General features: G+C 57.3%; 52 protein-coding genes. 25 read left to right on the top strand and 27 right to left on the bottom strand.

Annotated elements, in window-relative coordinates; translation table 11 throughout:
- Positions 1 to 305 precede the first annotated feature (305 nt).
- A complete protein-coding gene (locus AB5Y76_RS06505; protein ID WP_263718571.1) occupies positions 306 to 1,247 on the top strand; it encodes a tyrosine-type recombinase/integrase in 942 nt (313 codons plus the stop codon).
- 161 nt (positions 1,248 to 1,408) lie between these two features.
- A complete protein-coding gene (locus AB5Y76_RS06500; protein ID WP_139407577.1) occupies positions 1,409 to 1,693 on the top strand; it encodes a RepB family protein in 285 nt (94 codons plus the stop codon).
- A 226-nt stretch (positions 1,694 to 1,919) separates the two neighbouring features.
- On the opposite strand, the gene rsmF is transcribed toward AB5Y76_RS06500, so the two are convergent.
- The 4 genes from rsmF to AB5Y76_RS06480 form a co-directional block, all read right to left on the bottom strand.
- Positions 1,920 to 3,350 (bottom strand): 16S rRNA (cytosine(1407)-C(5))-methyltransferase RsmF, encoded by a 1,431-nt coding sequence (gene rsmF, locus AB5Y76_RS06495; RefSeq protein WP_263718538.1) that lies wholly within the window; start codon positions 3,348 to 3,350, stop codon positions 1,920 to 1,922.
- A gap of 144 nt (positions 3,351 to 3,494) precedes the next feature.
- The gene (locus tag AB5Y76_RS06490; RefSeq protein WP_263718539.1) at positions 3,495 to 6,047 is read right to left on the bottom strand and encodes an MlaD family protein; all 2,553 of its coding nucleotides are present in this window, start codon (positions 6,045 to 6,047) and stop codon (positions 3,495 to 3,497) included.
- Positions 6,048 to 6,102: 55 nt separating this feature from the next.
- Complete coding sequence (locus AB5Y76_RS06485; protein WP_005333132.1) at positions 6,103 to 6,705, bottom strand: paraquat-inducible protein A; 603 nt, start codon at positions 6,703 to 6,705, stop codon at positions 6,103 to 6,105.
- The gene (locus AB5Y76_RS06480; protein WP_005345516.1) at positions 6,689 to 7,315 is read right to left on the bottom strand and encodes a paraquat-inducible protein A; all 627 of its coding nucleotides are present in this window, start codon (positions 7,313 to 7,315) and stop codon (positions 6,689 to 6,691) included. Before AB5Y76_RS06480 ends, AB5Y76_RS06485 begins: the two co-directional genes overlap by 17 nt.
- Before the next feature lie 147 nt (positions 7,316 to 7,462).
- Between AB5Y76_RS06480 and prpB the strand changes: the two genes are divergently transcribed.
- From prpB to AB5Y76_RS06465, 3 genes are read left to right on the top strand one after another with little or no spacing between them, the layout of a single operon-like run.
- Positions 7,463 to 8,350 carry a methylisocitrate lyase gene (prpB, locus tag AB5Y76_RS06475; RefSeq protein ID WP_263718572.1) on the top strand — a complete coding sequence of 296 codons (888 nt, stop codon included), beginning with the start codon at positions 7,463 to 7,465 and terminating at the stop codon, positions 8,348 to 8,350.
- Positions 8,351 to 8,360: 10 nt separating this feature from the next.
- Positions 8,361 to 9,488 carry a 2-methylcitrate synthase gene (gene prpC, locus AB5Y76_RS06470; protein WP_263718540.1) on the top strand — a complete coding sequence of 376 codons (1,128 nt, stop codon included), beginning with the start codon at positions 8,361 to 8,363 and terminating at the stop codon, positions 9,486 to 9,488.
- Between the two features lie 10 nt (positions 9,489 to 9,498).
- The gene (locus AB5Y76_RS06465; protein ID WP_263718541.1) at positions 9,499 to 10,944 is read left to right on the top strand and encodes a bifunctional 2-methylcitrate dehydratase/aconitate hydratase; all 1,446 of its coding nucleotides are present in this window, start codon (positions 9,499 to 9,501) and stop codon (positions 10,942 to 10,944) included.
- A 99-nt stretch (positions 10,945 to 11,043) separates the two neighbouring features.
- Here AB5Y76_RS06465 and AB5Y76_RS06460 read toward each other — a convergent pair whose 3' ends face one another.
- Positions 11,044 to 11,772, bottom strand: coding sequence for a hypothetical protein (locus tag AB5Y76_RS06460; protein WP_259588572.1), 729 nt, complete (start codon positions 11,770 to 11,772; stop codon positions 11,044 to 11,046).
- A 259-nt stretch (positions 11,773 to 12,031) separates the two neighbouring features.
- Between AB5Y76_RS06460 and AB5Y76_RS06455 the strand changes: the two genes are divergently transcribed.
- Together AB5Y76_RS06455 and AB5Y76_RS06450 are read left to right on the top strand one after the other, a co-directional pair.
- Positions 12,032 to 12,364, top strand: coding sequence for a polyhydroxyalkanoic acid system family protein (locus tag AB5Y76_RS06455; protein WP_100645872.1), 333 nt, complete (start codon positions 12,032 to 12,034; stop codon positions 12,362 to 12,364).
- A gap of 255 nt (positions 12,365 to 12,619) precedes the next feature.
- The gene (locus AB5Y76_RS06450) at positions 12,620 to 14,050 is read left to right on the top strand and encodes a wax ester/triacylglycerol synthase family O-acyltransferase (RefSeq protein ID WP_236297193.1); all 1,431 of its coding nucleotides are present in this window, start codon (positions 12,620 to 12,622) and stop codon (positions 14,048 to 14,050) included.
- A gap of 109 nt (positions 14,051 to 14,159) precedes the next feature.
- Here AB5Y76_RS06450 and AB5Y76_RS06445 read toward each other — a convergent pair whose 3' ends face one another.
- From AB5Y76_RS06445 to AB5Y76_RS06430, 4 genes are all read right to left on the bottom strand, one after another.
- Positions 14,160 to 14,948 carry a hypothetical protein gene (locus AB5Y76_RS06445; RefSeq protein ID WP_263718543.1) on the bottom strand — a complete coding sequence of 263 codons (789 nt, stop codon included), beginning with the start codon at positions 14,946 to 14,948 and terminating at the stop codon, positions 14,160 to 14,162.
- A gap of 25 nt (positions 14,949 to 14,973) precedes the next feature.
- Positions 14,974 to 15,615 (bottom strand): TetR/AcrR family transcriptional regulator, encoded by a 642-nt coding sequence (locus AB5Y76_RS06440; RefSeq protein WP_263718544.1) that lies wholly within the window; start codon positions 15,613 to 15,615, stop codon positions 14,974 to 14,976.
- Position 15,616: 1 nt separating this feature from the next.
- Entirely contained in the window at positions 15,617 to 16,804 is a 1,188-nt protein-coding gene (locus tag AB5Y76_RS06435; RefSeq protein ID WP_040065538.1) for a patatin-like phospholipase family protein, read from the bottom strand.
- A gap of 94 nt (positions 16,805 to 16,898) precedes the next feature.
- Complete coding sequence (locus AB5Y76_RS06430) at positions 16,899 to 17,471, bottom strand: phasin family protein (RefSeq protein ID WP_005333118.1); 573 nt, start codon at positions 17,469 to 17,471, stop codon at positions 16,899 to 16,901.
- A gap of 248 nt (positions 17,472 to 17,719) precedes the next feature.
- On the opposite strand from AB5Y76_RS06430, the gene AB5Y76_RS06425 reads away from it, so the two are divergent.
- Positions 17,720 to 19,693, top strand: a complete 1,974-nt coding sequence (locus AB5Y76_RS06425; RefSeq protein ID WP_263718546.1) for an SDR family oxidoreductase — start codon at positions 17,720 to 17,722, stop codon at positions 19,691 to 19,693.
- A 90-nt stretch (positions 19,694 to 19,783) separates the two neighbouring features.
- Here the strand turns inward: AB5Y76_RS06425 and AB5Y76_RS06420 are convergent, their stop codons facing one another.
- On the bottom strand, positions 19,784 to 20,659 hold the full coding sequence (locus AB5Y76_RS06420) for a triacylglycerol lipase (protein ID WP_064336075.1): 876 nt from the start codon (positions 20,657 to 20,659) through the stop codon (positions 19,784 to 19,786).
- Positions 20,660 to 20,829: 170 nt separating this feature from the next.
- Between AB5Y76_RS06420 and AB5Y76_RS06415 the strand changes: the two genes are divergently transcribed.
- The 4 genes from AB5Y76_RS06415 (at position 20,830) to AB5Y76_RS06400 (ending at position 24,092) form a co-directional block, all read left to right on the top strand.
- Complete coding sequence (locus AB5Y76_RS06415) at positions 20,830 to 21,132, top strand: YebG family protein (protein ID WP_005360490.1); 303 nt, start codon at positions 20,830 to 20,832, stop codon at positions 21,130 to 21,132.
- Between the two features lie 380 nt (positions 21,133 to 21,512).
- Positions 21,513 to 22,790 (top strand): site-specific integrase, encoded by a 1,278-nt coding sequence (locus AB5Y76_RS06410; RefSeq protein WP_263718573.1) that lies wholly within the window; start codon positions 21,513 to 21,515, stop codon positions 22,788 to 22,790.
- Positions 22,791 to 23,162: 372 nt separating this feature from the next.
- The gene (locus AB5Y76_RS06405; RefSeq protein WP_005333109.1) at positions 23,163 to 23,501 is read left to right on the top strand and encodes a hypothetical protein; all 339 of its coding nucleotides are present in this window, start codon (positions 23,163 to 23,165) and stop codon (positions 23,499 to 23,501) included.
- Between the two features lie 291 nt (positions 23,502 to 23,792).
- Positions 23,793 to 24,092, top strand: coding sequence for a hypothetical protein (locus tag AB5Y76_RS06400; RefSeq protein ID WP_263718547.1), 300 nt, complete (start codon positions 23,793 to 23,795; stop codon positions 24,090 to 24,092).
- Between the two features lie 341 nt (positions 24,093 to 24,433).
- Here AB5Y76_RS06400 and AB5Y76_RS06395 read toward each other — a convergent pair whose 3' ends face one another.
- Positions 24,434 to 24,667 carry a hypothetical protein gene (locus tag AB5Y76_RS06395; RefSeq protein WP_263718548.1) on the bottom strand — a complete coding sequence of 78 codons (234 nt, stop codon included), beginning with the start codon at positions 24,665 to 24,667 and terminating at the stop codon, positions 24,434 to 24,436.
- A gap of 192 nt (positions 24,668 to 24,859) precedes the next feature.
- On the opposite strand from AB5Y76_RS06395, the gene AB5Y76_RS06390 reads away from it, so the two are divergent.
- Positions 24,860 to 26,836 (top strand): Lon protease family protein, encoded by a 1,977-nt coding sequence (locus AB5Y76_RS06390; RefSeq protein WP_139441344.1) that lies wholly within the window; start codon positions 24,860 to 24,862, stop codon positions 26,834 to 26,836.
- A 98-nt stretch (positions 26,837 to 26,934) separates the two neighbouring features.
- A complete protein-coding gene (gene fabA / locus AB5Y76_RS06385; protein ID WP_196783564.1) occupies positions 26,935 to 27,474 on the top strand; it encodes a 3-hydroxyacyl-[acyl-carrier-protein] dehydratase FabA in 540 nt (179 codons plus the stop codon).
- A gap of 84 nt (positions 27,475 to 27,558) precedes the next feature.
- Here fabA and rmf read toward each other — a convergent pair whose 3' ends face one another.
- From rmf to AB5Y76_RS06310, 15 genes are all read right to left on the bottom strand, one after another.
- Positions 27,559 to 27,735, bottom strand: coding sequence for a ribosome modulation factor (gene rmf, locus AB5Y76_RS06380; protein ID WP_010674759.1), 177 nt, complete (start codon positions 27,733 to 27,735; stop codon positions 27,559 to 27,561).
- A gap of 161 nt (positions 27,736 to 27,896) precedes the next feature.
- A complete protein-coding gene (locus AB5Y76_RS06375; RefSeq protein WP_263718561.1) occupies positions 27,897 to 29,810 on the bottom strand; it encodes an ABC transporter ATP-binding protein in 1,914 nt (637 codons plus the stop codon).
- A gap of 73 nt (positions 29,811 to 29,883) precedes the next feature.
- The gene (locus AB5Y76_RS06370) at positions 29,884 to 30,114 is read right to left on the bottom strand and encodes a glutaredoxin family protein (RefSeq protein WP_224970140.1); all 231 of its coding nucleotides are present in this window, start codon (positions 30,112 to 30,114) and stop codon (positions 29,884 to 29,886) included.
- Entirely contained in the window at positions 30,114 to 32,309 is a 2,196-nt protein-coding gene (rlmKL, locus tag AB5Y76_RS06365; protein WP_263718562.1) for a bifunctional 23S rRNA (guanine(2069)-N(7))-methyltransferase RlmK/23S rRNA (guanine(2445)-N(2))-methyltransferase RlmL, read from the bottom strand. The genes AB5Y76_RS06370 and rlmKL overlap by 1 nt, the downstream gene beginning before the upstream one ends.
- Before the next feature lie 139 nt (positions 32,310 to 32,448).
- The gene (gene ykgO / locus AB5Y76_RS06360; protein ID WP_005336596.1) at positions 32,449 to 32,574 is read right to left on the bottom strand and encodes a type B 50S ribosomal protein L36; all 126 of its coding nucleotides are present in this window, start codon (positions 32,572 to 32,574) and stop codon (positions 32,449 to 32,451) included.
- Positions 32,575 to 32,838 (bottom strand): type B 50S ribosomal protein L31, encoded by a 264-nt coding sequence (locus AB5Y76_RS06355; RefSeq protein ID WP_139429160.1) that lies wholly within the window; start codon positions 32,836 to 32,838, stop codon positions 32,575 to 32,577.
- A gap of 361 nt (positions 32,839 to 33,199) precedes the next feature.
- Positions 33,200 to 33,736 carry a cell division protein ZapC gene (locus tag AB5Y76_RS06350; protein ID WP_005345444.1) on the bottom strand — a complete coding sequence of 179 codons (537 nt, stop codon included), beginning with the start codon at positions 33,734 to 33,736 and terminating at the stop codon, positions 33,200 to 33,202.
- Positions 33,737 to 33,826: 90 nt separating this feature from the next.
- On the bottom strand, positions 33,827 to 34,837 hold the full coding sequence (pyrD, locus tag AB5Y76_RS06345; protein WP_263718564.1) for a quinone-dependent dihydroorotate dehydrogenase: 1,011 nt from the start codon (positions 34,835 to 34,837) through the stop codon (positions 33,827 to 33,829).
- Positions 34,838 to 34,914: 77 nt separating this feature from the next.
- The gene (locus tag AB5Y76_RS06340) at positions 34,915 to 39,753 is read right to left on the bottom strand and encodes an NAD-glutamate dehydrogenase (RefSeq protein ID WP_368177696.1); all 4,839 of its coding nucleotides are present in this window, start codon (positions 39,751 to 39,753) and stop codon (positions 34,915 to 34,917) included.
- A 278-nt stretch (positions 39,754 to 40,031) separates the two neighbouring features.
- Positions 40,032 to 40,253, bottom strand: a complete 222-nt coding sequence (locus tag AB5Y76_RS06335) for a DUF2835 family protein (RefSeq protein WP_005351919.1) — start codon at positions 40,251 to 40,253, stop codon at positions 40,032 to 40,034.
- Positions 40,254 to 40,320: 67 nt separating this feature from the next.
- The gene (gene pepN / locus AB5Y76_RS06330) at positions 40,321 to 42,945 is read right to left on the bottom strand and encodes an aminopeptidase N (RefSeq protein WP_368177695.1); all 2,625 of its coding nucleotides are present in this window, start codon (positions 42,943 to 42,945) and stop codon (positions 40,321 to 40,323) included.
- 144 nt (positions 42,946 to 43,089) lie between these two features.
- A complete protein-coding gene (gene prc, locus AB5Y76_RS06325) occupies positions 43,090 to 45,105 on the bottom strand; it encodes a carboxy terminal-processing peptidase (protein WP_263718567.1) in 2,016 nt (671 codons plus the stop codon).
- An 8-nt stretch (positions 45,106 to 45,113) separates the two neighbouring features.
- Positions 45,114 to 45,752: an RNA chaperone ProQ gene (gene proQ, locus AB5Y76_RS06320; protein WP_005351923.1), complete on the bottom strand. Its 639-nt coding sequence runs from the start codon at positions 45,750 to 45,752 to the stop codon at positions 45,114 to 45,116.
- Between the two features lie 102 nt (positions 45,753 to 45,854).
- Positions 45,855 to 46,313, bottom strand: coding sequence for a GAF domain-containing protein (locus AB5Y76_RS06315; protein ID WP_005360536.1), 459 nt, complete (start codon positions 46,311 to 46,313; stop codon positions 45,855 to 45,857).
- 93 nt (positions 46,314 to 46,406) lie between these two features.
- Positions 46,407 to 46,868 (bottom strand): hypothetical protein, encoded by a 462-nt coding sequence (locus AB5Y76_RS06310; RefSeq protein WP_263718568.1) that lies wholly within the window; start codon positions 46,866 to 46,868, stop codon positions 46,407 to 46,409.
- A gap of 281 nt (positions 46,869 to 47,149) precedes the next feature.
- Between AB5Y76_RS06310 and ccoN the strand changes: the two genes are divergently transcribed.
- From ccoN to ttcA, 11 genes are all read left to right on the top strand, one after another.
- A complete protein-coding gene (gene ccoN / locus AB5Y76_RS06305; protein ID WP_005360548.1) occupies positions 47,150 to 48,574 on the top strand; it encodes a cytochrome-c oxidase, cbb3-type subunit I in 1,425 nt (474 codons plus the stop codon).
- A 16-nt stretch (positions 48,575 to 48,590) separates the two neighbouring features.
- The gene (gene ccoO / locus AB5Y76_RS06300) at positions 48,591 to 49,205 is read left to right on the top strand and encodes a cytochrome-c oxidase, cbb3-type subunit II (RefSeq protein WP_005336618.1); all 615 of its coding nucleotides are present in this window, start codon (positions 48,591 to 48,593) and stop codon (positions 49,203 to 49,205) included.
- 10 nt (positions 49,206 to 49,215) lie between these two features.
- Positions 49,216 to 49,395: a CcoQ/FixQ family Cbb3-type cytochrome c oxidase assembly chaperone gene (locus AB5Y76_RS06295; RefSeq protein WP_005336620.1), complete on the top strand. Its 180-nt coding sequence runs from the start codon at positions 49,216 to 49,218 to the stop codon at positions 49,393 to 49,395.
- Positions 49,395 to 50,378: a cytochrome-c oxidase, cbb3-type subunit III gene (ccoP, locus tag AB5Y76_RS06290; RefSeq protein ID WP_019446377.1), complete on the top strand. Its 984-nt coding sequence runs from the start codon at positions 49,395 to 49,397 to the stop codon at positions 50,376 to 50,378. Before AB5Y76_RS06295 ends, ccoP begins: the two co-directional genes overlap by 1 nt.
- A gap of 140 nt (positions 50,379 to 50,518) precedes the next feature.
- The gene (locus AB5Y76_RS06285) at positions 50,519 to 51,019 is read left to right on the top strand and encodes a FixH family protein (RefSeq protein WP_043820362.1); all 501 of its coding nucleotides are present in this window, start codon (positions 50,519 to 50,521) and stop codon (positions 51,017 to 51,019) included.
- Between the two features lie 86 nt (positions 51,020 to 51,105).
- Positions 51,106 to 53,490, top strand: coding sequence for a heavy metal translocating P-type ATPase (locus AB5Y76_RS06280; RefSeq protein ID WP_263718569.1), 2,385 nt, complete (start codon positions 51,106 to 51,108; stop codon positions 53,488 to 53,490).
- 138 nt (positions 53,491 to 53,628) lie between these two features.
- Positions 53,629 to 53,817 (top strand): cbb3-type cytochrome oxidase assembly protein CcoS, encoded by a 189-nt coding sequence (gene ccoS, locus AB5Y76_RS06275; RefSeq protein ID WP_005336630.1) that lies wholly within the window; start codon positions 53,629 to 53,631, stop codon positions 53,815 to 53,817.
- Entirely contained in the window at positions 53,801 to 54,487 is a 687-nt protein-coding gene (locus AB5Y76_RS06270; protein ID WP_005336631.1) for a sulfite exporter TauE/SafE family protein, read from the top strand. Before ccoS ends, AB5Y76_RS06270 begins: the two co-directional genes overlap by 17 nt.
- A gap of 68 nt (positions 54,488 to 54,555) precedes the next feature.
- Complete coding sequence (locus AB5Y76_RS06265) at positions 54,556 to 55,311, top strand: FNR family transcription factor (protein WP_005351934.1); 756 nt, start codon at positions 54,556 to 54,558, stop codon at positions 55,309 to 55,311.
- A 151-nt stretch (positions 55,312 to 55,462) separates the two neighbouring features.
- On the top strand, positions 55,463 to 56,410 hold the full coding sequence (gene uspE, locus AB5Y76_RS06260; protein ID WP_263718570.1) for a universal stress protein UspE: 948 nt from the start codon (positions 55,463 to 55,465) through the stop codon (positions 56,408 to 56,410).
- A gap of 74 nt (positions 56,411 to 56,484) precedes the next feature.
- Positions 56,485 to 57,393, top strand: coding sequence for a tRNA 2-thiocytidine(32) synthetase TtcA (gene ttcA, locus AB5Y76_RS06255; RefSeq protein ID WP_005336634.1), 909 nt, complete (start codon positions 56,485 to 56,487; stop codon positions 57,391 to 57,393).
- Between the two features lie 74 nt (positions 57,394 to 57,467).
- Here ttcA and AB5Y76_RS06250 read toward each other — a convergent pair.
- On the bottom strand, positions 57,468 to 57,671 hold a 204-nt coding region (locus AB5Y76_RS06250), incomplete at its 5' end, for an integrase core domain-containing protein (RefSeq protein ID WP_069566697.1).

The following is a 57,671-nucleotide window of genomic DNA, read 5'->3' as shown; positions in this document are numbered from 1 at the left end:
ACACCGAGCTGCGTTATCTCTCATCTCTTCCTGTCAATTTTACTTTTTCGTTTCTGCTAAACTGGGTCGAATGATATTCCTATGTTTCCTTTATTCAGCGTGGTCAAAGGGTATTAAAACAAGATGTTCTATGTATCGATAATATTCATTATCGATACTTGATGTATGGGAAGGATCCTGTAAGATCCTCTCAAACTTAATATGAATCATAGAGTTCCGTGGCATATCCAACCTTGTCCAATGCGGCTCATCAGTCACTGCAGACTGTTTTCGATGCGCAGCTAAATAGTCGGGCACGCCGCTTTTTGCGCAGTGCAAAAGCGGATTCCACCCTCAATGCCTATCAGGCGGATACCCGTATTTTTGTCTTCTGGTGCCAATTGCACGGGTTGGATCCGCTACAAACCACTCATCACGACATCATGAACTTTCTCGCTGATCAGGCCGATGGCGTATTGGCCGACTGGGTATGGCTGGATAAAGAGGAGGGAAAAGGGGACCTGCGCAACGGTGAACCTCGTAAACCGGCAACCCTGGTAAGACGGCTTGCCGGGATCCGTTATGCCTTCAAGCAGAAAGGCATTCATCCCATGCCCACCGAACACCCCGAAATTAAGGAGATGATGCGTGGTATTGTCAGGTTGGGGGATAACCGCAAGCGCAAAACCGGTGCCCTGACGTTGCAGCCATTGACCCAGGTGCTGGATGGCATCGACACCCATGATCTGGCGGGCTTGCGTGATCACACCCTGCTACTCCTGATGTTCAGTGGCGCCTTGCGCCGCTCGGAAGCGGCCAGAATTGAGGTGAGCGATCTCGATTTTGTGGGGCAGGGGATCCGCCTTCGCCTCAAACCGAGCAAGCATCAGCTGCATGAAACCGAGATAGCCCTGATCCCGGGCAAGCAATATTGTCCTGTGTCGGCACTGCAAAACTGGCTAAGCAAAAGCCGGATCAGCGAAGGTCCGCTATTTCGTCGCATGAACCGCTGGGGACAATTGATGGCCGAACCACTCGGCCCCCAGGGCATCAATCTGATGATCAAGCGCCGAACCGGCCAAACCATTGACGATCTTTACGTCAGTGGCCATAGCCTGCGGCGCGGATTTATCACCTCGGCGGTGACTGCCGGCAAGCCGATGAACAAGATCATTGAGGTGACGCGCCACAAGGATATGCGAACCCTGAAGGAGTACTTCGATGATGCCCATAAATTCTCCGATCATGCCCTTGATGGCTTGCTTTGACACAACTGCGTCACTTCGTTTTTTATGTTAAATGATATCTTGTTGATCTGATGATATATTTGCCGTGCAGCCAGCAGCCCAAGGTGGAAGGGCCATCTTCCTATGGATAATGGCATGTGATGAGAGATAACAAACTCGGAAACGTAATATCGCAAGGACATATGAGCCAAGAAATGACAGTGCGTGAAGAGCAAGAAGCTGCCCCCCAAAACAATGCCGAGCGGCAGCGCCAACATGTAAAACGCAAGCAGGAGACCCATACCCGATTGCAATGCTGGATTAGCAATCGCCACGCCGAGCGATTGGCCGCTCTGGGTATCCATCTCGAAGACAGTCAGGCATCACTCATCGAGCAGGCGATCGATCTGCTCTACCAACATGAGCTGGGTAGAGAACCTCCGTTTGAAAACAGAGTCGCCACACAGGTCGAAGAGACCGTTGAATAGACACAAGAGTGAAGTAACAGCGATACGTGAAGAGATAAAAAAAGCCAGGTACGAATTCCTTGTACCTGGCATAGGGGAATTGGCTCCTTGCAGAGCCGTGCGCTAATTGGTGTTCGGATTGCCTTAAGCTTAGACAAGGCTCAAGGCTTTTCAAGTTCCGAAGAAAAGTTCAACCAGAGTGTGGGTATTTCAGACTCGTTCAAGTGCTTATGCACCGAACGGCCCACTACGCATTGAACAGATTGTTGTCACGCACCAGCTCGCGGGGGAGGGCATTCTTGACCCGACTACCCACCCATTTCCCCATCCCCAGGGTATGTCCCTGATAGCGGACGATCACCTCGCCAGTACCCGCATCCTGTTCTGGCCAGACGTCCCGCCCCATCATGAATTCCCGCGCATTGGCGCTATCAAGCTCAACCACGCCCTTGCTCGCTTTATCGCCATAGGCCAGTGCCCACTCATGAGTGAGGCGATAACCTTTCTTGAAGGTTTCGGCCAACTTGATGCCGATGCGATCGAAGCGCAGCTTGCCCTGCACCTGATCAAACAGCTGGGGGAAGAGCCAGATCTCGTCATTGCGGCCAAACAGTTGACCCTGCGGTGCCACCCCGAAGTTGGCTTCGATCTCGCGCAACATGGGTTCCGCCTCTTTGGCAGGAAGCGGCGCAAAAGGGAATTTACCCAGCTTGCCAGGCTTGAACATGGTGTTGGGCACCGAGTGATGCTTGCGTAATCTGGCGACGAAAAAGCCTTCACTATCGAAGATCTGGGGCCAAACGTGCAGGTATCCTTCGTATGTACAGGCCTGCTCTGCATGGGGGAACAGGTCTGCCAGCGAGTCAAAACTCAAGGCATCGCCAAACTTGTCCAGCAGGGATTGGCAGACCGCCTGATTCTCCTGTTCACTCAAGGTACAGGTGGAGTAGACCAGTACGCCACCCGGTTTCAAGGCATGGAAGGCACTCTCCAGCAGCCCCTGCTGCACCGCCGCGATCTCGTCGATGCTCTCGATACTCCAGTTGCGCAGTGCATCTTCATCCTTGCGCACCGTACCTTCACCGGAGCAGGGGGCATCGAGCAGGATGGCGTCGAAGGTCTCCGGCAACCACTGGCCAAATACCTTGGCATCAAAATGGGTCATCCCCACATTGGTCACGCCGCAGCGCTGGATATTGGCGCTAAGCACTTTCAACCGGCTGCTGGAAAACTCGTTGGCAACCAGCATTCCCTGATTGTTCATCAGAGCCGCGATCTGGGTGGTCTTGGAGCCGGGGGCCGCCGCCGCATCCAGCAACATGCCATCCGCTTTGATCTTGTCGCTGGCAAAGAGTGCCGTCACCGGCAGCATGGAGCTCGCTTCCTGAATGTAGAAGAGCCCGCTCAAGTGCTCGGCGGTGTTGCCAAGTGGGACAGTTTCATCGCTGCGGGTCAGCCAGAAGCCGGTATCACACCAGGGCACAGGGTCGAGCTGCCAACCCAGTGGCTCCATCAGGGCGACGAAATCCGAGACGGCTATCTTCAAGGTGTTGACCCGAATGCTGCGGCGCAGCGGACGTCGACAACTGGCCACAAAGTCTTCCATCGAGAGATGGGCCGGCATGATGGCCGCAATGTGGCGTAAAAAGTAATCGGGAAGATAGGTGTTGTCGTGCACTGTGCCGTCTCGTTGACCGAAAAAGAGGGGCGATATCCTACCACAAGGCTAAGAATATTCTGAATCTGAACCCTATCAACAGGCACCGGAATATAAAAAAGCCCGGCACAGTGCCGGGCTTTGATGAGATACAAAGGGAAGGGATCAGGGCTGGATACGCGGACTCCACTCCAGCCACTCTTTCTCGGCCTTGCCGTAGAGCGGATAGCTGTGGCCCGCTTTGACGGTTGGACCCATCTCTTTCTCCGGCGTATTGAAAGCAATGCCTCCGGCCAGCAGGCTCTGCACCGTCTCCACTTCGATAGTGCCGCCGGTCAGCCCGATATCCGCCTTGACCCCGGAGACATTCCAGAAACGGGAGTTGGCCCGCACCAAATGGGCATACTCCTTATCCACGTTAACGTCGATCACCACCTCGCTACCATCCCGAGCCAGCGCCACCTTGGTGACACTGCCCACCACCATTTTGCGAAACAGCAGCGGGCTGCCGACGCTCAGGCCATTGACGGAGGGGCTCTTGAGGGTCAGGGCCAGACCCACCGGGCCGACCTGACTCAAGGGGAAGCGATCTTTGCCAGCGCCTTTACCGGGTTGTGCTTCTACAAACGCCCCCTTGATCAGGGTATCGAGGTGAGCGACACCGCCCAGCCCCAGCTTGGCCTGCACCAGAGTAAAGCGGGCGCCGGACTGCAGGAAACGCTCGGCATAGTGGCCATCGAGTTCCGCCTTGAAGATCACCTGACCCAGTGACGGCTCCAGCTCGATCTCTTCAATTTTGCCGATATCGACCCCACGATAGCGGATCGGGCTGCCAATCCCGAGCCCCGGATTGCTCTCTGCCACCAGTGACAGCTGGCGCACCTTGGCCTTGGCTTGCTCCCTGGAATCGAACAGTTGATGGCTGCTGCGGCCATTGGCCAACCGATCGAACTCGATAGCACCGCGCAGCAAGGTACCGAGGTTGCCCACCTTGACCTGCACCCCATCGACCCGCACCTTGGTGTCGATGGCCGGTTTTTTCCAGAACTGAGGTTGCTGGGCGAGGAGGGGAGCATAGACCCCATCAATCTCGAGTTCGATCTCGACCCCCTCTTTGGCGGCGCGTAGCTGTTTGACCTTGCCCGCTTCCAGCCCCAGATAGAGCACAGGCGAGCCAATGCCAATGCCATCGGCCTGATCTGCTTTGAGCAACCAGCGCTGAGGCTTGGCATCACGGGTGCCGAGCAGTGCCAGCTCCTGACTCGGGTAGAGACGGTTAATCCGCTCGCCACTGCTGGCTTGTATCAGCTTGATCCCGCCTCCCAACCAGGCACTGGCCGGACTGGTTTCCACCTTGATACCGCTCAGATCGGCATCGATCTGCAGCGGGGCGGCGCGATAGAAGCGGGCACGATTGAGCAGGTGACCATAGTTCGGCGCCATCACCAGCTCGACGCTGGCATTACCGCGTGCATCCAGGGCGAGCTGGCTGATACGGCCCACCTGCAATCCCTTGTACCAGACAGGTGCATCCTGATTGAGCCCCGCCAGATCGTCAGCCTGCAGCGTCACCTTGGTGCCACTCTGGGGGGCGCGATCGGTCAGAGTCATCTTCTGTACCGGTTTGCCCGCCACATAGTCGAGGCGAATGGCCGGGCCGGAGAGCAGGCGATCTGCATGCTGCACACCGGTCGCGGAGAGGGAGACGCTCTCCCACACCAGTTGACTCTTTTCGGTAATGCGATAGGCCTGCTCCGGGTTGATCAGCGCTGTGACTACCCGGCCTTTATCGGTGAGGCGAATGGGGTCGATACGACCAATCTCGATCCCCTCATAGAGGATGGGCATCCCCTCTTTGACCGGAAGATCGCCAGCCGCAATGTCGATACGCTCGCCACGCGCCGCTTCCGCCAGCCCTTTATAGAGGACGAAGGTCTGTCCCTTCTCAGGCTCCGGTGAATCTTTGGGCGAGTCAAAGGCAATGCCGCCGCTCAGGATGGAGGTGAGGCTGCCTGCCTCCACGCTTACCCCGGCCAGACTGAAGGAGCCCTTGATACCGCTGATATTCCAGAAGCGGGTATCAGCTTTGACCAGATGCTCGAAACGCGGCTCGATCACCAGATCCAGAATGACGTTCTGGTTGTCTTGACCCAGGCGGGTATTGATGACGCTGCCCACCTCGATACCGCGGAAATAGAGCTTGGCGCCAATCCCCACCGAACCCAGTGAGTCAGCGGTCAGGTGCAGCATGCGCCCCTGAGCCTGATAACCGGGAGGAGGACCTTCTAGGGCATCGAAGGTCTCCTCCAGCGGATTGCTTTCACGCCCCGGTTGCAGGTTGATGTAATTGCCGGAGACCAGGGTATCGAGGCCGGAGATCTCGGTGAGCGACGCCTTGGGGCTCACCAGCCAGAAGTCGGATCCCTTGCGGATCAGCGGTCTGGCACGGCTGTCAATCTTGGCCATCACCGCAATTTTGCGGCCATCTTCAGCCAGCTCCAGCTCTTGTACCACACCGATAGCCACCCCCTGATAACGAACCTGGGTTTTACCCGGCAAGATGCCGTTGCCCTGGGCGAAGTTGATCTGGATAAGCTGGCCACGGCTCAATACCTGCTGATAGAGAAAGCCACCCGCCAGCAGCAGGGCTATCAGGGGTAACAGCCAGACCGGCGATAACCAGCGGCGCTTTTCGATGACGGGTTCAGCCCCGATCATAGTCACTCCTTATTGGCTGGATTAAACAGCACATCAGACAAAAACAGAGAAATCATCAACGGGCCGCCTTGTCCCACAGTAAACGGGTATCGAGCATGCGGGCCGACATCATGGTCAACACCACCACACCGGCAAAGGCGGTGGCCCCCGGGCCTGCACGAACACTCAGCAGCACACCCCGATCGACCAGTGCCACCATCAGCGAAATCACGAACAAGTCCAGCATTGACCAGCGACCAATAAAATCGATCACCCGATACATCACCAGCTGGCGCTTGCGCCGCACCGGCTTGGCTCGCTGCAACTGCCAGCAGATCCAGCCCAGTCCCAATATTTTGCCCACTGGCACCAGTATGCTGGCGGTAAGGACTATGGTGGCAATCCCGCTCATTTTGCTGCGATAGAGCATCATGATACCGCTGAAGATGGTATCTGACTGCAGCAACCCCTTGTTGTAGAAATGGGTTATGGGCAACAGATTGGCAGGCAACAACATGAAGGTGGCGAGTGCCAGCAAGCCCCACGACCAGGCGAGGGAGCGGGGGATGCGCACCTGCAATTTGCTGCTGCAACGGGGGCAGACTGCCCCGGCTTGATAACGCACCAACAAACCGCAGGTATGGCAGCGGCAGAGCCCCATCTCACGGGCGCTGGTCATGTTCCGGCTCCTTTAACGGGATCCGCGCCCAGTAGGGGGCGGGGTCAAACAGGATCAACAGGGTCATGTTGAGCAGCATCAGAATACCGAGGCTGAGCAACCCGCCACCGAGGCGCACATCGGCGATGTCGATCAGTTTGAACAGGGCAACCAGCAGGCTGACGATATAGACCTCCAGCATGGCCCAGTGGCGAAACACCTCGACCAGCTTCAAGGTGACGGGAAGAATGTGCCAACGTTTGGCCAGACCCGAAGCCAGCACAAAGATCCCCGCCAATAATCCCACCGGCGCCAACACGGCGCACCAGAGCACCAGGCTGGCCACCCACCATTCGCCCTCGCCAAACAGCACCAGAATACCGCGCAGCAGGTCGGCGTCGGTGTTGACCCCAGCCAGCCGCAGATAGATCAGCGGTTCAAAAAAGGCGGAGGGCAGCAGCAGAAATCCGGTGATGGTCAGGGCCATCAACTGGGAGGGACGAAAGGCATAACGGCCATAGAGATGTTGGTGACAACGCGGGCAGTGGGCATGGCGACGCAGCGGCAGTGCTTTGCGCTGGATCAGCAAGTCGCACGCCGGACAGACAATCACGGAACCGGGCTCCATCATACAATTCAACCTGTTGAAGGAATTGGTGAAATTTACCCTAAAACCGGTTTCCTGTCTTGCCTGCGGCCAGAATGTTACGAAAGTATAATTGACGTTAACGTAAACGTGATATTAGATAGCCAAACTAGACAGGTGAAAGGAGTCATGATGTCCAGTTTGTCCCCCTCGGCAGGCCTGCGCTTTCGCACCGCCCTTGCCAATGAACATCCCCTGCAGATCGTCGGCACCATCAATGCTTATATGGCGCTGATGGCCGAGCGCAGCGGTTTTCAAGCCATCTATCTCTCCGGCGCCGGAGTAGCCAATGCCTCCTACGGCTTGCCGGATCTCGGCATGACGTCCCTTAACGATGTGCTGATCGATGCCGAGCGGATCACTGCTGCCACCCGGGTGCCGCTGCTGGTCGATATCGATACCGGCTGGGGCGGGGCATTCAATATCGCCCGTACCATTCGCGCGTTCGAGCGAGCTGGGGTTGCCGCTGTCCATATGGAAGATCAGGTGGCCCAAAAGCGCTGCGGTCATCGCCCCAACAAGGCGGTGGTGTCGCTTGAGGAGATGTGTGATCGGATCAAGGCGGCAGTAGATGCCCGCGAGAATGGCGAGTTCGTCATCATGGCGCGCACCGATGCGCTGGCGGTGGAGGGGATGGAATCTGCTCTTGAACGCACTGCCGCCTATGTGGCCGCTGGGGCCGACATGATCTTCGCCGAAGCGGTGACCGAGCTGGCCCAGTACGACCAGTTCAAGCAAGCGGCCAACGTGCCGATCCTCGCCAACATGACCGAGTTCGGCAAAACCGAGCTGTTTGACAAAGAGCAACTGGCCGCCCACGGGGTCGACATGGTGCTCTACCCGTTAAGCGCCAACCGCGCAGCCAATCAGGCCGCCCTCAACGTCTATCAACATATTCGCCAAGATGGCCATCAACGGGCCGTCGTGGAGACCATGCAGACCAGGGAGTCACTCTACGACTTCCTCGGATATCACCACTACGAGCAGACACTGGATCGTCTGTTTTCAGCCAAGGAATAGGAGGCAGCTTATGGGACAGCAAAAACCGTTGGGCGGGGCCGGTCTGCGCGGCCAAAGCGCAGGGGAGACCAGTATCTGCACCGTGGGCAAGAGTGGCACCGGTCTTACCTATCGCGGCTATGACATCAAGGAGCTGGCCGACAGCGCCCAGTTCGAGGAGGTCGCCTATCTGCTGCTCAAGGGGGAGTTGCCCGGTGAGCAGCAGCTTGACGCCTACAAGCGCGAGCTGCATCGCTTGCGCACCTTGCCCCAGCCGCTGCTGGAAGTGCTGGAGCGCATTCCCGCCGATGCCCATCCCATGGATGTGCTGCGCACTGGCTGCTCCATGCTCGGCGATCTGGAGCCGGAAGATGGTTTCGAGCATGAGCATGAAGTGGCGGATCGGCTGCTGGCCGCCTTTCCGGGCATTCTGATCTACTGGTACAAGTTCAGTCACGAGGGAGTTCGCATCGCCCTCGATACCGATGAAGAGTGTATCGGTGGCCATTTCCTCGCGCTGCTGCACCAGAAAGCACCGAGCGAGCTGGAGCGCCGGGTGATGCATGTATCTCTCATCCTCTACGCCGAGCATGAGTTCAACGCCTCCACCTTTGCGGCGCGGGTTTGCGCCTCAACCCTTTCCGACATGTTTTCCTGCATCACCGCCGCCATCGGTACCCTGCGCGGCCCGCTCCATGGCGGGGCCAACGAGGCGGCCATGGCGATGATCGAAGATTGGCAAGACGAGACGCAGGCAAGGCGGGAACTGCTGGTCAAGCTGGCAGCCAAGGAGAAGATCATGGGCTTTGGCCACGCCATCTACCGCACTTCTGATCCGCGCAACGTCATCATCAAGGAGTGGTCGGCCAAGCTTGCCGAGGCGGTGGGTGATGATCGCCTCTATCGCGTCTCCTGCGAGGCGGAGAAGGTGATGTGGGAAGAAAAAGAGCTCTTTCCCAACGCAGACTTCTTCCATGCCAGCGCTTATCACTACATGGGGATCCCGACCAAGCTGTTCACGCCTATCTTCGTCTGCTCGCGGGTCACCGGCTGGTGCGCCCACGTGATGGAGCAGCGCGAGCACAACCGGATCATCCGCCCGAGCGCCGATTATGTCGGCCCGGCCCCCCGTCACTTTGTCTCTCTACAACAACGATAAGGAAATCACGATGTCCGCCAACGTCGACGTCAACCACAGACCCGAGCCCGATCAGGTACTGGTCGATATTGCCGATTATGTCTGCAACCACCCCATTACCAGCGAGGCGGCCCTCGACACCGCCCGCTACTGCCTGATGGACACCCTTGGCTGTGGCCTGCTGGCCCTGCGCTTTCCCGAGTGCACCAAACACCTTGGCCCCATCGTACCCGGCACCCTCGTACCCCACGGCGCCCGGGTGCCCGGTACCCAGCTATGCCTCGACCCGGTCAAGGCCGCTTGGGATATCGGCGCCATCATCCGCTGGCTCGATTACAACGACACCTGGCTGGCCGCCGAGTGGGGTCACCCCTCCGACAATCTGGGGGGCATTCTGGCCACCGCCGACTGGCTCTCCCGTACTCGCGTGGCCGAGGGCAAGGCGCCGCTCACCATGGCCGATGTGCTGGTGGCCATGGTCAAAGCCCACGAAATTCAGGGTGTGCTGGCGCTGGAGAACTCCTTCAACCGGGTCGGTCTCGATCACGTGGTGCTGGTCAAGGCTGCCAGCACCGCCGTGGTGACTCACATGCTGGGGGGCACCCGCGATCAGGTAATCGATGCGGTATCCCAGGCCTGGGTCGATGGCCAGAGCCTGCGTACCTACCGCCATGCCCCCAATGCGGGGTCGCGCAAAAGCTGGGCGGCGGGGGATGCCACCTCCCGCGCGGTGCGCCTCGCCCTTATCACCATGAGCGGCGAGATGGGCTATCCCGGCGTACTGAGCGCCCCCAAGTGGGGTTTCTACGATGTGCTGTTCAAGGGCAACCAGTTCGCACTGCATCAGGGGTACGGCAGCTATGTGATGGAGAACGTGCTGTTCAAGATCTCCTATCCCGCCGAGTTCCACGCCCAGACCGCGGTGGAGTGCGCCATGAAGCTGCACGCTCAGGTGAAGGGGCGGCTGGACGAGATCGATCGCATCGAACTCACCACCCATGAGTCGGCCATTCGCATCATCAGCAAGGTCGGCGCCCTCAATAACCCGGCCGATCGGGATCACTGCCTGCAGTACATGGTGGCAGTGCCGCTCATCTTCGGTCACCTCGTCGCCGAAGATTACGAGGACGATGTCGCCGCCGATCCCCGCATCGACACGCTACGCGGCAAAATGGTGGTGCAGGAGGACAAGCGTTACAGCCGTGAATATCTGGAGGCTGACAAGCGTTCCATCGCCAACGCCATCCAGATCTTCTTCAAGGACGGCACTCACACCGCCAAAGTGGAGGTGGAGTATCCGGTCGGCCATCGTCGCCGTCGGGAGGAGGGGATCCCGCTGCTGGTGGAAAAATTCCAGCGCAATCTGGCGACTCGTTTCCCGGCCAAACGGGTCCGCGATATTCTCGCCCTCTGCCAGGATGGCAAGCAGCTGGCCAGCACACCGGTGCACGCCTTTATGGATCTGCTGGTGATCTGACCGGTCTTGCATTGGCCAACATATCGGCAAACAGTGATAAACGAAAAGCGGGTTCATCGGCCCGCTTTGTTATTCTGGCGGCTTATCCCTCGATAAGCCTCACCCCAGCGCACTGCTGTCGCCGTTAAAGAGCGCCGTCATGATGACCGTCTCGCGACTGGCGATGGTTTCTAGAAACTCGTTGGCACGCCCCATCTGATGACACACCTGATAACCACGCTCGACAAAGGAGAAGAGCTCGCCAAGCCCCGCCAGATGGGCCGGGCCCGAGACCAGCTTGAGGGTTGCCCCCAGCAGCGGCTTTCTCGCCAGTCTGTCCAGCGTCATGCCAAGCTCGCTCACCAACGCAATCTGATGTTCACGGCGCGCCTGTTCACCTACGGCACGATAGGCGATGGTGTAATGATCCGGTGTGATGGGATCAATGCCATCAATGCGCCGCAGCGCCACCACCATCAGGTAGTCCAGCTCTTCGGAGAGGGCATCGAGCTCGATCGCTTGCGCCAGCACCTTGAGGCCGGACTCCGGCAACAGCCGCTCGGCGGTCGGCATCACCCGCATCACGTCCGCATCGCGGCGGGCACAATCCCCCGGGCCATAGAGATCGGTCAGGAAAAACTCGGCGGCAGGGCCGTAGCGGTCACTCTCCAGCAGATCACGATGGGTCCGCCCCAACCGGTCGGCCTGCCACTGGCGTAGCCGATCCCGATCCTGCTGATCTTCCGGGTGAGCACGCATCTGCTCGCGCAAGGCTGCAACCCGCTTGAGCTGGCGGTAGAGCCGACCCAGGGTGCTATCGTCGTCGTGGGCATGTTCTTGATGCGTCATCTACAGCTCTCTGGCCTTGGGCCCATTGATGGGTATTCGGTGATACGAAGATACAAGTGAATGAAAAACAAGCAGCTTTTGCTGACCGTTCCGTGACAAGTGTAGCGCGCACGAGGGAGGGAATAAATGCCATGCCCCGCTGATGGCCTGCATCCCTCTCGACTCTGTTAAGTGAGTCCCATTTATGTGAACCATCCTTTCATTTGTTGTGAACATGTGTTTAATATCAATAACTAACTTATGACCCAGAGTAACGACCATGTTCTTCAACTCGCTCGCTGGCAGCAGCGCACTCTCTACCATCCAGATCAGCCGTCAGCATCCGCTGGGATTGGCCGCCGCCCGGATCGCGGCCGAAGCCATCGCTGCGGACATGAGCGAGAGCTATCAACTTGATTGCGAATGGGCAGATGAAGAGGAGACCGAGCTTCGTTTTCGCGGCTCAGGGGTACATGGCACTCTCACCCTGGACGAAGATACCCTGGAACTGGAAGTACATCTTGGCTTGATGCTGTTGCCGGTACGCAGCGTACTGGAGCAAGAGATCCTCGATTATGTCGACAATCGCTTACCTTGCCCCAAACGTGTTTGAAACTCTTCGTTGCACTGGTTTTAAATAAACCAGCTGTAAACGATGGCTGTTTGAAATAAGTTTGCAAGCCATATGGTTTGTCATATTTATTATCCGGCCAAGTCTAGATTCTATTTTGTAAGTAATATTTCATCTTTATTTCATATTTCGAGTCGGCACTCATTAATGTCATTCTGATTGCATCAAGCCTTCATCCGGATATGAGGGAAGGAGCAATTTGCCGCCTCGGTAAATTCATTTTGTAGGGAAACAACCATGCCACTGAGTGAATTTATCTCCTGCGTCGATACCGCCTGGTTACGCATGGACAGACCCAACAACCTGATGCAGATCATCGGTGTCCTGATGTTTGAAGGAGAGCTTGATGAAGCGCGTCTGCGGGCCGGATTACGCCACACCATTTCGGTGCAACCCCGCTTTCACCAGCGGGCCGTGCTGGAGGGGGGCTCCTACTACTGGCGTCATGATCCCGATTTCGATCTCGATCAGCACCTCAAGCGAGTGATCCTGCCGGGTGAAGCAGGCAAGCTGGAGCTGGAGAAGCTGGTGGCCGATCTCGCCTCGACGCCGCTCAACCACCAGCGCCCCCTGTGGGATATGCACCTGACCGACACGTCGCTGGGTGGACAAGCGCTGGTGGTGCGCATTCACCACGCCATGGGCGACGGCTTCTCGCTGGTGCGGGCCATGCTGACCATGATGGATAACACCCCGGAAGGGGCGCCGCGACCACCGTCACCGGAGCCACTGGATGACAGCGATGACGAGGATGAGGAGGATTGCCACCAGGGCAGCCGTCTGGTGCGGGCTGGTCTCAAACTGACCGGTAGCCTCTGGTCCAAATATGTCGAAGTGGTCACCCATCCAACCAAGGCGGTGGATTACCTCAAGACCGGGCGGGATGTGGCGAGCGAGCTGTGCAATATCGCCACCCTCGGTGATGATTCACCCTGCCGCCTACGTGGCAAGACCACCAGCACCAAGCGGGTGGCCTGGTCGGAGCAAATTGATCTGCCGGATATCAAGGCGGTGGGCAAGGTGCTGGGCTGCTCGGTCAACGATCTGCTGATCGCTGCCACCGCAGGGGCGTTTCGCCACTACCTGCAGGAGAAGGGGGATGATGCCAACAAGGTCAAGATCCGCGCCCTGGTGCCAGTCAATATGCGTGCACCGGACGATGAGGGGGCGCTGGGCAACCGCTTCGGGCTGGTGGCCCTGGACTTGCCACTGGATGTTGAACACCCGTTGCAGCGGCTCTATACCGTGCGTGATCGGATGCAGGCGCTGCGCACCTCGCTGCAACCCGTGGTGGTGCTCAACCTGTTACATGCCCTTGGCATGGCCCCCAATGCGGTGCAGCAGCAGGCCGTCGAGCTGCTCACGGCCAAGGCCAGTGCAGTGATCACCAACGTGCCCGGCCCGCAGCAGACCCTCTATCTGGCCGGCGCAAGACTGCGTCAGCCGCTGTTTTGGGTGCCGCAATCGGGGGATATCGGCGTCGGCGTATCCATCCTCTCTTACGATCACAAAGTGCAACTGGGCCTTATCACCGACAAGAAGCTGGTACCGGATCCGGATCGGGTGGTCGAGCGGTTTGCGGTGGAGTTCGAGCAACTGCTGTTGCTGGTGCTGATGGAGCCGGAGCTGTTGTTTGACCCCAACGGACTGGATGCGCTGCTCGGTTGAGCGTGCACTTGAGCGACCAGTGACGGCGTAGCCAGCCGGTCTGCCCCCATCACAAAAGAGGCCAACCCGCGGGTTGGCCTCTTGTTTTTCTTAGCGGTAGGAATGGCGGTTAATCCTCCAGCTCCTCGCGCGCCGCCTCCACATCGAGGCGCTCCATGGCATCCATGGGTTCGCACTCGGCCGCTTCGGTATAGAGGGCTTCGGCGGCTTTCAGGCGGCTCTTGCCGTGCAGCATCACCTGAGCGTTGGCGTACTCCATGCGGGCGATAGCCGAGTCGGGGATCAGCGCCAGCGCCTCCTTGAAGTGACGCTCGGACTCCTCCTTCTTGGCGCCATAGGTGAGGCCGCCGATCATGGCCCCCAACTTGTCGACGATCTCCGCATGCCAGGCACCAAAGGCGATATGGGCCTCGGCGTGATCTGGTGCCAGATCCAGCGCCTTCTCAAGGCTTGCCTTGATCTTGTCGCCAATGCCTTGCGAGAGGGCCTTGGAGATGGAAATGACCTGACTGTAGCGACCGAGTGCCAGCGCGTGGAAATACCAGGCGTTGGCGTTCTTGGGCTGGCGTTTTTGCAGCTTCTCGGCATGGCTGGCCGCCCGCTCGAAGGCGGCGCGCTTGGCATACTTGTCCTCCAGCAGGTAGCTGGCGTGGATCACCAGTGCCTTGTTTGCCACATTGAGACCCGCCTCACCGGCCGCTTCACCAAGAGCGACGGCTCGGGCAAAATCCCCGGCATGATAGGCCCGCCAGGCATCCTGTACCTGTTCATCTTCGGGCCAGGGTTCGGCATCCCCCTGATGGAGACGATCCCAGTTGTCCGCCAGCTTCTGGCCAGCATAGTCATAGGCCGCATCCGCGTAGGGGAAGGGGACAAATTCGAGTTGTGAAGTGGTCATGCTTGTTCTCCCTGTAGCATGTGAATCAAACCTTGTCGGTGTAGTGGTGGGCGAGGGCGCCCAGATGAGCGCGGGCATCGGCCCGCAAATAGGGTGCGACCAGCTGCATCACCTGAAAGACGCCGAGGGCAATATCGGCGTCCGCCTTGGGGTGCAGTGCCCGCTGATAAGAGATCCAGAATGTGCCCACCAGCGCCACATTGGCCGCCAGCGTGCGCATCTGTTGCGCCGTGCCCTCCATCAGCCCGACCGTTTGCAGATGGTTGCAAATGGCGATGGCGGTCTGCTCCTTGCGGCGCAGCAGGGCGGAAAAGCGCTGTTCCACCTGATGATAACCACTCATCAGGGTCGCGATATCGTAGTAGAGGAAACGGTACTGCCAGATGGCTTCAAACATCAGGTGGAGAAAGAGCCAGATATCTTCTGGCTCATCGGACGGGGTGCTGACCGCCTCCAGCAGGCGATCCATCTGCTGTTCAAAGTCGCAGAACAGGGCGTTGACGATCTCCTCCTTGTTGTGGAAGTGGTAGTAGAGATTGCCCTGGCTGATCTCCATCTCGGCCGCAATGGCCGAGGTGGTGACGCTGGGTTCCCCTTGTCGATTGAAGCAGGCGAGGGCAGTGGTCAGGATCCGCTCCCGGGTACGACGTTTGGGTTTGCGATCCATGCTACTCCTTTGGTGATGAACGGCGCACGCCGTGGCGATAGCGTTTGGCAAGCCAGTGCTGCAACTGCTCCAGCGACTTGTCGAGGGCGGCAACTGAGCCAATGCCGGGGGCCAGCAGGGTGCGATCTTCATCGGCCAGCGCGGCCAAATTGAGCTCGAGGCCATGCTTGGCCAGCACCGGCGCCAGCTCGTCACGGCGCTGCCAGAGATCGCGGCGGGTATGCTGGTAAGCGTGCTCGCAGAGACGGCGACGATCCCGGTAACTGAACACATTGGTGAAGAACATCTCGCCATCGGCAGAAGAGGGCTCAAACAGCAATGCGTCAGCATCGGGATATTGGTGCTTGTAGCGATCCATCCCCACATGCATGCGGGAGTGGATGATGGCGCGAAAAGTCTGGGCCAGTACCACCGGCAGACCGCTGTCCACCAGATTGGTCGGCGCGCCGGCGGCCATGTCCGCATCATAGGGCACAAGCGGATTGATGCAGAACACCAGATCCGCCCCCTCTTCCAGCGCTACCGAAGCGTGCAGGGTCTTGATCAGCGCCCCGTCCACATAGTAACGCCCGTTAATCAATGAAGGGGGAAAGAGGCCGGGCAGGGCGGCCGACGCCTGTACCGCCGCCGAAATGGGCACGTCATCGAGCCCCGGGCTGCCGAAGGCGACCGGATGACCGGTGTCGAGTTCGGTAGCTACCACAAACAGTCGACTGCGCAGCTGGCGAAAATCGTTGCTGCGGCCGGGACGAGAGAAAAACTGGGTCAGGGTGCGATCCACCCCGCGGTTGTCGAACAGTCCGGTCGGAATGGCCTTGGAGAGCCCCTGCAGCGATTCAAACAGGCTGCGCTTCCAGGGCGCCGCCAGATAGTAGGTCAGGCTCTGCCAAGCCAGCGGCGGGATCGAGGTCAGGCGGTCAGCATATTCACGAAAGGCGGGGCGCAGCAAGGTGGCCGGGTCAAACATCTCCCCCGAATCATCGCTGAGCAGGATCCGCACCAGCTTAGCCGGCGAAATGCCGTTGGCCAGCGCCGAGGCCACCACGGCCCCCGAGCTGACGCCAACATAGATATCAGCATGGTCAAGGCGCAGGCCGTTGATGCTGTCAGAGAGGGCTGCGCAGGCACCGATCTCGTAGATGCCACCGAGCGGCCCGCCGCCAGCAAGGGCAATTGCGATGGTACTCATAGTATCGCCTCTCTATCCATGACATTCACCATGACAAGACCGGCCCAGCGCAGGGCATGGGCCGGTATCAATCACATTCCGTCACTGCGAGGGATCAGGGCAGGACGCTCTCTGCTTTGGCCTTCACCTCTTTCACCGCATCTTCCGCAGCGGAGAGGAGATCGGCGGCCTGCTCAACCACGGCCTCTTTGGCCTTGGCTACCGGTGCCTTCTTTACCGGAGGCTTGCGGGCAGCGGGCTTTTTGGCGGCAGCCGGTTTGGCTTCAGCAGCAGGGGCTTCCTCTTCCTGTGCATCCAGCAGTTGCTGGACCACGTCGGTCAGCTCGGCCATGCGCTTGGAGAGCTTGTCGATATCCTTGCGGGTCGGAATGCCGAGGCTGGCTACGGCGCGTGCCACGCGATCTTCGAACACCTGCTCCAGACGGCCCCAGGTATTGGCGGTCTTGTCGGTCACAGCGGCAATCTTCTCATCTGCGCTCTGACGGGTTTTTGCTTGCAGCGCTTCACCTTCCTGCACCAGGGCTTCAAAGATCTTGCCACCCTCTTCCTGCGCCTTGGCATAGGCACCCAGACCCGCCAACCAGATCTGCTGGGTGGACTCTTTGATAGTGGAGGTGAGTTGGTTGTCGGTCACTGACCCTGCCAGCGCTTTCAATTTCTTAGCCATGATCTTCTCCTTGAATAACGACAGTTAAATGTAATGGCGACAACGAAACTGCAATCGGGTTGTGGCATTACTGATTTTTCAACTTCAGTCTAGGGACAAAAAATAGAGGGTTCTACCTAATAACGGAACAGGCACACCACCGAAATTAGGGTTTGCTCACGAACCGACAATCAAATTGCGGATTCCCATATGAATCGTGATATATCTAACAACCTAGTAACACCCTAATCAGTAGCAGGATTCTCTTTATGAACTATTTCATTACTGGCGGTAGTGGTTTTATCGGGCGTCGATTGATCAAAAAGTTATTCCAACAGCATCCCGACTGTATCGTCTATTTTCTGATGCGCGCCTCTCATCAGGATAAATTGCCGGAGTTATTTGCATTCTGGAATGTGGATGAATCGCGCGCAGTCCCGGTTTTTGGTGACATGACGCAACCGCTGCTGGGGGTATCGGTCGAGATGCAGGAGCAGTTGATCGGCAAGATCGACCACTTCTTCCATCTGGCTGCCATCTATGATCTGAACGCCAAGGCCGGGATCCAGCAGCAGGTCAACACCGAAGGGACCCGTCAGGCTGTTCAACTTGCCGAGCGGCTGGGGGCGGGGCAGTTCCACCACTGCAGCTCCATCGCTGCAGCGGGTCTGTTCGACGGTCTGTTTCGCGAGGACATGTTCGATGAGGCAGAGCACCTCGACATGCCTTACTTCCGGACCAAGCACGAAGCGGAAGGGATTGTGCGCAATGAGTGCACAGTTCCGTGGCGAGTCTATCGCCCGGGGATCGTTGTCGGTGACTCCAACACCGGCGAGATGGACAAGATCGACGGCCCTTACTACTTCTTCAAGACCATCCAGAAACTGCGTCGTCTGCTACCGCCCTGGATGCCAGCCATCGGGGTTGAGGGCGGGCGCATCAATATCGTGCCGGTCAACTTTGTGGTCGATGCCATGGAGCATATCGCCCATCAGGAGGGAGAGGAGAACAAAACCTTCCATCTGACCGACCCCAACCCGATGCGGGTCGGCGACATGCTGAGCACCTTCTCCCGCGCCGCCCATGCGCCGGAGCCTGCGATCCGCATCAACGCCTCCCTCTTTAACTTCATTCCCCGCCACCTGACCGCCATGCTGATGACCATGGCGCCGGTGCGCCGCATCCGCGATGCCGCCATCGCCGACCTGGGTCTGCCCAAGGATGTGTTCCGCCTTATCAGCTATCCCACCCGTTTCGACAGTCGCGAAACCCAGCGGGTACTGAAAGGGACAGGCATCGAAGTGCTGCCGCTGCACAGCTACGCCTGGCGGTTGTGGGATTACTGGGAGCGTCACCTCGACCCGGAGCTCTTCATCGATCGCTCCCTGCGTGGTCGGGTCGAGGGCAAGGTGGTGCTGGTGACCGGGGCCACCTCCGGTATCGGCCGTGCAACCGCGCGCAAGCTGGCTGGAGCGGGGGCCAACGTCGTTACCATCGCCCGCGACGAGCAGAAGATTGCCGAGACTAAAGCGGAGTTTGCCGAGCTGGGGCTGACCATCGAGATCTATCAGGGGGATCTCTCCAATCTGGCGCAGGCCGAGGAGATCACCGCTCGCATCGTGGCCGATCACGGTGGCGTCGATATTCTGGTCAACAATGCCGGCCGCTCCATCCGCCGCTCCATCGAGGACTCCTTCGATCGCTTCCACGATCTGGAGCGCACCATGCAGCTCAACTACTTTGGCGCGCTCAAGGTGATCATGGGGGTGCTACCCACCATGATCGAGAAGAAAAAAGGGCACATCATCAACATCTCCTCCATCGGGGTGTTGACCAATGCGCCGCGCTTCTCCGCCTATGTTGCCTCCAAGTCGGCCCTCGATGCCTGGGTGCGTACCGCCGCCTCCGAGTTTGCCGATAAAGGGGTCAGCTTCTCCATCATCAATATGCCGCTGGTGAAAACGCCGATGGTCGCGCCGACCAAGGTCTATGAGCAGGTGCCGATGATGACGCCGGAAGAGGCGGCCGATCTGGTGTGCGATACCATCATCAACAAGCACGTTCGTCTGGCCACTCGCCTCGGGGTATTCGGTCAGGTGGTTCATGCTCTGGCACCGCGGGTTGCGCAGGTGATCATGAACACCAGCTTCCGCACCTTTGCCGATCCCAAGGATGGCGACAAGTCCAAGGCGACCGCCGATCAGGTTGCCGTCTCGACCCTGATCAAGGGGATACACTTCTAACCGGATGATGGGATAAAGAGATCAACAGGGGCCTGAGCAATCAGGCCCCTGTTTTATTTGGAATAACAGTTGAAGGACGAATAAGGAGGGTCAGACTCGGGACAACAGATCAAGCAGCAGATCTGTCGTGCGGCGGGAGTAGAGCAGAGAGAGATGGCCAATGGCAGGTAACTCGATATCTTCCATTCCCGCCAATCGTTGCCGCTCCTGCGGCATCACCACATTGTCGTGACTGGTGCGCACCGAGATGCCGGGTACGCAAAGCGGCACCGAAGCGAAACGCTGCAACCAGCCGGAACCGGGCTCCATCTCGCGGGCATTGGCCCCAAGCCCAAGGGCGGCAAGCTGACTGCCCTGATGGGGGGTGGCCAGGGTGATCAGGCGATCTACCTTGTCACCGCCATGGATAGCCAGATAGTCGCGGCAGACCAGCCCCCCCATGCTGTGACCGACCAGCACCAGCTTGTCAGCCCCGGTCTGCGCCAGCACATCGTCAATCCGGGTGGCCAGCAGTGGCACCATCTCATCAATATGACCAAATGGTGGCATCAGGGTAATGGTAGCAACCACATGGCCTGCAGCCTCCAGTCGGGCGCGCTGGGTGCGCCAGATCCCGCGACTGCAACCGTAACCATGCACCAGCAATACGGGGCGCTGGCACGGACGCAGCCGATCGGGTGCCATCAGCAAAGGCTCGAACGGTAACAACAAGGTGAAGGTGTAGAGGTAGGCCAACATCTCCTGCGCCATCATCTTCACCCTGCGCCAGGGGCCGATAGCCGGGGAGGGGTAGAAGCGGGTAAAGAGCCAGCTGCCGAGCACCACCAGACAACGCAACCCAAACAGGGCAAACACCACAAACAGCAGGGTCAGCAGCCAGGGGAGTCCCACGACCAAGTGGGCGATACTCCCGAGGAGCAGCACCTCTACCATCAGCAGGATAAACAGGTGTCGTACGATCGTCATAAGGCCATGATCCGACCAGTCAGGCGTGGAAGTCAAATGGCACTTTGAGACAGCTTGATCCAGCACGGCTTTTGTCGCTAAACCCCGGCGAACTCTTTTCCGGTGAGGTTATTTGCAATACTGTATATCCATACATATACTCTATCCATCATCACCAAGAGGAGGCCATCATGGCTGTCGAGATCAAATATGTGGTTGTTCGTGGGGGAGTGGAAAAAATGACCTTTGCCAGCAAAAAAGAGGCCGATGCCTATGACAAGCTGCTGGATACGGCCGACGAGTTGATGACCCTGTTGGCTGGCGCCCCGCTCGAGCTGGCCCCAGAGCAGCAAGAGAGTCTGGCATTCTACCTGGCAGAACAACGCGATGTGCTGCAAACCCTGCTGCGCGGCGGCAAGGTTCAAGCAGGCACGAAAGAGGAAGAGGCCCCAGCAGCCAAGCGCAAGGAGAAGCCACTAAAGCAGGTGGCCTGATTGCACAGACCTGCTATTTCTCGGGATAAACAGCTCGCTTCATTCACTTTGTTCGCATTTAAAACCATTTTTACGGCTATTTACCCCGAGAATTTTCTAACAACGGTGCATATCCAATGCATAACTGAATAGCGTGCACCACTGAGCGACATCAGTCAGATCTATGAGGAAATAATGAGCAAACAGTGGAGAGAACGTTATCCAGATCGCTCCTGGTGACCTTAATCAGCAACAACAAGAGGTAGTACCAATCCCAACAGAAGCCGCATTCATGTATCACGAGCCCTTTTCTAGCAACTCGGCTCACAGGCTCATATCGATTCATCTCAGCATCAACAAGCAACACCATGACTCAACAACCATTATCCTTGCCGCCAGCCATGCCGCTGTTTGACAGCCTTATCTATCTGGAAGCCGGTAACCCACAGGTCAATCAGTACCTTGCCAACCTCAGCCTCAACGATGTACCCGATGCCGGTCTGGTTTACGAACTGGCGGTCGATTGGCTGCTGGAGCAGCGCAACAGCGAAAACAACTACAAAACCTATCGCAGCGAACTGACCACTTTTTTGCACTGGTGCTTTCGCGAGGCGGCCATCAGCCCGAAAGATCTCACTCGCCGCATCATGATCCGCTATCTCGACTACTGTCAGTCCCCCCCTGAAGAGTTGATCGCCTATCGCAACGTGGCACAATTTGTCCTCGACAAGGAGTGGGGGGAGCGGTTGCCCAATCCGCAATGGCGTCCGTTTTTGGGCAAACGGGAGCTGGGCCGCACCTTGCCCTATCGCCTGAGCGAGCAGGCGATGAAGACCAAACTCGCCATCTTGTCGGCCTTCTTCCAGTTTCTGATCCAGGAGGAGTACATGGACAGGAATCCCGCTCTGCTGCTGCAGCGGGTCAAACGGCCGCAACAGCAGGAGGCCGATGATCAGGTGCAGGCCTTCAGCGAGTTGCAGTGGTCATACGTGATGCAGGCCGCCGACACCCTTGCCAACGACCATCCGGAGCAACACGAGCGCAGCCGTTTTCTCACCATTCTGATGTACGCCTGCTATCTGCGGATCTCTGAGGTTGCTGCCCGACCGGGCTTTACCCCTGTGATGGGGCAGTTCAGGCGGGATCGCAAAACCGGCGTCTGGGGCTACTTTATTCCGCAAAGCAAAGGGGGCAAACGGCGTACCGTAGCGGTATCCCAAGCGCTGCTGGCGGCACTCGAACGCTACCGCCGCTTCCTCGGTCTCTCTCCCTTGCCGACACCGGATGAACAGACACCACTGTTCGTTCGCCATAAAGCGGCAGCACATGGTCGCGATCAGGGGGAACTCAACGCCAACCTTGGAATTCGCCAGCTACGGGATTTGATCATGGTGATCATCGGTAAAGGCGCAGAATTGGCAGAGCAGGATGGATTTGTCCAGGATGCGGCCGAAATGCGGCAACTCTCTCCCCATGCGATCCGCCACACCGGGATCACCCATGACATCAACCTGCATGGTCGACCGCTTTCCCACGTACAAGCCGATGCAGGACATGACAGCATCGACACCACTTCGAAATACCTGCACACCAGCAACAGTGAACGACATGAGAGCGCCCAGCAAAAGCCGCTGGACCGATTGAACCAACATGTTAGAGATAACACTCACAATGACTAACGAACAACGTGACATGATTCCTGATTTTTATTGACTGCTCTTAGAACACAGATTGGCTTGTTTGGGATGTCATAGAAGTTGGTGCGGCGATGTTGTACTTCTCTGGATGGCAATCGGTTCAGGGAATATTTTTGGCTCACATGATGATTCAGAACAGGCTCCTTGCCATCTGCGGCATACATATTTATCGCGTAACAGAGAAGCAAAAAACGGAATTGCTTGCTGAAACACCGAGAACACCCGATGCCGAAAGCTAAGTAACATGCCGGAAGCAATCATATTCGGTTGAACAGCTCCTTGTTATCACACTTGCATATCCAGTCATCATTGGTGATATTGATATCAATATTAACGAGCTACCAAGGAGCGGGTATGCAAGTGGCAGTGGTGGAAAAGACCTTCAGGATCGTTGGCAAAGGGTCGCTCATGGCCCAGTTCACCTTTATCTCTTCAGGCACACTGCATATCTGGTTTCCGGATGTGGGCCTGCAGATGGAGGCCCACTGCAAAGAGTTGCGTATCGAAGATTGCACCATTATCTATACCAATGGCCTCCATCACGGCCAGCCCAGAGCGCTCTGGTCCTTAACCCTCCATCCCGATGATATGAACGAGCTCAAACGTATATTGCAGCAGTTTAACAGCAACCTCTACTTGACCTGCCAGCCACCCACATTGGCCATCGCCAAACGTGCCTTGAATATGAATTGACCCAACTTCCAAAATGAAATGGCGAATACTCTTCAAGCCGAATAAGCCGTGACGATTTAAGGGGAGGGGAGTCTATCGCGATAGTCGGCATTTTTATGGCTGTTTTACAAGAAGGAGTATCAATATTTCCAGAGAGAGACCTCTCAAGTAGGGGACAGATATTTCTAAGAATATTCACGGTAATGACGTTGGTTATAACGGTGCCAATCAAACTTAACGTTCCATTGGTGAGGGGTATCCAGCGCGATGTACTAATTTAATAGTGGACTCTTATATCAAAATGGAACATTTGTGGTTTCAGAATATCGACTAAGGGGAGGGGGTATATCTGATCATTGGGATGACTACTTCAACCAGGAAAAGGCACCGCCTGACTTCCTGGTTGAGCGAGTAGATGTTGTGGGCGAGGGGGCTTTGGCGGATCAGTTGGCCAAGTTGGCCGACCTCTACATTGCCAAACAGCACGGGAACCGGATAGCAGGTCTTGCTGACTTGGGTGAGGATCTTCTTAAGCTGGCCGAGACTGGCATTCGTGACGGTTTATCGTCATGCGCTGGATTGATGAAGCAATTGTGCCGCAGAACCGGCTGAAGAAAGCTTTGTTATCTCTCACGTGATGCCGATAACCACATTTATCGGCATCAGTTTAGTGCCTCAGCTCGCCACAGCTTGAAATTCATCCAAGCTGGACTCATATCTGTCTAGAGCATTTTGCTCTACTTACGAGGAAGCTCCTATATATGAACATATGTGATGATGAGATGCTTGTTCTCAGCGAGAATGAGAAAAAACTAGAACAAGAGTATGAGGCCATGAAGAAGTCTGGAGCCTCGTCAGAGCAACTTTGGTCTAAAGCCAATGAATTGCACAAAGCCAATGAGGCCTGCAATAATTATGCATCGAAGCATACGTCTGCTTATTCCTCGTAATCTCTAATCTTGACCCCAATCCATTTCACCTGGTGGTGTGGCATTGGGGTCACACTGAGCCAACAGTTCTTCCAGTGTGTAGCTCGGCTTGCCATCATCGCGCAGTTTGGCGCGGGCACGTTCCACATCATCAAACGCCGCAGGTGGCTGAATTAACATCAGAACAATTAAAACCAGCTTTTGCGTCAGCAGCGCCGGATCACCATCTTCAAGAGCTGCCTGCAGATAGGCAACCATATCGGCCTCGGTGGCCAAGCCATCAGCCGCATCAAAACGGCTCTATTGCTCAGGTTTCTTCATTCTATCCTCCTGTATCCGATATTGCGCATAATGTATATTATGTTAAATGGCATATCTTGTTTCCTGTCACCACTTATTGAACTGTGTATAATGGCAACAATTGATCCTATCTTCGACCGGATGTCTTAAGTGGCTGAATTAACATCAGAACAATTAAAACCCGCTTTTGCGATTGAACAGTTCCCCAAGCTCAGCGAGCTTGAACCTATCCCCTTTGCTGCGCTGCAACCCAGAGCCATTTCCGGCATCAAGCGTCTCGCCAGTTTTGATGGTGACTGTCCGGTCATGCTGCTCAACGGATTCCCCGGCGCAGATTACGAAGGCGTTTGCCAGACGCTGATTGCTGACTCCCATGGCAAGGATGGTGACCTGTTTGATCTCTGCTACACCGAGAATCTGAACAACCCCTACAAGCCTATCTGGCTGCGCCTGCAACCAGGCACCGGCGTTGAGTTTTGCGAAATGGTTGGCGAGCTGCTCAAGCTGTTGAGCCACCATCTCGATGCCGAACGTATAGTGACCCGCATCATGCGCAAGCAGAACAATGATCCGAAAATCGATGATTTCCTCTCCGATCTGGCGGCTCACGTGGCATTGGGTCTGGAGTTCCAGCACCCCATTCTGATCAACCTGCTGATCCACCACGAAGCGCAGGAAGCGCCGGTAATTTATGGCCGTGATCTCAACTGGGATACCCTGTTTGGCTCTATCAATTACCAGACCGAACAAGGCTCTGTCTATGCCAACCAGCACCTGTTGGAGCCCGGCTTGCTGCGCGAAGCCAACGGCGGTTACCTCATTTTGCAACTGGATGAGCTGCTGGATCAGCCTCATCTCTGGTTCAAACTGAAAAATGCCATGCAAAAAGGCGAGCTGGACTGGAACGCCTATCAGGAAGGGAAAACCCTGACCCCCTTCTTCGCGCCTGAAGCGACCCCCATCAAGCTCAAGCTGATCCTGGTCGGTGACCGACTGGACGTGGCCGAGTTCCAGATGCTGGATCGGGATATGTCCGAACGCATCTTCCTACGCGCGGATCTGGTGTCAGAGGTGAATATTGAAGAGGATCTACAGGAATTTCTGCAGTACCTGGCCTGGCTGCGCCAGCGCTGGAGCCTGCTGGACTTCACGCCAGCCGCCCTCGCCGCCCTTTGTCGTCATGCCAGCCGCCTCTGTGACCATCAGGAGTGGTTGTCGCTCTCCGAAGTGCAACTCTCCGCCATCATGCGGATGGCCGACAGTCTGGCCCGGGAGCTGGAATCTGATGTGGTCACCGACGAGCATATTCGCGGCGCACTGGAAGAGCAGGATTACCGCCTCAACTATCTGGTTGAGCAGTCCGACCAAGGGGTTATCGACGGCCAGATCCTGCTGCAAACCGACGGCGAAGAGATTGGCCAGATCAACGGCCTGTCTGTCATTCAGGTCTCCGGTCACCCTTATGACTTCGGCGAGCCGGTGCGCCTCACCGCTACCGTACACCTGGGTGATGGCGATGTGGCGGATATCGAGCGCAAAGCGGAGCTGGCCGGTCATATCCACGCCAAGGCGATGATGATTATCCACGGCTATCTCTCCAACAAATTTGGTGCAGAGAACCCATCCCCCCTGTCGGCCAATCTGGTGTTCGAGCAGTCTTACCACGAAATTGATGGCGACAGCGCCTCCCTGACCGGCTTGTGTGCCCTGCTCTCAGCCCTCGCCCGCCAGCCTATCTATCAGCACTTCGCCGTGACCGGTGCGGTCGATCAGTTTGGCAATGTGCAGGCCGTTGGTGGCGTGAACGAGAAGATTGAAGGCTTCTTCCGGGTGTGCAAAATCCACGGCATCACCGGCAAGCAAGGTATCATTTTGCCGGGCACCAACATCCAGCAGCTGAACCTCTCTGACGAGGTGATTGCAGCGGTTGAAGCAGGCCAGTTCCACATCCACCCGGTGGATCATGTGGAAGAGGCCATCGAGTTGCTGACTGGCTGTGTCGCCGGTGAGCCTGATATGCCCGATACCCTGTTTGGCCGTATTCAGGAGCGGTTGGACGAGTTGAACGGCTCCACTGCCAAAGTCGGACTGCTGCAATCCCTGCTGGGGCGCCTGTTTGGCCGCTGATGAAGTGATCGGAGTTGTTTAGCGAACAACTGTAAGCTAAATTGGCCCGGCTTTGACCCATTTGAAGGAAATACCGCGTGACCGTAGACAATACCACCATGGAAGCCCGCCTTTCCCTGTGCGAACAGGGCAAGAACTCTTTTACCCGTGAAGAGCTGCTGGCTTGCAGCCGTGGCGAACTGTTTGGTGAGGGTAACAGTCAGCTGCCTGCCCCCAACATGTTGATGATGGACCGCATCGTCAAGATCAATGACAACGGCGGCGAACACGGCAAGGGCGAGATCCTGGCTGAGCTCGACATTACTCCGGATCTCTGGTTCTTCGATTGCCACTTCCCGGGTGATCCTGTGATGCCTGGCTGTCTCGGTCTGGACGCCATGTGGCAGCTGGTTGGCTTCTTCCTTGGCTGGAAAGGTGGCCCCGGCAAGGGTCGTGCTCTGGGCGTAGGTGAAGTGAAATTCACCGGCCAGATCCTGCCGACTGCCAAGAAAGTGACCTACAAGATCACCTTCAAGCGCGTCATCAACCGCAAGCTGGTGATGGGGATTGCTGATGGTGTGGTCGAAGTCGACGGTCGTCCGATCTACAGCGCCACCGACCTGAAAGTGGGCCTGTTCAAAGATACCACCGCATTCTGATCTCTCTGATTGGTGGTAAAACAGCATTAACGCAAAGGGGCCACAACGGCCCCTTTCCTTTTGTAATGAGTGATGAAGTACCTGCTACTTCATGAAGAGGCCTGAGCCCCGCCCTTCCATGGCGTCACGCCAACCACCAAGCCAATGCCCTCGGGCATCCAGGCATTGATACGGACACGCTTCTTTCTGTTTGCCGACCACGCCAGCCTGATAACCACGAGCACGAGCTCTTTCCAGACGGTCCCGCTTCTGTCTCTTCATCATCTACGACCCTCTTCGTGGAACAAAAAAAGCGACCAATTCTGCATCGGTCGCTTTCATCTTTACTCCTGCGAGCGCACTCGGTCAAACAAAAACTTCCACCCTAACCGGGCTATGTGACACAAGGCACTGAACTGGATTAAGTTTTAATTACAGGGAACTTACTCCTTATTTTTGAGTCCTTCCAGCTCTTCCCAGCGAGCAAATGCCTGCTCCAGCGCGGCTTCAGCGGCATTGAGCGCATCGAGTTTCGGCTGGGTTTTATCTGCCGGCAGCGAGAAGAACCCAGGCTGGTTGATCTCGCTTTGCAGCGCATCCAGCTCGGCTTCCAGCTGCTCAAGACGAGCAGGCAACCCTTCCAGTTCAAGCTGCAGCTTGTAGGAGAGCTTCTTGCTCTTCTTCGGCGCTTCTGGCGCGGTGGCAACGACCGGCTCGGGCGCCTTGACCGGTGCACTCCTGGCCTGTTGCTGGACATTCTGCTGTTCGCGGGTCGCCATCATGTCGGCGTAACCGCCCACGTAATCGCTGATACGGCCATCCCCTTCAAACAGCCAGCAGCCGGTCACTGTGTTGTCGATGAAGCGACGATCGTGACTCACCAGCAGCAGGGTGCCGGGGTAGTCGGAAAGCAGCTCTTCCAGCAGCTCCAGGGTTTCCACATCCAGATCGTTGGTCGGTTCATCGAGGATCAGCAGGTTGCTGGGCTTGAGGAACAGCTTGGCCAGCAGCAGCCGGTTCTTCTCGCCACCGGAGAGCGCCTTGACCGGCGTACGGGCCCGCTTGGGCTCGAACAGGAAGTCCTGCAGGTAACCGAGGATATGACGGGAGCGGCCACGCACCATCACCTCTTGTTTGCCCTCCCCGACGTTGTCCACCACCGTCTGCTCGGGATCAAGCTGCTCGCGGTACTGATCGAAGTAGGCCACCTCCAGATTGGTGCCCCCCTTGACGGTGCCACGGGTCGGCTCAAGCTGCCCCAGCAACAGCTTGATCAGGGTCGATTTGCCGCAGCCATTGGGGCCGACCAGCGCAATCTTGTCGCCACGCAGCACTTGCAGATCGAGCCCCTTGAACAGGGTGCGATCGCCAAAGTCCAGCCCCAGCCCTTCGGTCTCGAACACCAGCTTGCCGGAGCGATTGACCTCGTCCAGTTGCAGCTTGGCCTTGCCCTGCAGCTCGCGGCGCTGGCTGCGCTCCATGCGCATTGCCTCAAGGGCGCGCACCCGACCTTCGTTACGGGTACGGCGAGCCTTGATACCCTGACGCACCCACACCTCTTCCTGCGCCAACTTGCGGTCGAACTCGGCATTTTTCAGCTCTTCGACCCGCAGCCACTCCTCTTTCCCCTGCAGGTACTCGTCGTAGTTACCCGGCCAGGAGGTGATGGCGCCGCGATCCAGATCGATGATCCGGGTAGCCAGCTTGTGAATAAACTCCCGATCGTGAGAGATAAAGACGATGGCGCCGCGAAAATCCTTGAGGAAATCTTCCAGCCAGTTGATGGCTTCGATATCCAGGTGGTTGGTCGGCTCATCGAGCAGCAACAAGTCGGGATCACAGGCCAGCGCACGGGCCAGCGCCACCTTGCGCAGCCAACCGCCAGAGAGACTATCGAGGGTCACATCGGGATCCAGCCCCAGCAGGGTCAACACCTGACTGATGCGGGTCTCGAACTGCCAACCGTTCTGATAGTCGAGCTGCTCTTGCAACTCGCTCATCTTGCGAATGTTGGCGTCTGACGGATCGCTCGCCAGCTCCATGGAGATGTGGTGGTACTGCTTGAGCAGCTCCCCCACCCCCGCCAGCCCTTCGGCGGCATAGTCAAACACCGTCAGCTCGCTGGAAGCAGGCGGATCCTGCTCAAGGCGGGTCACTTTCAAATCTTGCTGCAGCACCAGACGGCCGTCGTCCAGCGGCAATTCGCTGGCAATGACCTTCATCAGGGTGGACTTGCCCGCCCCGTTGCGGCCAACCAGGCAGAGGCGCTCGCCCCGCTCGATGGTCAATTCGGCATTGTCGAGCAGCGGGAAATCACTGAACGACAGACATGCGCCGTGCAATGTTAAAAGAGCCATGTGTGTTCCTTATTTCATATGAAAAAAACGGGCAGCAGACTGGGTCTGCCCCCGTTTTATCGTCAAATCACTCTCACCCCTGACGGGCGGCCCAGCCCTTGAGCTCCACCAGCGTGAAGGGCCAGCCGAGCTCGCGGCCCGCCTCGTCACGCAGCACCGGAATGCGCACCCGATAGGCGGCAAGCCACTGCTCATCATCCATGATGTCGCACTGGCGGGTGGTAGTGGCAAGGCCTGCCTCCTCCACCAGCGCCCACGCCTGTTCGCACAGGTGGCAACCGTCGGTATGAAACAGGGTCAGCATCACGCCTCGCCTTGCTCCGGCGCATGGGTGATGATCCAGCAGTTGTGGATGTGCTGGTTGCGCTCGAAATCCTTTGGTCGCGTCTTCTGGGTGATGTTCTGGGCCTTGAGACCAGTGGCCTCTAGACCGGCCAGATCCATCTTGAAGTGACGCTTGTTGTTGGAGAAGACCAGAGTGCCGTCCGCCGCCAGCAGGCGCTTCAGGTGCTGCATCAGCAGCAGATGATCGCGCTGTACGTCGAAGCTCTCGTCCATCCGCTTGGAGTTGGAGAAGGTGGGCGGATCGATGAAGATGAGGTCGTACTGATCATCGGCTTCAGACAACCACTTCAGGCAATCTGCCTGCACAAACTTGTGCTGACGGCCCACCAGCGAGTTAAGACGCATGTTGTCCTGTGCCCAGTTCAGGTAGGTGTGGGACATGTCCACTGTGGTGGTCTCGCTGGCACCGCCAAGACCTGCGTGCACGGTGGCACTGCCGGTGTAGGCAAACAGGTTCAGGAAGCGCTTGCCCTTGGCCATCTGACCCAGCATGCGGCGAGTCTGACGATGGTCGAGGAACAGGCCGGTATCCAGATAGTCGTATAGGTTAACCCACAGCCGGGCACCGTACTCCTGCACTTCCATCCGGTGCTGCTCTTCGGAGAGCTTCTGATACTGCTGTTTACCTTCCTGACGCTCGCGCACCTTCAGGATCACCTTCTCGCCGTCCATCCCGGTCACCTTGATGGCGGCCTGAACCATGTCGAGCAGACGCTGACGGGTCTTCTGGGCGGGAATGTCTTTGGGCGCGGCATACTCTTGCACCACCAGATAGTCTTGATAGCGGTCGATGGCGGCGTTGTATTCCGGCAAGTCGGCATCGTAGATGCGATAGCAATCGATGCCCTCTTTGTTGGCCCACTTCTCGAGGGTTTTCAGATTCTTGCGCAGACGGTTGGCAAAGTCCTGTGCGACCTCTTTCTGGGAAGCCACGGAGTCCAGTGCGATTTGATAATTGCGCAGCTGACACTCGAGGGCGCCGTTGAACAGGCGATATTGCTTGTCGGCGCGCAGGCGCAGACAGCTGAGCAGCTCGGGGGATGCGGAAAGAATGGAGACTTTCCAACCCTGGAAGCTGCGACGCAGGGCATCGCCGAGGGCCTGATGCACTTCCAGCAGCGCCGGGAATTCGCCAAGACGCTCGCCATAAGGCGGGTTGGAGATCAGCATACCGACCTGGCGGGCCTCCCCTTGACCTGCTTCCCCTTCAACAGGGGCAGGCATCGGCAGCGGGTTTTCCAGCTTGGTGACATCGGCCTGCTTGAAGGTAATCAGGTGAGCCACACCGGCCGCTTTGGCGTTATCACGGGCTTTGAGCAGCACACGCTGGTCGGCATCACAACCAAACAGTTTTACTTCACAACGCTGCATGCCGCGTTTGGCTCGCACTTGCGCTTCCATCATCAGGCTCTGCCACAGCTCGCTATCGTGCTGCAGCCAGCGATCGAAACCGAAGCGCTCGCGGCGCAGCGCCGGCGCCATGTCGGCGGCGATAAAGGCCGCTTCAATCAGCAAGGTACCGGAACCGCACATCGGGTCCATCATGGGCTCACCGGCCCAGCCACTACGGGCAATCATGGCGCAGGCCAGGTTCTCTTTGAGCGGTGCTTCACCTGTGCCCTGACGATAGAAACGCTGGTGCAGCGCCGGGCCTGACAAGTCCAGCGTGATATTGGCCTTGCCTTTGCCAAGGTGCGCCATGATGCGAATATCCGGCGACTTTTTGTCCACGTCCGGACGCACGTGACCGCGCTTGGTGAAGCGGTCGACGATGGCATCCTTGATTTTCAGCGCGCCATATTGGGTATTGCGAATGGCAGGGTTGGTACCGGTAAAGTCCACCGCGATGGTAGCGGTACCGGAGAAGTGCTCTTCCCAGGGAATGGTGTGGGCGCCCAGATAGAGATCCAGATCGTCGTTCATCTGGAATTCGGAGAGCACCAGCACGATACGGGAGGCAAAACGGCTCCACAGGCAGGCCTTGTAGCCAATCGCCAGTTCGCCTTTGAAATGGACGCCAGCCACGGTCTCACGAACCTGCTCTGCGCCCAGGGTGGTCAGCTCATCGGCCAACAGGTTTTCCAGCCCCTTGGGGCAGGTTGCAAAAAATTCTTTCATCACGCTCACGGGGAACCCATAAAAATAGTGCAGCATTATACCTCATCAGGCGGGCTGGAGCATGCAAAAGTCGGCGCAAACAGCAGGATGGAAACAGATTGGTAGGTGGTGAAAAGGTAAAAGGCCCCATGACTACCTGATGGCGAGATCATGGGGCCAGACATCATTTAGCGGATCACTTCATACGAGCCTTGAAACGGGGATTGCTTTTGCAAATCACGAACAATTTGCCCCGGCGGCGCACCAACTGACAATCGGGATGGCGCGCCCGTGCGGATTTGAGTGAACAGACGACCTGCATTCAGGACTCCTTCTTGCTTGAAAATGCGCCAAAGCGCTTGTTGAAACGGGCCACACTCCCCTCACTCGATACCTGCTTCTGCTTGCCGGTATAGAACGAGTGCGACTGGCTGGAAACATCGAGCGACACATAGGGATACTCCTTCCCGTCTAGCCACGTATAGCGGCGATCGCTCTTGATGGTTGAACCGACCAGGAAAAAGGCATCTGCCGCCGTGTCATGGAACAGCACCAAACGATAATCCGGGTGAATATGAGGCTTCATGGCAACTCCATTCTGTTATGTTATAACAAAATGTAAGTGAGAATAGCTCTCGTTTCAAGCATAAAATGTCGTATGTAGAAAATCGCTGCAGTGAGTGATGTGTTGATACTGGGGTGGAGGCACTACACAAGCAGAACGAAACAAGAGGGAGGCACCATGCTTGCAGCACGGAAGGCCAAGACACTGCGTGGGTCAGAACACAAGATGCAAGTGAGTGAAACAAGCCTCAAGAGAGGCTGGAACACAACCATGAAGATCAATGAGAATGGGCAAGATGTTCGCGGATCAATGAAGTATCAGAAACAACAGTAAAAACAGGCAGCGGTGTAATCACAGAGATAAAACGATTGATGAAAATATATCAACTGACCTGACGATATTGCTCGGTCACGGTAATACGCGGTTTCATCCGGTTATTCATCACCTTGATCACCCCGAAACGCGGCAAGGTTTTACTGGTGGTCAATACCAGATCGGCTGTGAGGTTCAAACAGACACTAGCCTGATCCCCTGCCTCAATCACCATAAATTCGCCGTTGCCATGAGGTGTATTCATCAGTACCAGATCACCGTTTTGCGGGATCACTTGCGGATGCTGTTCACTAAAAAACCAGCTTTGCGGCATCAGAGGTTTATAAAAGCGACTGACCGCAATGGCATTAAGCACCAACTGAACCTGATGGGGAATACTCCACTCAAGTTCGGCTGCTTTATCCATCAACTGATAATAGAGGGCGGCATCATCGACACAAAAAGGCTGGGTCGCAAACGAGCTGGGCACCAATTGTCGCCCTTTATACTCGGTCGCAAATAACATGTTATCAGACAAGTCCAACATCAGACGGTCACTCTGGGCATCATAGTGCCATTGCCAGCTATCGGTCGGTTGGATAAACATGTTGGAGCCCTTACTTGATAATTACCAGTTGACTTTATTCCATATGCAGGAAATCAGCAACGTCAAATAAAGGGCTCCGCCATCTATTTCTTAAATATTGGTCACAATCTCTTTGACCAGCCCCGGCCCTTTATAAATAAAGCCGCTATAAATTTGTACCAGACTGGCACCGGCGGCCAATTTTTCACGGGCGGCCATGGCACTATCAATACCACCCACACCGATAATTGGCAGAGCACCATTGAGCGCCTTGGCCAGATGATGGATCACCTCGGTACTCTTGTGCTGCAGCGGACGACCACTCAGGCCACCCGCTTCACCGGCGTGGGGCATGTCATAAATCATCTCGTGCTCGAGGGTGGTATTGGTGGCGATAACCCCATCAATACCATTCCGTACCAGCGAAGCGGCCACCTGATCTATTTCTTCAAGGCTTAAATCCGGGGCAATTTTAACCGCCAGCGGCACATACTTTTTATATTGGGCGGCCAGCTCTTGCTGTCGCACCTTGAGGGCGGCCAGCAATTCATCCAGCGCCTCGCCATATTGCAGCGAACGCAAACCCGGTGTGTTGGGGGAAGAGATATTGACGGCAATATAACCGGCGTGATCATAAACCTTGTCCATGCAGATCAGATAATCATCCTTGCCCTGTTCGATGGGAGTATCTTTGTTCTTGCCGATATTAATGCCGATGACCCCCTGATATTTGGCCTCTTTTACCTTGGCCACCAGATGATCCACCCCCTTGTTGTTGAATCCCATCCGGTTGATGATCCCCTCTGCCGGAATAACCCGGAACAGGCGGGGCTTGTCATTGCCGCTTTGGGGTCTGGGGGTGACGGTACCGACCTCGATAAAGCCAAATCCCATGGCGCCCAGCGCATCAATGCACTCACCATCTTTATCCAGACCGGCCGCCAATCCCACCGGATTGGCAAAAGAAAGCCCCATGACAGTGACGGGGCGTTTCGGCAAATTCTGGCGGAAGAAACAATCGAGTGGCGTACCGAGAAGGCGGGGCAAATATTTCATGGAGAGATCGTGAGCCTGTTCCGGATTGAGTTTGAACAGGAAATGCCTGGCGATGGGGTACAACATCTTTGCTCCTTAAAGAAAGCCCCGGCAACTGGCCGGGGCTTTGGGTGTAATGTCGGTGTCATGCCTTAATCTGGCAATTAAAGTGCCCGACAATTCAACTGGAGCAGGTTCAACTCTCGCAAGGCCACCGAGAACTTGGCGAACTCGTGAGTACTGGTGGTCTTGAAGTCGGCCAACATGTGGGTCCAACGGGACAAGAGTTGCTCATGCTCCGAAATCCAGTCGGCCAGTATGGTAGCGCATTCTCCCTGATCTTTGCACCCTTCCAGTACCACAGAAGTGAGACTGCGTTGCTGCCAGTCAAGATCTTCGCGGAAGGAAGCTCGCGCCATCGCCTGCCAGTGGTTGCCGACCGGCTGATGGTTGATCTGGTCGAGGAACCAGTGCAGATCCAGTTTGGCTCCGAGGCGATAGTAGACATTGGCGGCGCGCAGGATATCGGTCTTGTGCTCGGCGGCAATCTGCGCCAGATCCAGGCTGGAGAAGAGGCTGCTCATATGGGCGACCTGACGGGCAATGGCCTCCGGCACCTGTTTCTCCATCCATTTGGCAACAGCCTGACGATGCTCGGCCACTTCACTCTCATCCATCACCTCGTAAAGGTGCTTCCCTAAGGTCTCGAACGCCGGACGGAAGAAGGCGATGTTCTCGCTGATGCTCCAGCTACGATTGCGGGCACGCAGGAACCAGCGGGTGGCTCGGCGCACAATGCGGCGGCTGTAGAACATCAGCTCGAGCTGAGTCTGGGCATCCACCAGGTTGTCGCACCCTTCGATATCGCGCCACAGCTGGTTCATGCCAAACACTTCGCGGGCCATGGCAAAGCAGCAGGCCACTTCGGCGACCGAGGCACCGGTTTCGTCCTTCATCCGGCTGGCGAAGTTGAGCCCCATGTCGTTAACCAGCATGTTGGCCACCCGGGTAGCGATGATCTCGCCGCGTAGCGGGTGATCGGCCAGCTGGGCACCAAACTGCTGCTGCACCTTGGCCGGGAAGCTGGTGACCAGCATATTGGCGAGGAAGGGCTCGTCGGTCACTTCCGGGCAGTTGAGCTGCTCTTTCAGCACCATCTTGCCGTAGGCCACCAGCACCGCCAGTTCGGGGCGGGTCAGCCCCTGCCCTGCCGCCATCCGCTCGGAAAGCTCCTCATCGGATGGCAGGAACTCCAGCGCACGGTCGAGCTTGCCTTCCCGCTCCAGCCCCTGAATAAAGCGCTGTTGCTCTTTCAGTTGTTCAGAGCCGCGGAAGCTGGTGACCGAGATGGACTGGGACTGGCGATAGGCGTTGGTGATCACGATCTGCGCCACGTCGTCGGTCATCTCGTAGAGCATCTGGTTGCGTTGCTTGAGGGTCAGATCCCCTGCCGCCACCAACTGGTTCAGCAGGATCTTGATGTTCACCTCGTTATCGGAGCAATCCACCCCGCCGACGTTGTCGGTAAAATCGGTATTGATGCGACCGCCCTGACTGGCGTACTCCACCCGACCGAGCTGGGTAAAGCCGAGGTTGCCTCCCTCGCCCACGATGCGGGCCCGCAAATCGCGACCATTGACTCGCAGTGCGTCGTTGCTGCGATCGCCCACTTCCCCATCGCTCTCGCGAGCGCTCTTCACATAGGTGCCGATGCCGCCGTTCCACAGCAGGTCGACATTGAGGCAAAGCAGTGCCTTGATGAGCTCGTTCGGCGCCATGCTGGCCTTGTCGGTGCCGAGCAGGGTCTGCATCTCGGGGCTCAGCTTGATGGACTTGGCCGAGCGCAAGAAGATGCCGCCCCCTTGTGATATCAGCTCGCGGTTGTAGTCATCCCAGCTGGAACCCGGCAGATCGAACAGGCGCTGGCGTTCGACAAAGCTCTTGGCCGCATCCGGGGTCGGGTCAACGAAGATGTGCATGTGGTTGAACGCGCCCACCAGCCGGGTGTGCTCGGAGAGCAGCATGCCGTTGCCGAACACGTCGCCAGCCATGTCGCCAATCCCGACGCAGGTAAAATCTGTGGTCTGGCAGTTGACGCCAATTTCACGAAAATGCCGCTTGACCGACTCCCAGGCACCACGGGCGGTGATGCCCATCTTCTTGTGGTCGTAACCGACCGAGCCGCCGGAGGCGAACGCATCGCCGAGCCAATGGCCGTACTCGAGGCTTATTTCGTTGGCAATATCCGAGAAGGTGGCTGTGCCCTTGTCGGCAGCGACCACGAGGTAGTAGTCATCCTCATCGTGGCGCACTACGGATTTGGGCGGGATCACCTCGCCGCCGATGATGTTGTCGGTCACATCGAGCAGGCCACGAATAAACAGGCGATAACAGGCCTTGCCCTCCTCCTGGATGACGGCACGGGGCGCCCCCACCGGCATCTGTTTGCAGTAGAAACCGCCCTTGGCCCCCACCGGCACAATGACGGTGTTCTTCACCTGCTGGGCTTTCACCAGACCCAGCACTTCGGTGCGGAAGTCCTCTTTGCGATCGGACCAGCGCAGACCACCACGAGCCACTTTGCCCCAGCGCAAATGCACCCCTTCCACCCGTGGCGAATAGACGAAGATCTCGAATTTCGGCAACGGTAGCGGCATGTCGGTAATGCTGGAGGGGGCCAGTTTGAAGGAGATGTAGGGCTTGATGTTGCCCGCCTTGTCCAGCTGGTAGTAGTTGGTGCGCAGAGTAGCGTCGATCATCTCCACATAGCGGCGAATGATACGATCGTCATCCAGGTTAGCCACCTGATCCAGTTTGGCGGCAAGCTCCTCGTGCAGCTTGGCTTGTACCTGGGCGTCCTGCTTGCCGGCTGGGTCGAGGCGTTGCTCAAACAGGGTAAACAGCAACTGGGCGATGTCGGGGTAGCGGGTCAGGGTCTCTTCGATATAGGACTGGCTGAAGGAGACGCCGGTCTGGCGCATGTATTTGGCATAGGCGCGCAGCACCGAGACCTGACGGCCGGTGAGACCCGCCCCCAATACCAGCCGGTTGAAGCCATCATCTTCCAGCTGCTTGTTCCAGATGGCGGCAAACGCCTGCTGGAAGCGCTGCTGGCTCTGGGCCAGATCAAAGGGCTGCTCGCCGTGCAGCAGCATGGAGAAGTCGAGGATCCAGAACAGATCGCCAGCCGGAGTGCGTACCTGATACGGGGTCTCGCCGATCACCCGCAGCCCCATGTTCTCCAGCATCGGCAGCACGTCTGAGAGGTGAATGGGCTCGGTGCGATGGAACAACTTGAGCCGTACCCGACGGTCGTTCTCCTCCTCCTGCGCGCGGTAAAACAGCATCCCCAGCGGCTCGGCTTCGCTCAGGTTATCAAGCGCCATGATGTCGGCCACGGCCGAGCCAGGCAGCACATCTTCTTTGTAAGCGCGGGGGAATGCAGTGCTGAAACGGCGGCGCAGCTCGTTGCCACGGGCCTCGCCATAGTGGGAAAGCAGCACGGAGTCGAGTCTGTCGTCCCAGCTGCGGGCCGCTTCAATCAGGTTGTTCTGTACTTCGTTCACATCCACATCCACGTTGTTGTTGTTGACCCGCACTATGTAGTGGGTCCGCGCCAGCACGCCTTCGGTGAAGTAGACGTTGAACTCCACCTCTTCGTTGCTGCCAAAATACTTCTGCAATATTTGCTGGGTTTTGATCCGCAGCGCCGTGTTGTAGCGCTCCTTGGTGACATAGACCATGCAGGAGAAGAAGCGACCATAGACATCACGGCGCACGAACAGCCGCAGCATGTCACGCTCCTGCATCTCCAGCACCCCAAGACCGGTGGCCAGCAGCTCCTCTTCGCGGGCCTGGATCAGCTCGTCACGGGGATAGGTTTCCAGCACGTTCAGCAGCGCCTTGTAGGCGTGGGAGCCCTTCTCATGACCGGAGGCCGCCATGATGCGTTCGAGACGATGGCTGATGAGCGGGATCTGGGTTGCGCTGGTGTTGTAGATGGAAGAGGCATAGAGACCGATGAAGCGATCTTCCCCGATCACCTTGCCATGCTCGTCGAAGCGCTTGATGCCGATGTAATCCACATAGGCCGGACGGTGCACCCGGGACTTGCTGTTGGATTTGGTGAGGATCAGCAGGTCAGAACTCAGAGCGGCATGACGGGCGCTGGCAGGCATGTTGCCAAGGCGCTGACCCACCTCCTTGATGGAGTTCTTCATCAGCCCCAGGCTGGAGCTCGCCTGCGGCAGGATCTCGTGATCCCCCTCCACCGCCTTGACGTCGTAACGACGATACCCCATCAGGGTAAAGTTGTGGGCAGCTACCCATTTGAGGAAGGCAACGCAGGAGGCCACCTCCTCCTTGCTGACCGGGTGCTTGCGCTTGGGCAGTTCGTCGATGATCTCATTGAGCTTGGCCAGCATGGGCTGCCAGTCGCCGACTGCAAGCGCCACTTCACCGGCCACCGAGTTGAGCTCGGCAGCCAGCGCGGCCATCTGCTCCTCGCTGGTGAGGTGATCGATCTCGATAAGGAATGCCGTTTCAACCGAGGTCTGCCCGTCGGTGTTGTCGAGCTCCAGAATAGCGTCAATCTTGCCATCCGCACCGCGAATGAGGTGCAGCGGTTGGTGCAGCATCATGTGGGCGGTGATATTGAGCCGCTTAAGCGCCATCCGGATGGAGTCCACCAGGAAGGGCGAGTCCTGCAGGATCACCTCGACGATGGTATGGGGCGATTGCCAGCCGTGACGGGTCAGCTCGGGATTGTAGACCCGGATGTAGGGATCGGTACCGCTGCGCTGATTGAGGGCATTCCACAGGCTCAGGGCCGCGCCGTAGAGATCGCTGTCATTGCGATCGTGCAGATCGGAGCTCGCCATGTTGCCGTAGAACTTGGCAACGAAGCGCTCGACCAGAGAGGCACTGTTTTTGGGCAACTTCTGATGGATCAGGCTGAGAACGTTTTCGAGCAGAACTGAGGTAGGGGCGTCTTTCAATGCCATTTTTATATTCCTTATCGGACGACATTAACCACCGACGCAGAGGCAACCACCCTGGTTACCCGCTGGTGCAGAGTTGTTGCGAAGTGTAATGGCTTGGATAAGGGAAGGCGAGGAAAGGTGCTAACGAGATGTTAAAAACAAGGTGCAGATCACGGCTTAAACTGTGAGAAATTTTGCAAATAACCAAAAATACAGAAATTCCCACTACCTTTGTGCCAGTTTACCGGATAGATAGTGACGCAAAGCAGATAAACAGTCGGTAATCTGTTCGATTTTTGTTAATTTATGCGTTCGAGGCTGATAAAGCGGTAATCGTCCTGGGTTTTCAGCCGAAAATAGCCATGCACACCATTGATGGCGACAAAGGGGCGTATTTTTTCTATGCCAAGTTCCAGGGTCAATCCCTGTTCGCTGCGCACCACCAGCCGTCTGGCATGGCCCTGATACATCAGCATCACCTCATCGCTATTCAATGAGAGCCGAAAAGTAAACTGCTTCACGCTTGCTCCTGATCACACGGCACATCAATGTGGGGCAGGAGCGTTAACGCCCCTGCCCCGTCGACAGTTACTGCTGCAGCGCCTTGCTTACCTTCTCGAACAGATCCCGTGCCAACCCCTCAAGGTTGGCAAGACGGGTCAGCTCGGCGCGGATCAGGGCCTTGCGCGCCTCATCCAGTCGCTTGAACTGGATAAGCGGCGTGATGAGACGGGAGGCCACCTGCGGATTCACCTCGTTGAGCTCGATCAGCAGATCGGTCAGGAAGCGGTAACCGCTGCCATCCACCGCATGGAACTGCACCTGATTGCTCATGGCGAAGCTGCCGATCAGCGCCCGCAGCCGGTTCGGATTGCGAATGCTGAAAGTGGGGTGACTCATCGCCTGTTTCACTTCACTCAGCACATCGGCAGCCGGTTTGCTGCCAATCAGCCGCAGCCAGTTGTCCAGCACCAGTCCATCCTTGGCCCACTTGCCTTCAAAATCGGCCAGCAGCGCAGCGCGGCATGGCAACAGATAGCCGTTGGCCACCTGCAGCGCCGCCAGGGTATCGGTCATGTTGTCAGCAGTTGCATACTGCTCGCGCACCAGCGCATCGGCATGCTCCGCATCCAGCGCCGCCAGATAGCCGAGCACGACCCCTTTGAGGGCCCGTTTGGCCATATCGGCATGCACCACCTGATAACCGTTCAGACGCAGGCTTTGATAGATCTCCGCCAAACGCGCGCCAAAGGCCTCGGCAAGACGGGTGTGGATCGCGTCGCGCACCTGATGGATGGCATCGATATCAGCCACCTCGAACAGCTCGGCCAGGGTCGCCTCACCGGGCAGCGCCAGGATCTCCGCCTTGAGGGCCAAATCGAGATCACTATCGTCCAGAATGGCGACGAAGGCGGCCAGCAAGGTTTGGGAGAGCTCAACCCCCTGCCCGTGCTGTACCCGCGCTACCCCGTCGATGACCGCCTTGTTGATCAGCATCTGGGCCGCATCCCAGCGGGCAAACTCGTTGCGGGCAAAGCGCATCAGAAAGGCGAGCGCTTCGTCGCTGTAGTCATAGTGCAGCTTGACCGGCGCGGAGAAGTCCCGCAGCAGGGAGGGAACCGGTTTGACCGGCACCCGATCGAATTCGAAAGTCTGCTCCGCTTCCAGCACGTCGAGCACGTTGCCGATGGCCTTGCCCTGATACTGCAGCGCAATGACGGCACCTTGTTCGTCATAAAGCTCGATGTCGAGAGGGATATGCAGCGGCAGCTTCTGCGGTTGATCCTGGGTCGGCGGGGTATGCTGGCTCACATGGAGGCGATAGATACCGCTGGCGGCATCGTACTCGTCGGTCACGGTCAGCTCGGGGGTGCCGGACTGGCTATACCAGCGACGGAAACGACCGAGATCCACACCGGAAGCATCCTCCATCGCCTGCACGAAATCATCACAGGTTGCGGCCGAGCCGTCGTGACGCTCGAAGTAGAGACGCATACCGGCCTGGAAGGCATCTTCCCCCAGCAGGGTGTGCATCATGCGGATCACTTCCGACCCCTTCTCATAGACGGTCAGGGTGTAGAAGTTGTTCATCTCGATCACCACATCCGGACGGATCGGGTGCGCCATGGGGCCGGCATCTTCCGCAAACTGCGGGCCGCGCATGGTACGCACGTTGTTGATGCGGTTGACGCCACGGGAGCCCAGATCGGAGGAGAACTCCTGATCCCGGAATACCGTCAGCCCCTCTTTCAGGCTGAGCTGGAACCAGTCACGACAGGTGACGCGGTTGCCGGTCCAGTTGTGGAAATATTCGTGGCCGATCACCCGTTCGATACCATGGTAGTCGCTGTCAGTGGCGGTGGCCGGATTGGCCAGCACGAACTTGGAGTTGAAGATGTTAAGCCCCTTGTTCTCCATGGCGCCCATATTGAAGAAGTCCACCGCGACGATCATGTAGATGTCGAGATCATACTCGAGACCGAAACGCTGTTCGTCCCAACGCATGGAGTTGATGAGGCTCTCCATGGCAAAACCGGCGCGATCGAGGTTGCCCTTGTCGACGAAGATCTCGAGGGCCACTTTGCGGCCGCTCTTGGTGGTGTAGTGGCTGCGCTCCACATCGAAATCACCGGCCACCAGCGCAAACAGGTAGCTCGGTTTGGGGAAAGGATCCTGCCACTGCACGAAGTGACGGCCGCCATCCAGATCACCGCTGTCGACCTTGTTGCCGTTGGAGAGCAGGAAGGGAAACTGGGCTTTGTCGGCGGTAATGCGGGTGCTGTAACGCGCCAGAATGTCGGGGCGGTCCAGATAATAGGTGATGCGGCGAAAGCCCTCCGCTTCACACTGGGTGCAGTAGGCATCGCCAGACTTGTAAAGCCCTTCCAGCGCGGTGTTGGCGGCCGGATCCAGCAAAGTGACAATGGTCAGCACACATTCGGCCGGCAGGTTGAACAGGGTCAGACTGCTCTCGCCTTGCTCGTAGTGGTCACAGGGAATGCCATCAATGGCAACGCTTTTGAGGGTCAGCTGCTCACCATCGAGGACGAGCGGCGCATTGTGCTCGCCGTTGCGGCGAATGCGAGTGATGGCGGTGACCTGGGTCAGCGGCTCCTGCAGTTGGAAATCGAGGTCGATGGTGTCGATCCAGTAGAGCGGCGCCTGATAATCCTGGCGATATTTGGCCGTCATGGCCTGGGAGTGATCGGTCATTATTGTCTGCTTCCACGCTTGTTAAAGGCGAGAAAGAGGCTGTCACAACCAACTGGCGGGGTCAAACAATTTGCATTACGTCAGATACGCCAGACAAAAAGAAAGGGCGACCGCAGTCGCCCTTGTGCATTGGAGGTCGCCTTGTCAGCTGCGTTTGCTGACCTTGGCCAGATCTGCCGTGATATTGGCCGCTTCGATGAGATACTCATCGGGCGCTTCAAAATCAGCGGGCAGTTCATCCAGACTCTTCACCGCCGGCTTGCCAAGACGTGCCAGACGCTCGTTGGTACGTTTGAGCGCTTTCTCATCCTGTTTCGCCTGCTCTGCAACACGCTCCGCCTCGTTGAGGGAGACCGACTTCTTGTCTTTCTCCTCCTTGTAGTCGGCGATGTCCTGCATCACATAGGCAAACTCGGGATCCTTGGCGATCCGGGCATCGTGCGCCGCCTGCAACTTGGGCAATACGCTGGCGAAGTTGCCGAGTTTCTCGTAGTTGGCGGAGGCAATCTTGTCCCACGGCAACGCATTGAACTCACGGCTTTCGCCCGTCTCTTCCGGAGCAACCGGTGTCGGGAAGCTGATATCCGGCGCAACGCCCTTGTTCTGGGTGCTGCCACCGTCGATCCGGTAGAACTTGGCGATGGTGTACTGCACGTGACCGAGCGGCTGCTCGTAGAAGTCATAGACCTTGGCGAGGCTGCGATGCTGCTGCACCGTCCCCTTGCCGAACGAGTTTTCACCCAGAATCAACGCGCGGCCATAATCCTGCATGGCGGCAGCGAAGATCTCGGAGGCAGAGGCACTGTAGCGGTCGATCATCACCGACATGGGGCCGCCGTAGTAGACGTTGCCATCGTCATCGCCATTGACCGTGATACGGCCCATGTGATCACGAATTTGCACCACGGGACCGCTGGCAAAGAAGAGACCGCTGAGGGCGGAAGCTTCGGTCAGGGCGCCGCCGCCGTTACCGCGCAGATCAATGATCAAGCCATCGATCTTCTTCTTGTTCAGGCTGGAGAGCTCCTTGATCACGTCGTCATGCAGATTGACGTAGAAACTGGGGATCTCGATGACACCAATCTTCTTGCCTTCGGCGTTAATCACCTTGGACTTGGCTGCCCGGTCTTCAAGGCGCACCTTGTCGCGGGTCAGCTCGATCTGCTCAGTCTTGGCGGTTGCGCCCTTGCCGCGCTGGATCTCCAGCTTGACCTTGCTCCCCTTAGGCCCCTTGATGAGCTCGACCACGTCATCAAGACGCCAGCCGATCACATCGACAATATTGCCATCTTCCTGCCCTACCCCGGTGATCTTGTCATCGGGTTTGAGGTGGTTAGATTTGGCAGCCGGGCCACCGGGCACCAGAGAACGGATGACGGTAAAGTCATCTTCCGCCTGCAACACGGCACCAATCCCCTCCAGTGAGAGGTTCATCTCGGTGTTGAAACGATCGGCACTGCGCGGTGAGAGGTAACTGGTGTGCGGTTCGATGGCACGAGCGAAGGAGTTCATGAAGAGCTGGAAGACATCCTCGCTCTCGGTCTGGGACATCCGCTTGATGGCGTTGTTGTAACGCTTGCCAAGCAGCTCCTTGATCTCGGGCCACTCCTTGCCGCTGAGCTTGAGACTCAGGGCATCGAACTTGACCCGCTGACGCCACAGCTCGTTGAGCTCTGCTTCATCTTTGGGCCAAGCCGCCCCTTCCCGATCAAACACATAGTTGTCGGTCTGGGTAAAATCGAAAGGAGTATCAAGCAGTTTGAGGGCGTATTCGAACCGCTCATAACGCCGCTGCTGACTCAGGTTGAACATCTCGTAGGCGGGAGCCAGACGGCCTCTTTCGAGGTCGGTGTCAAAACCGTTACGGTACTTTTCAAAACGGCTGATATCAGAGGCCAAAAACAGGTTGCGGCTGTAGTCCAGATTCTCCAGATATTTATCGAAAATCACGGAGGAAAAGGCATCGTCCAGCTTGAACTGTTTGTAGTGCGAGCGGGTAAACAGATTGGTAATTCGCTTGCTGGCCGTAGCATGTTGGCTCTCTTGAGCCAACACAGGCAAATCACTCTCCTTGAGCACCGGCTCGATGGCCTGTGCAAACCCGGCAAGCGCCAGGCTACAGGCAACGAGGGAAAAACGAATTACGCCATGCTTCAACATTTGTCTCCTTAGAGAACCAAGTGCTCTGATTTGACCCGCACCATCATGCCGGTCTGCAGTTGGACCTGTACATCGTCCTTGGTTACTTCCTTGATGGTTGCCGGAACCGGGAATTTACCCATAACGACGCGCACATCCTGGCCCACTTTCAGCGTAGCGGCATCCACTTTAACCAGCGGAGCGTCAGCGACCGGTGCCTTGGCGGCAGCTTTTGGCTTGGCAGCTACATCAGCCTTCTCAGTTTTGCGCACAGCAGGACGACGGGGCTTCTTGGCCTTCTCATCCTTCTCTTTGGTATTGGTACGACGGCTGGCGAATACGCGCTCTTTGCTCTCTTTCAGAGCTTGCTTGGCGTGCTCGATGTGCTCTTCGGTCAGCAGCTCGCCCGGGTTGCCATCCAGATCAACGCGAGCCTGGCCAGCTTTGAGACCGTGCAGGTAGCGCCAGCTGGAGGTGTATTGACGCAGTGCGGAACGCAGCATGGTCTTGGAGACTCTGGCATCGTCAGCAAGACGCTCGGCCAAATCCTGGAAGATGCCAATCTTGAGCGGCTTGGCCTCTCCTTCAGCAACGAAGCAGGCCGGGAATTTCTCGACCAGGTAGGCAACGATCTCTTTACTGTTCTTCAGCTTCTCAGTGTTTTCCATGTATAACCTTGGCTTTCATATAAACGCACGGGCACGTCCCGAGCACAACAAAGGCCCCATTATAGAGAGCTTGGGGCCTTTTGCGAACCATCTAGCAATGACTTAGAGCATGCTTTCCAAAATTTGCACCGTTTCTTCGAGGCCAATCCGGTCTTGCTGGTCGAAACGGTTAAAAATCGGACTGTCGATATCGAGCACCCCGATGATCTCGCCACCACGGCGCACCGGGATCACGATTTCCGAGTTGCTCGCGCCATCGCAAGCGATGTGACCGTCGAACTGGTGGACATCGTCAATGAGCTGGGTTCTCCCCTCTGCCACTGCCGTACCACACACCCCGCGGCCGACCGGGATCCGCACGCAGGCCGGTTTGCCCTGAAATGGCCCCAATACCAGGGTCTCGCCCTGTAATAGATAAAAACCGACCCAGTTGATCTCCGCCAGCTCCTGATTAAGCAGCGCGGAGAGGTTGGCCAGATTGGCAATCAGATCGGTTTCCCCCTCCAGCAGCGCCTTGGCTTGCTGGTTGAGGGTGCGATAAAACGGTTGTTTTTCAATCATGATTAAATGAACTTCACTCCCTGATGGTTTGGGGAAGGTAACGCCTGGCCGGGAAATTTCAAATATTTTTTCCACTCCCCACCTCTTGCGCCGTTATTCCCGGGCAACGGAAAGCGCCAATTGCTGGCGTTGACCATTACTCCACTCGATATTTAACAACCAGATCATGACGGGTGATGTACAGCTCCCCACCTGGGTCACCCCCTGCCACTGTCCGTCTATTTCTTCAAAGCTCACCGGAATGGTACCCATAAACATATCTTTGCCTTCGAGTGTCGCTTTCACCGGTTTGATGGCCGGATCGCCGCCGGTAATAGCGATGGCAAAGTCATGTTCGGCGCGCAGCGGTAATTCCTTGATGGCGACCGTCAGCGGCTTGTCACCAATCAGCGCGCTGCAAGGTGTGTGGGAAAGATCACAAATCTGATCTTTTTTCTGGTCAGCAGAGACGCTGTTATCGGCCGAAAACCAGGTGCGATAGGCCATCAGCGTCAATAACAGCACCAATACCAGTACGAGGTGCAAAACTTTACGTGCGGTAAGTCTCTCTTTCATCAAAAACTGCCCGATTAAGATGCAATTAAAATAGTTTTTTGTGATCTCGAACAAGGTAAAAAACTGCCATATCGAGACCGGACGGAGCCAAATATATCACTGTTTATACTGTTATTTTACCTGTCACTTCAGTATCATTCCCATGCAGTTTTCATTTAGCCATCTTTTGCTTTTCCTTTCGTTAACAGATGTTAACAACTGGTCGGCGGTGGCTGATGAAGCCAGTCCGGTCCTCCGGATACAAAACCAAACAACAGCAGCATCGGAAGCGGAATATAACGATGAGCCATACAACTAACCATCCTGAGTACAACTACACCGTTGTTCGCCAGTTTACCGTCATGACGATTGTCTGGGGAATTGTCGGCATGTCGGTTGGCGTACTGATCGCAGCCCAGTTGATCTGGCCTGCCCTCAACTTCGAGACCCCGTGGCTGACTTACAGTCGTCTGCGGCCCCTCCATACCAACGCAGTGATCTTCGCCTTCGGCGTCAGTGCATTGATGGCCACCTCGTTTTACGTGGTGCAGCGCACCTGTCAAACCAGACTGTTTGGTGGCCCGCTGGCAACCTTCGTCTTCTGGGGTTGGCAAGCAATTATCCTCTCTGCCGCCATCTCTCTGCCGCTGGGTTTCACCTCCGCCAAAGAGTATGCCGAGCTGGAGTGGCCGATTGATATCGCCATCACTGTGGTATGGGTCGCCTATGCCATCGTCTTCTTCGGCACCCTGATGAAGCGCACCACCTCCCACATCTATGTGGCGAACTGGTTCTTCGGCGCCTTCATCATCACCGTTGCGGTGCTGCACATTGTCAACAACATGGAAGTGCCGCTCTCCGGCATGAAGTCCTACTCCATGTACTCCGGCGCCATGGACGCCATGGTGCAGTGGTGGTATGGCCACAACGCGGTAGGCTTCCTGCTGACCGCCGGTTTTCTGGGGATGATGTACTACTTCGTGCCCAAGCAGGCCGGTCGTCCGGTTTACTCCTATCGCCTCTCCATAGTGCACTTCTGGGCGCTGATCTCCCTCTATATCTGGGCCGGTCCGCACCACCTGCACTACACTGCACTGCCTGACTGGGCACAGTCCCTCGGCATGGTTATGTCCCTGATCCTGTTCGTACCCTCCTGGGGCGGTATGATCAACGGCATCATGACCCTCTCCGGTGCTTGGCACAAACTGCGTTATGACCCCATCCTGCGCTTCCTGATCGTCTCCCTCTCTTTCTACGGCATGTCGACCTTCGAAGGCCCGATGATGGCGATCAAAACTGTCAACGCCCTCTCCCACTACACCGACTGGACCGTCGGTCACGTGCACTCCGGTGCGCTGGGCTGGGTTGCCATGGTCTCCATCGGTGCTGTCTATCACCTGATCCCGAACCTGTTCGGCCAGGGCCGGATGTACAGCGTCAAGCTGATCAACGTTCACTTCTGGCTGGCGACCGTGGGCACCGTGCTCTACATCGTTGCCATGTGGATTTCAGGCGTGATGCAGGGCCTGATGTGGCGTGCAGTCAACGAAGATGGCACCCTGACCTACAGCTTCGTTGAAGCGTTGCAGGCATCCTATCCCTTCTATTTCGTGCGCTTCCTGGGTGGCTGCTTCTTCGTCACCGGCATGTTGCTGATGGCTTACAACGCCTATCGCACCATCACTGCGCCCAAAGGTTCTCTGGAACCTGTCGCCCAGCCAGCATGATTGAAGAGGTCAACCCATGAGCAACAATAACCGTCACGAAATATTTGAAAAAAGCGTTCCCATGCTGGTGGTCGGTATCATCTTCGCCATCAGTTTGGGGGGCCTGGTTGAAATCACCCCGCTGTTCTTCCAAAAGCAAACCACCGAGCCGGTGGAGGGCCTCAAGCCCTACACCGCTCTGCAGATGGAAGGGCGCGACATCTTCATTCGCGAAGGCTGCACCAACTGCCACAGCCAGATGATCCGTCCGTTCCGTGCCGAAACCGAGCGTTACGGTCACTACTCGGTCGCCGGTGAGAGCGTCTGGGAGCACCCCTTCCTGTGGGGCTCCAAGCGTACTGGTCCGGACTTGGCCCGTGTCGGTGGCCGCTACTCCGACGAGTGGCACAAGGTTCACCTGATCAACCCGCGCGATGTGGTACCGGAATCCAACATGCCCGCCTACCCCTGGCTTGATACCAATGTGCTGACTGGCGAGATGACGGCCAAGAAGCTAGCGCTGTTCCGCGATCACTTCGGTGTGCCCTATACCGACGCAGATATTCAGGGTGCTGGCGAAGCCGTCAAGGGCAAAACCGAGCTGGATGCGCTGGTGGCCTATCTGCAATCACTGGGTCATGCCCTGAAATAAGGAGGCGAAGATGGACTACGGCACATTTCGCGGTCTGTATACCCTGCTGTTGATGGCCATAATGATTGGCATCATCGTCTGGGCCTACAGCAAACGCCGCAAGACCTCTTTCGACGAGGCTGCCAATCTGGTTTTTGCCGATGATGAGCAACCCGGTGCTGATAAAAAGAACGCAGGAGCGAAACAATAATGAGCACTCTGTTTAGCATTTTTGTGACTGTCATCAGTCTGGGAACCATCCTCGGCTGCTTCTTGCTGCTGATGTGGTGCCGCAAGGACAAGATGGGTGTTGAAGAAGGCAAATCGATGGGTCACTCCTTCGATGGCATCGAGGAGATCAACAACCCGCTGCCGAAGTGGTGGACTTACATGTTCCTCTTCTTCATCGTCACCGGTCTGGTCTATCTGATCGCCTTCCCGGGGCTTGGCAACTTCAAAGGCCTGCTGGGCTGGCAAAGTTCCAACCAGGACGTGCGTTCGCTGGCTGAGTCCAAGGCTGCAACCGAATCGGCCAAGGCCGAAGGTCGCGCGGTGGAATACGACCGCGAGGTCGCCAAGGCTGACGAGATCTACGGCGCCAAGTTCCGTGAACTCACCTACGAAGCGGATGGCAAAACCTATCGTGCCATCACCGAGATCGCCAAGGATCCGGAAGCCCTGAAAGTGGGTCAGCGTCTGTTCCTGCAGAACTGCTCCCAGTGCCACGGCTCCGATGCCCGCGGTGGCCGAGGCTTCCCGAACCTGACCGATAGCGAATGGCAATGGGGCGGCCAGCCTGATCAAATCAAGACCACCATCATGGGCGGTCGTCAGGGGATCATGGCTGCCTGGGGTGAAATCCTCGGCAAAGATGGTGTTCAGGAAGTGGCCTCCTATGTGCTGAGCCTCTCCGGTCGCAAGGTCGACCTGGTGGAAGCGAAGAAAGGTGAAGCACGCTTTGCCATCTGCGCAGCCTGCCACGGGGCCGATGCCAAGGGCGGTGTTGCCGTCGGTGCGCCAGATCTGACCAACAACACCTGGCTCTACGGTGGCTCCCGCGAAGTGGTGGTACAAACCATCACCCACGGTCGTCACGGCGTGATGCCAGCCTGGAAAGACATTCTGGGTGAGGACAAGGTTCACCTGCTGGCCTCCTACGTTTACAGCCTGTCTCATCAACAGTCTGCCAAATAAGGTTCGCCCGTAACGTTGTAACATGTGATAAACACGTGATTACACAGCAAAAAGCCTCGACTCCTCGAGGCTTTTTGTTATCTTGTGTTGCGTAAAAACCATCTTCCACGTTAATCATTCGTTTCATGGCAGTAGCAATCATGACCCAACCTCTATCCAAACCGTGGTATCGCCAATTCTGGCCCTGGTTTATCATCGCCCTCCCCACTGCCGCCGTGGTCGGCAGCATCGCCACCGCCATCATCGCCAGCAAGGATGGGGTCAATCTGGTGGCCGAGGACTATTACAAACAAGGGAAAGAGATCAATCAGGACTTGAGCAAGTTTGACCGCTCCGAAGCGCTCAATATCCGCTTTGGACTGGAGGTTGACGGCAACGAGCTGACTCTCAAACCCATCAGCGGCGATATTCCTGCCGGGCAAGCTCTCTATCTCTCGTTGTTCCACCCGACCTTGGCCGGTCAGGACAGCGAACACATGATCACCGCCGATGCGAGCGGCACCTATCGCCTCCATTTCGACAAGCCGCTGGTCGGCAAGTGGCACATTCGGGTCGATGCCTTCGATCATGAGTGGCGATTGCAAGAGACCGTCCAGCTGCCCACCTTGGCCCCTGTCGAACTCGACCCGAAAGGACGCTAAGCCATGACCGGCTGTTCTCACTGTGGCGAGCCGGTTCTCGCCAGCGCACCTGCTGCTTGCATTCTGCATTCAGGGGGGCATCAATCATGACCCCCTGCTTTCACTGTGGCGAGCCGGTACCCGCCAATAGTGGCTATTCCCTCGAGATAAAGGGGATTGTTCGCCCCATGTGCTGCCCCGGCTGTCAGGCGGTGGCAGAAACCATCATGGAGTGCGGCCTCGCCAGTTACTACGATCACCGCACCGCTCCCGGCACCAAGGGGGATCTGGTGCCCGAGGAGCTGGCCGCCCTCACCCACTACGATCTGGCAGAAGTGCAACAGGAGTTTGTCACCGACAGCGGTACCCTTCGCGAAATCCAGCTGACAGTTGAAGGGCTCACCTGCGCCGCCTGTGCCTGGCTTATCGAACGCCACCTGATGACCCTTGGCGGCCTGCGCTACATCAACGTCAACACCACCACCCACCGGGCCCGCATCAAGTGGGATCCGGACCAGCTCTCCCTGAGTGACATCCTCAAGGGATTTGCCCAGATCGGCTATCGCGCCTATCCGTTCCAGACCCATCAACAGGAGGCGCTCTACGCCAAAGAGGTGCGCAGCTATATGTTCCGGCTGGCACTGGCGGGGCTGGGCTCGATGCAGGTGATGATGTGCGCCGTGGCCCTCTACATGGATCTCTTCATCAGCGTTGAAGATGAGTTCATGGTCTACTTCAAGTGGATAAGCCTGTTGCTCTCCACCCCCATCATGATCTACTCGGCCCAGCCCTTTTATGTGGGTGCCTGGCGCAGCCTGAAACAGGGTCACTTGTCGATGGATGTGTCGGTGTCGCTGGCGCTGATCGGGGCTTTTATCGCCTCCATGTGGGCCACCGTGTTCAATACCGGTGAGGTCTATTACGACTCCATCACCATGTTCGTCTTCTTCCTGCTGCTGGGGCGCTTTCTCGAGTTGCGGGCCCGGCGCAAGGCGTCGGAATCGAGCTCCAACCTGGCCAGACTGGTGCCCATCATGGCGACCCGCATCGATGATGAAGGGGAGCATGAGGTAGCGGCCAAGACCTTGCAGGTCGGCGATCGGGTACGGGTGCTGGCCGGAGCAACCTTGCCAGCTGACGGCATCATTGTCGAAGGGCAAGCCAGCCTCAACGAATCCATGCTGACCGGCGAACAGCTGCCCCTGCTTAAACAGCGCGGTGAGCAGGTCTATGCCGGCACCATCAACACGGATGCGCCGCTGCAGATCCGGGTCAGCCACCGTATCGAAGAGTCGCGGATCGCCCAGATCATGCGGCTGCAGGATCACGCCCTTGATGACAAACCGGCCATCGCCCAGATGGCGGATCAGCTGTCACGCCACTTTATTCTGGTGCTGCTGATCATTGCCGCCGCGGTCTGGACCTTCTGGCACTTCCATCAACCGGATCAGGCGTTCTGGGTCACCCTCGCCGTGCTGGTGGCCACCTGCCCCTGTGCCCTGTCACTCGCGACCCCGACGGCACTGACCTCGGCCACAGCCAATCTAACCCGCAACGGCATTCTGCTGCGCCGTGGTCATGTGCTGGACGTGCTGACCAAGGCCAACCGGATCGTGATGGACAAGACCGGCACCCTGACCACAGGGGAGATCAGTCTGACAGGCACCACCACCTTGGCAGAGATGGACGAGACGCACTGCCTCGCCATCGCTCGGGCCATGGAGGCGCAATCCGAACACCCGATTGCCCGCGCCTTCCGGCTGCCCGCCGACAGTATCAGTGTGCTGCCATCCGCCCGCGAGATCACCCCGGTCATCGGTCACGGCATAACAGCGCTGGTGAATGGCGTACGCTACCGCATCGGCAGTGCCCGCTGGCTTGGGCTGGATCCGGCGCAAGAGCATGGTCGCGGTCTGGCTATCTATCTGGCCGACGAGCAGCAGGTATTGGCCCGCTTCAATCTGGAAGATACCCTGCGCCCCGATGCCAGGGCGCTGATCGCGGCATTCAAGGCAGCAGGTCTGCAAACTACCGTGCTGACTGGCGACAGCTCTTTGCAGGCAGACGAGATTGCCCGCGAGCTGGGCGTGGATGAGCTGGTCAAGGGGGTCTCGCCCGATGGCAAGCTGGCCTATCTCAAGGCTCGTGAAGCCGAAGGTGATATCAGCATCATGGTGGGCGATGGTATCAACGACGCCCCGGTACTGGCTGGCGCTCACGCCTCGTTTGCCATGGCTGGTGGCACCGATCTGGCGAAAAACAGCGCCGATGCCATCCTGCTGGCCGATGACCTGAGCCGACTGCTCGAGGCCAGAGTGCTGGCAATGCGTACCCGCAAGATCATCATCGAGAACTTCGCCTGGTCCATCGGTTACAACCTGCTGGTGCTGCCGCTGGCAGCCTGCGGCTGGCTCCCCCCCTATCTGGCGGCGGCGGGCATGTCGCTCAGTTCACTCATCGTGGTAACCAACTCCATGCGCCTCAACCGATGAGGCTGGTGGCGGAAAATAGCTGAAAATGTGGCCTGCCTCCGATGCAGGCCACATTTCTAACTGATAGCGGCTGGCCCCCTGCCCGAACAGGGTTACCATAGGGGACGCTTGCCAAGGATGAACGCCAAGGTACCTCTCATGAATATAATTTTTGTCCTGATCCCCATCGCCATCCTGTTTGTGATCATCGCCGGGGTCGTCTTCTTCTGGGCCATTCGCTCCGAGCAGTTTGAAGATCTCGACCGGCAGGGTTCCAACATCCTGTTTGACGAAGAGCAACCTGCCCACAAACCCGTAAAGCCTGCTGACCATGACCCACAACCTTGATCTGGCCGGCGCCCTGCTGGTCGGACTGGCAGGCTCAGCCCACTGTATCGGCATGTGTGGGGGTGTCTCTGCCGCGCTCTCCATGGCGATCCCCGCCAACAAGCAGCATTTTTGGGGGCGACTCGCCTATCTGCTCAACTACAACCTCGGCCGGATCCTGAGCTATGTCATTGCTGGTGCCCTGGTGGGCGGCCTGCTCGCCACCACCAGCGAGTTGGGCGCTGGCAAACACGCCATCGCCGGATTGCGTCTCGTAGCTGCGTTATTAATGATTGCGCTCGGCCTTTATCTGGCGGGCTGGTGGCAAGGGATCTTGCTGCTGGAGCGGCTCGGCGCAAGACTTTGGCCCCGTATCAAACCGCTGGCGGGTAAATTTATCCCCTTCACCTCACCGCTGCAGGCATTGCCCTTTGGCATGGTGTGGGGTTGGCTCCCCTGCGGGCTGGTCTACTCCATGCTGACCTGGAGCGCAGCGGCCGGTTCGGCCAGCGGCGGGGCGCTCATCATGCTCTTTTTTGGTCTCGGCACCCTGCCCACCCTGTTTGCGTTGGGAGGGCTTGCCGATCGCCTGAGATACTGGCTCACCCTGCGCAGTTTGCGCCTTGGCGGTGCCCTGCTGCTCATTTTGTTCGGGGTGCATACCTTCTGGATTGGCATTGCTTCCTTTTGAAACCCTATCCAAAACGGATGAGTTGATGGTAAACTTGTTTGATATAAATCAATTATTCGTATGAGCCTATGATCCCGGAAAAGAAACCTGGCAGACGTATCCAGAGCGGTGGCTGTGCAATTCATTGCCAGGATTGCAGCATCAGTCAGCTCTGTATTCCCTTCACTCTGAACGACAACGAGCTTGATCAGCTGGACAGCATCATCGAGCGCAAGAAGCCGATCCAGAAGGGTGAAGAGCTGTTCAAGGCTGGCGATGAGTTCAAATCGCTCTATGCCATCCGTTCCGGGACCATCAAGTCTTACACCATCACCGAGCAAGGGGATGAGCAGATCACCGCGTTCCACCTCGCTGGCGATCTGGTCGGTTTTGATGCCATCAACAAGCAGGCCCACCCCTCCTTCGCACAGGCGCTGGAAACGGCCATGGTGTGCGAGATCCCGTTTGAAGTGTTGGATGATCTCTCCGGCAAGATGCCCAAACTGCGCCAGCAGATCATGCGTCTGATGAGCAGCGAAATTATGGGCGATCAGGAGATGATCCTGCTGCTCTCCAAGAAGAATGCCGAAGAGCGCCTCGCCGCCTTCCTGCACAATCTGTCGGTACGCTTCTCCGAGCGCGGTTTCTCCGCCAAGGAGTTCCGTCTCTCCATGACCCGTGGTGACATTGGCAACTATCTGGGGCTGACCGTTGAGACCATCAGTCGTCTGCTCGGCCGTTTCCAGAAGTCCGGTCTCATCAGCGTTAAAGGCAAATACATTACCGTGCTGGATCAGGTCGCCCTTGGCATGATGGCCGGAGCCACTCGCCCGCCCTGCGGCTGATTTTTCCGCTTACCCTCCAGCTTTTCTCCTGCTTTCCCTGCCGGATCCTTTCCTCTGGAATGTGATCCGGTACGTTCCCCATACCCTCCTCCTGCGCTAAGCTGTAATGGCTAAGATTCTGCTGTCATTGGACTTTTCCAAGGAGGAGAAGATGGTCAAATATCAGAATATTCTGGTGGTTATCAATCCAGAAGAGGAGCGTCAAATCGCCCTCGAACGGGCAGTCAAAGTCGCCGAGCTGGACGAAAACGCCCATCTGACCCTGCTGCTCACCATCTATGACTTCTCGTATGAAATGACCGCCATGCTCTCGGTGGACGAGCGGCAAGAGATGCGCGACGGCGTCATTTCACAGCGACGTGAGTGGCTGGACGAGATCCTGACCCCCTATCGGGCACAGGGGATCGAATGCGAAGTGAAGGTGGTCTGGCACAATCGCCCCTTCGAGTGTGTCATTCAGGAAGTGCTGGAGCAGCGCCACGATCTGGTGGTCAAAGCCACTCACCACCACAGCTTCCTGCAAACTTTCATCTTTACCCCCACCGACTGGCACCTGCTGCGCAAATGCCCCTGTCCGGTGCTGCTGGTCAAGGAGGGTCACTGGCAACGGGGCGGCAACATCATCGCCGCCATCAACTGCTCAAGCGACGATCCGGATCAGAAACTGCTCAACGAACGGATCACCCAGGAGGGAAGCGACATCGCCGAACTACTGGGCTCCAACCTCTATCTGGTCAACACCTACCCTGGCACCCCGGTCAACGTGGCCATCGAGCTGCCGGAGTTTGATCCCAACGCCTACAATGAAGCGATCCGCAAACACCACGAAAGCCTGCTGCTGAGGCATGCCGACAAGTTCGGGATCGGTCATCTCTGGACCCGGGTAGCAGAGGGGCTACCGGAAGAGGTGTTGCCGGATATGGCCGAAGAGCTCAAGGCGACCCTGATGATCATGGGCTGCGTCGGCCGTACCGGGCTTTCTGCTGCTCTGCTCGGCAATACCGCCGAACATGTGATTGACCGCCTCTCCTGCGACATCCTGATCCTCAAACCGGCGGACTACAGCTGCCCGGTCGACAGTCGTCGCAATCAATCATAAGGTGCCTGGCACCTTGCCCTCCCCCGGGACATGGCTATAATAACGCGCTTATTTGTGTCCCGGGTTTTACGAGCATGCTAGAAGAGCTGAACGCCAAAGAAAAATACAGTTTTAACAAACTGCAGAAGCGCCTGCGGCGCAACGTGGGTCAGGCCATTGCCGACTTCAACATGATTGAAGAGGGCGACAAGGTCATGGTCTGCCTCTCCGGCGGCAAGGACAGCTTCGGTATGCTCGACATACTGATGAGCCTCAAAGCCAGCGCCCCCATCCATTTCGATCTGGTTGCCGTCAACCTGGATCAGAAGCAGCCCGGCTTCCCCGAGCATGTGCTGCCCGAGTATCTGGATTCCCTCGGTATCGAGTACAAGATCGTCGAGGAAGATACCTACTCCATCGTCAAGGAGAAGGTACCGGAAGGCAAAACCACCTGCTCCCTCTGCTCACGGCTGCGCCGCGGTATTCTCTACCGCACCGCCCAGGAGCTGGGTTGCACCAAGATTGCCCTTGGCCACCACCGCGACGACATCCTCGAGACCCTGTTCCTCAACATGTTCTACGGTGGCAAGCTCAAGTCCATGCCGCCCAAGCTAGTGAGCGACGATGGCAAGAACGTGGTGATCCGCCCGCTGGCCTACTGCAAAGAGAAGGATCTGATCCGCTACGCCGACGTCAAAGCCTTCCCCATCATTCCGTGCAACCTGTGCGGCTCGCAGGAGAACCTGCAGCGTCAGGCCATCAAGCAGATGATGCAGGATTGGGATCGCCGCTTCCCCGGTCGTATCGAGACCATGTTCACCGCCATTCAGGACGTGATCCCGAGCCACCTGCTCGATCACAAGCTGTTTGACTTCAAGAGTATCAACCGTGACTCCGGCATCATCGATGGCGGCGACAAGGCGTTTGATCCGCCCGAGATGCCAAAGGCGCCGCTGCTGGACATCGACGAGATGGACATGCTGGATGTGATTGAAGTGCGCTAAGCCGCCGTCACAGGGCAAACGCCACTGTCTAGTCCTGAAATAGGTTTACACATTTTCAACTAGCATTTCTCCACTCAGAACCCCCTATGTACCGCATCGGGGGTTCTGTATTTCAACGCATGATGCGGCCGCTCCGCGTTGTAAATATCCACCGCTTCACGCACCATTTCCCGCGCTTGCGTTAAATCCTGCGGGCTTTGCAACAATAACTCTCCTTTCAAAATCCCGTTCACCCGCTCCGCCAACGCATTCTGGTAACAGTCATACCCATCCGTCAT

Source organism: Aeromonas sp. R1-2 (assembly GCF_040908505.1).
Taxonomy (GTDB): Bacteria; Pseudomonadota; Gammaproteobacteria; order Enterobacterales; family Aeromonadaceae; genus Aeromonas; species Aeromonas veronii.
The sequence above is the reverse complement of the archived record's forward strand: the minus strand, read 5'-3'. Positions and strand labels throughout refer to the sequence as shown.

Excerpts from the sequence above, each read along its gene's own strand:
- AB5Y76_RS06500 (WP_139407577.1), top strand. The coding sequence starts at position 1,409 with ATGAGCCAAGAAATGACAGTGCGTGAAGAGCAAGAAGCTGCCCCCCAA.
- AB5Y76_RS06490 (WP_263718539.1), bottom strand. The coding sequence starts at position 6,047 with ATGATCGGGGCTGAACCCGTCATCGAAAAGCGCCGCTGGTTATCGCCG.
- AB5Y76_RS06485 (WP_005333132.1), bottom strand. The coding sequence starts at position 6,705 with ATGACCAGCGCCCGTGAGATGGGGCTCTGCCGCTGCCATACCTGCGGT.
- AB5Y76_RS06480 (WP_005345516.1), bottom strand. The coding sequence starts at position 7,315 with ATGATGGAGCCCGGTTCCGTGATTGTCTGTCCGGCGTGCGACTTGCTG.
- prpB (WP_263718572.1), top strand. The coding sequence starts at position 7,463 with ATGTCCAGTTTGTCCCCCTCGGCAGGCCTGCGCTTTCGCACCGCCCTT.
- prpC (WP_263718540.1), top strand. The coding sequence starts at position 8,361 with ATGGGACAGCAAAAACCGTTGGGCGGGGCCGGTCTGCGCGGCCAAAGC.
- AB5Y76_RS06465 (WP_263718541.1), top strand. The coding sequence starts at position 9,499 with ATGTCCGCCAACGTCGACGTCAACCACAGACCCGAGCCCGATCAGGTA.
- AB5Y76_RS06460 (WP_259588572.1), bottom strand. The coding sequence starts at position 11,772 with ATGACGCATCAAGAACATGCCCACGACGACGATAGCACCCTGGGTCGG.
- AB5Y76_RS06455 (WP_100645872.1), top strand. The coding sequence starts at position 12,032 with ATGTTCTTCAACTCGCTCGCTGGCAGCAGCGCACTCTCTACCATCCAG.
- AB5Y76_RS06450 (WP_236297193.1), top strand. The coding sequence starts at position 12,620 with ATGCCACTGAGTGAATTTATCTCCTGCGTCGATACCGCCTGGTTACGC.
- AB5Y76_RS06445 (WP_263718543.1), bottom strand. The coding sequence starts at position 14,948 with ATGACCACTTCACAACTCGAATTTGTCCCCTTCCCCTACGCGGATGCG.
- AB5Y76_RS06440 (WP_263718544.1), bottom strand. The coding sequence starts at position 15,615 with ATGGATCGCAAACCCAAACGTCGTACCCGGGAGCGGATCCTGACCACT.
- AB5Y76_RS06435 (WP_040065538.1), bottom strand. The coding sequence starts at position 16,804 with ATGAGTACCATCGCAATTGCCCTTGCTGGCGGCGGGCCGCTCGGTGGC.
- AB5Y76_RS06430 (WP_005333118.1), bottom strand. The coding sequence starts at position 17,471 with ATGGCTAAGAAATTGAAAGCGCTGGCAGGGTCAGTGACCGACAACCAA.
- AB5Y76_RS06425 (WP_263718546.1), top strand. The coding sequence starts at position 17,720 with ATGAACTATTTCATTACTGGCGGTAGTGGTTTTATCGGGCGTCGATTG.
- AB5Y76_RS06420 (WP_064336075.1), bottom strand. The coding sequence starts at position 20,659 with ATGACGATCGTACGACACCTGTTTATCCTGCTGATGGTAGAGGTGCTG.
- AB5Y76_RS06415 (WP_005360490.1), top strand. The coding sequence starts at position 20,830 with ATGGCTGTCGAGATCAAATATGTGGTTGTTCGTGGGGGAGTGGAAAAA.
- AB5Y76_RS06410 (WP_263718573.1), top strand. The coding sequence starts at position 21,513 with ATGCCGCTGTTTGACAGCCTTATCTATCTGGAAGCCGGTAACCCACAG.
- AB5Y76_RS06405 (WP_005333109.1), top strand. The coding sequence starts at position 23,163 with ATGCAAGTGGCAGTGGTGGAAAAGACCTTCAGGATCGTTGGCAAAGGG.
- AB5Y76_RS06395 (WP_263718548.1), bottom strand. The coding sequence starts at position 24,667 with ATGGTTGCCTATCTGCAGGCAGCTCTTGAAGATGGTGATCCGGCGCTG.
- fabA (WP_196783564.1), top strand. The coding sequence starts at position 26,935 with ATGGAAGCCCGCCTTTCCCTGTGCGAACAGGGCAAGAACTCTTTTACC.
- rmf (WP_010674759.1), bottom strand. The coding sequence starts at position 27,735 with ATGAAGAGACAGAAGCGGGACCGTCTGGAAAGAGCTCGTGCTCGTGGT.
- AB5Y76_RS06375 (WP_263718561.1), bottom strand. The coding sequence starts at position 29,810 with ATGGCTCTTTTAACATTGCACGGCGCATGTCTGTCGTTCAGTGATTTC.
- AB5Y76_RS06370 (WP_224970140.1), bottom strand. The coding sequence starts at position 30,114 with ATGCTGACCCTGTTTCATACCGACGGTTGCCACCTGTGCGAACAGGCG.
- rlmKL (WP_263718562.1), bottom strand. The coding sequence starts at position 32,309 with ATGCTGCACTATTTTTATGGGTTCCCCGTGAGCGTGATGAAAGAATTT.
- ykgO (WP_005336596.1), bottom strand. The coding sequence starts at position 32,574 with ATGCAGGTCGTCTGTTCACTCAAATCCGCACGGGCGCGCCATCCCGAT.
- AB5Y76_RS06355 (WP_139429160.1), bottom strand. The coding sequence starts at position 32,838 with ATGAAGCCTCATATTCACCCGGATTATCGTTTGGTGCTGTTCCATGAC.
- AB5Y76_RS06350 (WP_005345444.1), bottom strand. The coding sequence starts at position 33,736 with ATGTTTATCCAACCGACCGATAGCTGGCAATGGCACTATGATGCCCAG.
- pyrD (WP_263718564.1), bottom strand. The coding sequence starts at position 34,837 with ATGTTGTACCCCATCGCCAGGCATTTCCTGTTCAAACTCAATCCGGAA.
- AB5Y76_RS06340 (WP_368177696.1), bottom strand. The coding sequence starts at position 39,753 with ATGGCATTGAAAGACGCCCCTACCTCAGTTCTGCTCGAAAACGTTCTC.
- pepN (WP_368177695.1), bottom strand. The coding sequence starts at position 42,945 with ATGACCGATCACTCCCAGGCCATGACGGCCAAATATCGCCAGGATTAT.
- prc (WP_263718567.1), bottom strand. The coding sequence starts at position 45,105 with ATGTTGAAGCATGGCGTAATTCGTTTTTCCCTCGTTGCCTGTAGCCTG.
- proQ (WP_005351923.1), bottom strand. The coding sequence starts at position 45,752 with ATGGAAAACACTGAGAAGCTGAAGAACAGTAAAGAGATCGTTGCCTAC.
- AB5Y76_RS06315 (WP_005360536.1), bottom strand. The coding sequence starts at position 46,313 with ATGATTGAAAAACAACCGTTTTATCGCACCCTCAACCAGCAAGCCAAG.
- AB5Y76_RS06310 (WP_263718568.1), bottom strand. The coding sequence starts at position 46,868 with ATGAAAGAGAGACTTACCGCACGTAAAGTTTTGCACCTCGTACTGGTA.
- ccoN (WP_005360548.1), top strand. The coding sequence starts at position 47,150 with ATGAGCCATACAACTAACCATCCTGAGTACAACTACACCGTTGTTCGC.
- ccoO (WP_005336618.1), top strand. The coding sequence starts at position 48,591 with ATGAGCAACAATAACCGTCACGAAATATTTGAAAAAAGCGTTCCCATG.
- AB5Y76_RS06295 (WP_005336620.1), top strand. The coding sequence starts at position 49,216 with ATGGACTACGGCACATTTCGCGGTCTGTATACCCTGCTGTTGATGGCC.
- ccoP (WP_019446377.1), top strand. The coding sequence starts at position 49,395 with ATGAGCACTCTGTTTAGCATTTTTGTGACTGTCATCAGTCTGGGAACC.
- AB5Y76_RS06285 (WP_043820362.1), top strand. The coding sequence starts at position 50,519 with ATGACCCAACCTCTATCCAAACCGTGGTATCGCCAATTCTGGCCCTGG.
- AB5Y76_RS06280 (WP_263718569.1), top strand. The coding sequence starts at position 51,106 with ATGACCCCCTGCTTTCACTGTGGCGAGCCGGTACCCGCCAATAGTGGC.
- ccoS (WP_005336630.1), top strand. The coding sequence starts at position 53,629 with ATGAATATAATTTTTGTCCTGATCCCCATCGCCATCCTGTTTGTGATC.
- AB5Y76_RS06270 (WP_005336631.1), top strand. The coding sequence starts at position 53,801 with ATGACCCACAACCTTGATCTGGCCGGCGCCCTGCTGGTCGGACTGGCA.
- AB5Y76_RS06265 (WP_005351934.1), top strand. The coding sequence starts at position 54,556 with ATGATCCCGGAAAAGAAACCTGGCAGACGTATCCAGAGCGGTGGCTGT.
- uspE (WP_263718570.1), top strand. The coding sequence starts at position 55,463 with ATGGTCAAATATCAGAATATTCTGGTGGTTATCAATCCAGAAGAGGAG.
- ttcA (WP_005336634.1), top strand. The coding sequence starts at position 56,485 with ATGCTAGAAGAGCTGAACGCCAAAGAAAAATACAGTTTTAACAAACTG.